Genomic DNA, 57671 nt, shown 5'->3' with positions numbered 1-57671 from the left:
AGAATTTTCTTTATCCAAAGGCATTTGGAGTGACTACGATGTCAACTCGGAAGAACTTCGCGATAAAGCCTGGAAAAGATAATGATTCTGTGTGACACAAACATCTTTATTGAAATTTATAAAGGAAATAATATTGTCATCGAAATTTTTAAAAACATTGGCCAAAATAATGTTGCAATTTCAGATGTTACCTGTGCAGAATTACTTTATGGAGCCAGAAACAAAAATGAATTAAGTTTAATCAGAAAAGATATCAATAATTTATTGGTATTACCTATTTCTTCTCCTATATCCACACAGGCAGTAAAATTAATAGAGCAATTTTCCTTATCTCACAATCTTAATCTTCCAGATGCCTTAATTGCATCTACAGCAATGTTTCATGATTTAGAACTTTACACACTAAATCTTAAAGACTTTAAATTCTTAAAAAACATTACATTATATAAAGATTAACTTCGCTTAATATTTAAAAATCAGCCACTTTTTTATTTTTCTTTGCTGCATCCATTTTCTTTAATACTTTTGCAGCGCAATTAAAATGTTCAAGAAAGTCCTCATATATCTTTTAATTACATTTACCGTTTCTAACGGTTTCATGCAACTGGCGATCTATTCTGGCTACAAAATGAATAAGGAATACATCACAAGCGTGTTTTGTATCAACAAAGAGCATCCCGAATTGCATTGCGACGGACAGTGTTTCTTAGCTAAAAAACTAAAAGAACTTGAAGGTAAAAACAAACAGGCCCAGGAAAACCTGAAAAGAGTTACTGAGGCTGAACCACAATTTCAGTCGGTAGTTTTAAACCATCATCTTCCCTATTTCATCATCACTTCAGAAAATCTTTACATCGAAAAACCGGTTAAAGATCTTTCCATTTCTATTTTTCATCCACCGAAAACGGTTTAAGTATTTTATGGTTTTAATGTGAATGCTTATGCTATTGCAAAGCTTGACTATTTGTCATTCTGAGCGAAGCGAAGAATCTCATTATAACAACTACTTATCCTGCCATCTTTTGTAATGTTAATTTCTGCTACAACTCCAGAGATTCTTCATTGCATTCAGAATGACGGCAAATTATTTTTTACTTATTCAATTTTCTTAAAATGAAATTATCACAATACTTTTTGACATTGCTATGCCCTGTTATACTATTATCTTCTTGTAAAAAAGACAGCGATGAAGTTGCTGCAGATTCCAAATCTACTTTCACCATGGAATTCGAAAATCAGGTAAACGGAAGTCCTTTGGTGTTAAATACCACCACTTATAAAAATGCCAAAGGCGAAGATTTTAAAATCAATGTATTTAAATATTATGTAAGTAATATCAAATTAAGCAAAGCCGATGGATCAAGCTATCTTATTCCGGAAAGTTATTTTTTAATTGATGCTTCAAAAGCAGAATCGACAAATATTATCTTAAAAGACGTACCAACCGGCGATTACACCAAAATCGAATATACCATTGGTGTAGATTATGCCCGTAATTTTGCTGGTGCACAAACAGGTGCGTTAGATCCGGTTAACGGCATGTTCTGGACCTGGAACAGTGGCTACATCTTTGTTAAGCTTGAAGGAACTTCACCACAATCAACAGATGCAGGCAGTAAGCTTACCTTCCATGTTGGCGGTGTAAGCGATCCGAATAACACCATCAGAACATTTACTACAGAAATTAATTCGGCAAATCCGCTCCGCGTACGTACCGATGGCAAGCCAAATATGCACTTTATTGTTAACGCAGCAGCATTATTTACTGGTAAAACCGACATCAGTTTCGCTACGCTAAATTTTACCATGGGTGGTGCAAATTCTGTAATTGTAGCTAACAATTATGCAAATGGTTTATTCCGTTTAGATCACATCCATAACTAAATGTTAAGGAAAATAACCATTATCGCAGTGCTTTTATTAAGCATTGCGATGATGTATGCCTGTAGCAAAAATGAAGATGAAGTAACACCGGAAGAAAAGAAGATTACCTTTTCTGTTCCGGCTAATTTCCCTGCTCCGGCATACAATTTTGAAGACAATAAATTAACCAATGCAGGTTTTGCGCTGGGCAGGAAATTATTTTATGAAGCCAGGTTGTCAGCCGATAAAAGTGTTTCATGCGGAAGCTGCCATCAGCAATTTGCTGCTTTTACCCAACTGGATCATAAAGTGAGCCATGGTGTAAACAACTGCCAGGGAAAGCGGAATACGCCACCACTTTTTAATCTGGCCTGGCAAAAAGCATTCTTTTGGGATGGTGGCGTAAAAAATATCGAAACTTCGCCATTAAACGCCATTACCGATGCCTGCGAAATGGGTACAGATATTGAAACCATCGTTGCATTTCTGAAAAATACCGCACCTTATCCTGATTTATTTAAACAGACCTTTGGTTCAACAGAAATCAATTCGCAGCTTATTTTGAAGTCGATTACGCAATTTACAGCGGTGCTGGTTTCAGGTAATTCGAAATATGATAAGGTAATTCGCAAAGAAGGTGGTGCCTCTTTTAACCCCACAGAACAGACCGGCTATAATTTATTTAAAGAAAAATGTACTTCCTGCCATGCAGAACCCTTTTTCACTGATTTTTCATATCGAAGCAATGGTTTAGATTTAGTCAGTACAGACGAAGGGCGTTCGCACATTACCGGCGTAGCTTCAGACTTTGGAAAATTTCGCGTGCCTACTTTACGCAATATTGAATATACCAGTCCCTACATGCATGATGGTCGATTTTACAGCTTAGATGAGGTTTTGGAACATTACAATTCGGGCGTAAAAGCCTCAGCCAATCTCGATGCGCAATTAAAAAACGGCATCCCGTTAAACTCTACAGAAAAAGAGCAGATTAAAGCCTTTTTAAAAACATTAACAGACAATGAATTTATCAAAAACACACTTTACAGTGAGTCGTAAACTATTAATTCTAGTTTTCGTGCTCATGAGCGGCCAGGTCTTCGCCTGTGATATCTGCGGCTGTTTTATGGGAATCACTCCCTATTATAACCGCAACAGCATCAGTCTTTTATATCGGTATCGTTCATTTAACGGTTACGATGGACAATCGCATTCTTTATTTCCAAACGGAGGAAGTTTCTTCATTCCGGCACGAAGTCAGGATTCACCAATCACCAACCATGCGGGTAATCCGGGAGATTATGAATTATACCGTTCTTTAGAGATCAGGGGAAAGTATTTCATCAACAGTAAACTCGAAATCAATGCCATTTTGCCTTATGTTTCGAACAGTGAGCGCTACAATAGTTATACTTCATCTATTTCTGGCCTGGGCGATATTAACCTATATGCGGGTTATCATCTTGTTCAAAAACTCGAAGACAACTTTAAACAACAGCTGATTGCAGGAGCCGGCATCAAATTACCAACGGGTAAAAATGATTTTAAAAACTCCGCCGGTATTCGTTATTCATCTCTCATGCAGGCCGGAACAGGCAGTACTGATGGTTTTGTGTACCTCAATTACATGGTTGGCCTGGGTAAGTTTGGGGCAAGTTTAAATACCTCTTATAAAGTTAATGGCACCAACAACCGCTACGAAGGCATTGCGAATAGTACCACCAGTTTCCTGAATATTTTTTATACCCAAAGGATTGGAAAGGATGTTCAGCTAATGCCATCAGCACAGCTTTTTTATGAATACTCTGCCGGAGAAAAATATAAAGGTCAAAAAACCGGAGAACATGTAATGAATAACCTGATGGGTGGCGCGGGTGTAGATGTTTTTTATAAGAATGTCGCACTAAATGCAGGTATCCAGAAGAATATCTGGGAAGCTGAAACCGATCACCCGATGAGTGCCGGAAAAGTATATGTCGGAATTACCTATAATTTTTAAATCACAACAATATGAACAGATTAAACATTGCACTATTCAGTCTTGTAGCAGTCTTGCTTTTTTCTTGCAAAGCAGAACCCGATTCGAAAGCAATACGCAAAGAAGTGCTAAATATCCATGATAAACTCATGATAGATGGAGAGAAGGTAATGAAAAATAAGATGAAGTTAGATCAAATCCTGATTTCCGGTCAGGTTAAACTTGCCCAGGATTCAACACTGCAAAGACATAAAATCAACGATTTGATTACGCGATTAAATGCCGCAGATGAGAAAATGATGGATTGGATGCATTTCTTTAAAGATGATTTTAAAGGAAAAACAGAACAGGATGATCTTGATTATTATAAAGCAGAAATGGTTAAAATAAGGGCCGTTGAAGATGGTTACATCAAGGTTACGCGAGAATCGGATTCATTAATTAAAACGTACCACGTAAAGTAGAAGTCGGAGGTCCGATAGTCGGAGGTCAGAAGATATTGAGCCATATTTTAAACGCCCAAACTTCTGACTTTCGGACATCCGACTTCGGACTTTTCCAACAATTAACAAGAAAATAAGTCAGGAGTCCGATGATATGGAATCGTATATTTTAATCGCCCAAACTTCTAACTTTCGGACACCTGACCCCGGACTTTTCCAACAATTAACAAAAATAAGTCAGGAGTCCGATGATATGGAATCGTATATTTTAATCACCCAAACTTCCGACTTTCGGACACCTGACCCCGGACTTTTCCAACAATTAACAAAAATAAGTTAGGAGTCCGATGATATGGAATTGTATATTTTAATCACCTAAACTTCTAACTTTCGGACACCTGACCCCGGACTTTTCAAATGAATTAACGTTCTAGACAAAATTACCTCGTATATTTACATTTTAAAATAAAATCATGAATAAAATCACTGCTTATTTTGCAACAGCCCTTTTGGCTATTTCCATATTTACCTCATGCCAACAAGACAGAAAACTTCCGTTTTATGGCGAACGACATGCCGAAACCGTTAAAGATGCCGCTGGTGTAGAAAAAATCGATACGGTATATCAAACCATTCCAGATTGGTCTTTCCTGAATCAGGATAGTGTTGTAACAACCAACAAGGCCACGGATGGAAAAATTTATGTAGCTGATTTCTTTTTTACTTCCTGCACCACCATCTGCCCTACCATGCATCGCAATTTAATGACGGTTTATAACGACTTTAAAACCAACCCTGATGTGATGTTTGTATCGCATACCATCGATTTTAAATACGACAAACCTCATGTTTTAAAGAAATATGCTCAAAAATTAGGCGTTGATGGCCCGAAATGGTTATTTCTTTATGGTACTAAAGATAGCGTGTACACCTTGGCTGAAAAGAATTATTTGGTGGCTGTAGGAGAAGACAGTACTGCTAAAGATGGTTATATCCATCAGGGTTACCTGGTTTTAATTGATAAAGACAGGCGTATTCGTGGTGCTTATGATGGTACCAAAGAAGATCAGGTAGAACAATTAAAAAAAGATATTCCGGTTTTATTGGCGGAGTATAAAAGGTAAGATCAGCCACGGAGGTACGGAATAGAACGAAATAATGCTATTTTATTTACACATTTCATGCTTCCTAGGCATTACATAAATAATATTTTAACCACAGATATAGAGGATGAACACAGATAAATAACAAAAATCTGTGTTCATCTGTGCTTATCTGTGGTTAAAAACTAACAGACATAAATGCGCAAGTACATCATTAATTCTATTTTTTTCCTTTCCATTATCGGTATAATTGTTTCCTGCCAGAATCAGGAGACTATTGATCTTCAAAATTACATGTCGAACGGTAAAGATATTTATAAAGCCAAATGCCAGAACTGCCATGGAGAAAATGGCGAAGGCTTGGGTGAGCTTGCGCCACCCCTAACCGATTCCGTTTTTCTAAAAACAAACAAAACGCGTTTGGCCTGTTTTATCAAAAATGGCGCGAACGAAACATTGATCGTTCACGGAAAAGAATACAAGGAAAAAATGCCAGCTTTCCCCGAACTGGCTGATATTGATGTAGCGCAGGTAATGGTTTTTGTAACCAATTCGTTTGGAAATAAGCAAGGATTTGTACCTTATACCAAGGTTTCGAAAGATTTGCAGGCTTGTAAATAAATATTATTTCGTATATTTAAGGTATGACAACGATAACTCTTCAAGTTCCCGATAGCTTAGGCAAACATGAGCATGATACTGTACGTTTCATCGCAGCAAAACTTTACGAATCCGGAAAGTTATCATTAGGTCAGGCGGCCGCTATGGCTGATTTACCTAAACGTGCCTTTTCCGAATTACTTTCTGATTACGGCGTTTCATTACTTAATTATTCTGTTTCAGAAATGTTAAGCGATGCAGAGAAAATATGAAATTGTAATCGCTGATACAACCTGCTTTATTTTATTAGAAAATATCGGAGAGCTTAATCTTTTAAGGTCTCTTTTTTCACAAATCGTAACTACTCCTACTATTTTAGCCGAATTCGGTTCTCCTTTACCTGAATGGATTGAAATCAGAACCCCAAAAAACATTTCCTTTCAAAATTCTCTTGATATTGATGCCGGTGAGGCAAGCGCCATTGCATTAGCCATGGAATCAGAAAGTTCTCTCCTCATATTAGATGATAACAAAGGCAGAAAAGCAGCCGAGCGGTTAAACCTTCTTTATACAGGCACATTAGGCATAATTTTAAAGGCAAAAAATGTTGGCCACATTACTTCGGTAAAACCTATTTTCCAAAAAATACAACAAACCAATTTTAGGTTTTCTCAAAAAGTCTTATATGAAATATATGCACTAGCTAACGAATAGGATTGTCACATTGTGATAATATGAATAAAAACACCATCTTTGCGCAAAATGCAGGTTGTTCTATCGCTGTTTCGGGTAAAACCGGAAGAGAGGAAAGTCCGGGCAACGCAGGGCATCCCGCTTTCTAACGGAAAGGGGTTCAGGAATGAAAACCTGGGCCACGGATTAGTGCAGCAGAAAATATACCGCCCCGACTTTATGTTGTGGTAAGGGTGAAAACGTGCGGTAAGAGCGCACGAGCATTGCAGGCGACTGCAGTGGTTTGTAAACCCCGGGAGTTGAAAGACCAAATAGGCTAACGTACGTAGGGCTGCCCGTCCGATGTTAGTGGGTAGGTCGTTAGAGATAAACGGCAACGTTTATAGTGGATAAATGATAGAAGCCTGAGCAATCAGGAACAGAACCCGGCTTACAGACCTGCATTTTTTTATTCACTCAGCAAAATATTCTTTGTCTCACTCAGCTTGGCTGTTTCATCTTCTCCCAATACCGGAAATTTAAGATCTAACTCTTTTAATTTATCAACAATAATTTCACTAATCGCCAATCGGGTAAACCATTTTTTATCAGCCGGTATAATATGCCATGGAGCATCGGTTGTACTGGTTTCGTTAATCGTATGCTCGTAAGCTTCCATATATTTATCCCACAAAGCCCTTTCTTTAATATCGCCCGAAGAGAATTTCCAGTTTTTAGTCGGGTCTTCTATTCTATCTAAAAAGCGTTGTTTCTGTTCAGCCTTGCTTACATTTAAAAAGAATTTTATAATTACCGTTCCGTTAGCCGTTAAATGCTCCTCAAAGTTTTTGATGCTTTTATAACGTTGTTGCCAAAAATTTTTATTAATCTTTTTTACATCCGCAAAACCCGGTATGTTTTCACTCAAAATATATTCAGGGTGTACCTTGCAAACCAATACATTTTCATAATGCGAACGGTTATGGATGCCAATCCTTCCGCGCTCTGGCAAAGCTTTATAATGTCTCCACAAAAAATCATGCTCATATTCTTCAGATGTAGGAACTTTAAAACTATACACCTGGCATCCCTGTGGATTTAAACCACTCATTACATGCTCAATAGCACTATCTTTCCCGGCTGCATCCATCGCCTGAAAAACAATCAGCAGCGAGTGTTTTCCTGATGCATACAATCGCTCCTGAAGATGATTGAGCTCAATTTTAGAATTTACCAATGCATCTTTAGCTTTTTCCTTATTGTATCCGCCAGTAAAGTCGGTTTTATGATTTTTTAAGGAAAACTTCTTATCTCCCTGTACAATTAAGCCTTTAAATTCGTTTTTCATAATCATGTATTATTTAGATAAATAGATGCATCTGTAATTTAAATATAGAACTAAAAAATAAGTAAATTAAATACGTTAATTTGCATATAGAGTTTTTTATATTTAACGCCACAGCAATTACCTAAAGATCACCTTATCCAATATGTTTAAAGAGATAAAAAACAAGTACTTACGTTATTCTACAATAGTTTTATTTTTTATAATAATTTTCTTTTCTGCGCTTCAGCTAAATTTTTTATGGTTGTTTGGTTATTCCCCAAGTGTTCACGATATCAAGGCACCGACCCTTCGTGTGGGTTCGGAACTTTACACTGCTGACGGAAAACTGATCGGAAGATACTTTAAAGAGAACAGAACTCCTGTAAACTACGAAGAAATTGCGCCTAGTATGATACAGGCTTTGGTAGCAACAGAAGATGTACGTTTTTACAAACATTGGGGAATTGATGTTCAGGCTGTGGGCAGGGCAGTAATAGGCTTAGGTAAAGACGGTGGCGCCAGTACCATTACACAACAATTGGCAAAAAATCTTTACCGTACACGTTATAATAAATCGCAGGGCTTATTAATCAAAATCCCCTTAGTGAGAACATTGATTGTTAAATTAAAAGAATGGCAAACTGCAGTAAAACTGGAGTCGAACTATTCTAAAAACGACATCATAACGATGTACCTTAATACCGTTTCTTTCGGTAATAATACCTATGGAATAAAAACTGCCAGCCGCATTTATTTTGATAAAGAGGCCAAAGATTTATCTACTACTGATGCAGCCATGCTTGTAGGGATGTTAAAGGGTACAACGATGTATAATCCTACAAAAAACCCTGTAAAAGCACTCGAAAGAAGAAATGTGGTGCTGGCGCAGATGAATAAATATAAATACCTGAGTAAAGATAGTTTGACTGAATTATCAAAAGAGCCGATCAAACTTAAGGAAGGTAAAATGCAGGATGGCAGCGATGGTGACTCTTATTTAAGGGCAGCCGTTGCAAAATACCTCGAAAAATGGTGTACCGATAACGGCTACGACCTTTATGAGGATGGCTTAAAAATTTATACCACTATTGATTCAAGGCTTCAGGGTTATGCAGAAGAAGCGGTTGCCGATCAAATGAGAATTTTACAGCGCAGGTTTTACAGCGTTTGGGGCAAAGAAGATCCCTGGTACGATTCGGAAAAGCAAAAGGTTGATTATCCGGACAGGGCGATGAAAAACCTGCCAATCTACGCACTTTTACAAAAGAAATTCCCGAATAATCCTGATTCTGTTAAAGCCTATTTCAATAAAAAGAAAAGGATGCAGATCTTTACCTATAAAGGCGATCGCGACACCTTATTCTCAACATTAGATTCTATCCGTTATTATGGAAAAATCATGAATACAGGCATGATGACCATGGAACCCGCCAGCGGAAAAATTAAAGTATGGGTGGGCGGTATCGATCACAAATTTTTCAAATACGATCACGTTAATCAGGCTAAACGTCAGGCAGGGTCTACTTTTAAACCATTTGCCTACTTAACGGCTTTAGAACAAGGCATGAGTCCTTGCGATAAATTTACCGATAAACCGGTTAAAATAGCTTACCAGGATAAAGGCGAAACTAAATATTGGGAGCCTAAAAATGCCGATTACAGTGTTTCTTACCGCGAGATGAGTTTACGCTGGGCCATGGCAAAATCAGTAAATACCATTACTGCACAGGTTACCGAAAAAGTTGGCTGGGATAATGTAGTGAAATATGCGCACGAGTGTGGGATTGACAGCCATTTAGAATCCGTTCCTTCAGTAAGTTTAGGTTCAAACGATGTTACGGTTTACGAAATGGTAAAAGCTTATGCCACTTTCATGAATAAGGGCATTAAAACCGATCCCATTTTGGTAGAAAAAATTACCGACCAGGACAATAATGTGATCGATGAATTTAAGCCGAAAACAAAGCGTGTTTTAACAGAAGAAATTGCCTGGTTAATGACCTATATGTTCCGTGGTGGCATGGAAGAACCAGGCGGAACCTCTCAGGCGTTATGGGAATGGCCAAACTTATGGAAGAAAAACAACCAGATTGGTGGTAAAACAGGTACCTCTTCCGATTATGTGGATGCCTGGTATATGGGCTTAACCAAAGATTTGGTGACCGGCGTTTGGGTAGGTTGTGATGAAAGAACTGCACACTTTAAAAATGGCGAACAAGGTGAAGGTTCTAGAACTGCACTGCCGATTTTTGCAAAATTTATGGAGAAAGTTTACCTCGATCCAAAATCAGGCTACACCTATGGAGCTTTCCCTAAAGCAACTGTTGATATTACAAGAACTTACAATTGCCCTAGTCCACAGATCGTTAGAGACACCACATCAACCGACAGTGTAGCGGTCGATTCTACTGATTTTACTGTCCCTGCTGAAGTACCTGTTACAACTGAACCGGTAAATAACGAGCCTGAAGTTAAAAAAGAAGAAAAGAAAACAGAGCCGGCTCAAAACCCGGTTACCCCCACAGTTCCATTAACCAGAAAAGAAGAACGCGAGCTGAGAAGAAAACAGCGTCAGGAAGAAAAGGAAAGAAAGAAAAACGAGAATAACAATCAGCAATAATTTTCTATTCAAGATAAATCAGAATACTCATTACCTGTGCAAACAGGTAATGAAATTTTAAAAAGTGTTAAATTTTAAATAGTCTTTTAAACTATTGTTATTTTTATTTCCAGATTTTTTACTATTTTATTTTTGTAAATTATTGAACAATCATTACTAAAACCATACATATGAAAAAAGGCTCTACTTTATTAAAGCGGTATTGTTCCTTATTGCTCTTGCTTATTCTTTCTTTTTCTGTTAAAGCCCAATACTTCGGCCAAAACAAGGTGAGATATAAAACACTTGATTTCAAGGTTTTACAAACACCCCATTTCGAAATTTATTACTACATTAAAAATGAAAAACTTTTAAAACGCTTTTCTCAGGATGCAGAAACCTGGTACAAAATGCACCAGGAGGTATTCAGAGATACATTTTTAAAGAAAAATCCAATCATTTTATACAACAACCACCCTGATTTTCAACAGACTACAGTACTTAACGGAGAAATCGGCATTGGAACGGGTGGAGTTACCGAGGCCCTGAAAAACAGGGTAATTATGCCTGTTATGGAGTTAAACAGCCAAACCAGGCATGTTTTAGGTCATGAGTTGGTTCACGCTTTTCAATATCACCTTTTGCTGGAGAAAGATTCAATTAGTTTGGAAAATGTTGGCCAAACCCCATTGTGGATGGTTGAAGGGATGGCCGAATACCTTTCTATCGGCAAAAAAGATGCCTTCACGTCTATGTGGATGCGCGATGCCATGCTAAACCGCGACATTCCTTCTTTAAAAGACTTAACCAATTCTAATAAATACTTTCCTTACCGTTACGGACAGGCCTTTTGGACCTATATCGGTTCGCAATATGGCGATACCACTATCGTTCCTTTATTTAAGAATACGGCAAAATATGGTTACGAAAATGCCATCCGATATACATTTGGGTACGACGACAAAACATTGTCTGGCCTTTGGAAAAACTCCATTGATGCGCATTACAAACCCATGTTAAAGGCTGATAGTTCTCAGATAAAAATTACAGGTACAAAGATAATCGATAATAAGAATGCTGGAAATATGAACGTTGCCCCTGCCCTTAGTCCTGACGGAAAATACCTGGCATTTATGTCTGAAAAAGATCTTTTTGGTATCGATTTATTCCTTGCAGATGCAAAAACTGGACGCATTATCAGGAAACTGAGCAGCCAGATATCCAACGGCCATATAGACGATTTTAACTTTATCGAATCTGCCGGGGCATGGTCGCCGGATAGTAAACAATTTGCCTTCAGTATTTTCAGTCAGGGAAAAAACCAGATGATGATCATCAACGTTGCCAACGGCAATACTGTTTCTCAAACCCCGATGGCGCAGGTGCAGCAATTTGGTAATTTAACCTGGTCGCCAAATGGTAAAGATATCGCATTTTCAGGAATGGTAGAAGGGCAAAGTGATATTTTCTCTTACAACCTCGATACTAAAGCAGTTACGCAAATTACTGATGATGTATATTCTGATTATGCGCCAAGTTATTCTCCTGATGGTAAAAAACTGGTATTTTCATCAGATAGGGCCGCAATTCAGGCAAATGTAATTAATGCGGTGTTGCCAATTAACTTAGCTGTATATGATATTGCATCTAAAACGGTAAGTAATCTTGATGTTTTTCCAGGAGCGAACAACTTAAATGCACAATTTTCTGCTAACAGTCAGAACATCTATTTCCTTTCTAACAGAGATGGTTTCAGGAATTTATATAAATACTCTTTCGCAGATAATACAGTCGATCAGTTAACCGACTATTTTACCGGTATCAGTGGAATTACGGAATTTTCGCCAGCCATTTCCGTTTCAACAACCGATGAAATTGTGTACAGCTATTACCGATACCAGCGCTACACCTTATATAATGCCAGGCTGAGCAGTTTTAAAGCCAGGCGCATTGGCAACCGTGAAGAAAACTTCGATGCCGCAATCCTCCCACCTATGGAAAACATTGGGGTGAACATCATCAATTCCAATCTGAATAATTTCGATCGTTTCGAAAAAATTGTAGCCGATTCAATGAAAACGGTTCCATATAAACCAAAATTCAGACTAGATTACCTGGCAAACAGTGGCGTAGGCGTTTCTACCAGTCGCTTTGGAACCGGCGTTTCTGGTGGTATTGTAGGAATGTTTAGTGACATATTAGGAACAAATCAGATCATCGCAAATATTTCCGTTAACGGAGAAATATACGATGCCGGAGGTTTGGTAGGCTATATTAACCAAAAAAGCAGGATAAACTGGGGAGCAGCCATTTCACACATCCCTTATGTATCAGGTTTTAGATCATACGGTTACGAGGACATTCCAAATGGTGATAATCAAACTACTAAAGCGCAAGTAGACAGAACGGACATTGTAAGAACATTTGAAGATCAGCTTCAGGTTTTTGGCGCTTATCCATTTAGTAAAATCCACCGATTTGAACTGGGCGGCGCATTTTCGCATTACAGCTACCGTGTTGACAGATATAGCAATTATTACGATGCAAACGGTTATTATATTGGCTCAGACAAAAGCAGGGTTGCCAATGATGTTGCCGCCGATGCAATCGGAATTCCGTTAAATTCATTTACATTATATCAGTTAAATGCTGGTTTTGTTGGCGATAATTCTATTTTTGGTTTAACAGGTCCGCTTGATGGTTACAGATATCGTGTAAGTGGTGAAAAGTATTTTGGTACTTATAATTTTGCTGGTGTAACGGCCGATCTTCGCAAATACTGGAGAGCGAAACCGGTAACTTTTGCCGTAAGAAGTTACAATACATTAAGGATTGGCAAAGATGCTGACAGGCTTTATCCGATGTATGTGGGTTATCCTTACCTGATCAGGGGTTATGAATCGAACTCGATTTACAAAAATACATCAGCCCAATCATCCGAATCCTTTGATATTAATCAGTTAGCAGGAAGTAAAATAGCTGTCTTTAATTTCGAAGTCCGTTTGCCATTTACAGGACCTAAAAAATTAGCAGCAATACCTTCTAAATTCTTATTTTCCGATTTGAACTTATTTTTTGATGCAGGTTTAGCCTGGACCAACGATACTAAAGTAAAATTTAAAAGCGAGCCTACTTACACTACAGAGCCTCTATTAGACAAAGGTGTACCTGTTTTGGATTCAAAAGGCAAGCCAGTTACTTATCAGGCCACAACAGAACGTGTACCGGCCATGAGCGTTGGTGTATCAGTTAGAGTAAACATTTTCGGCTATTTCGTATTGGAACCTTATTATGCAATCCCTTTTCAAAGGAAAGATGTTAAAACCGGGGTATTTGGTTTAACCTTTGCTCCTGGGTGGTAGTTTGAAGATGTTAAAAGGGTTGGAAAGTTGAAATGTTGTAAAGCGCTATAAACGCAGATTTGCTCAGCGGGAGAATGATTATAATAATCTATTTAATTTTATTTAATAGCAACTTAAAATTATTCCAAAGAAAGATTTTCAAATTGTCGTAAGCCGAAATGTTGTAAAGCGCTATAAACGCAGATGTGCTCAGCTGGAGAATGATTATAATAATCTATTTAATTTTATTTAACAGCAACTTAAAATTATTCCAAAGAAAGATTTTCAAATTGTCGTAAACCGAAATGTTGCAAAGCGCTATAAACGCAGATGTACTAAGGTGAATTAAAATGGCGAAAAATTACAGCCTAATTATTGGCCCTACTCATACAAATGAAATTACTCAACTGGTAAGCTTTTCAAATTGCTGAAAAGTTGAAATGTTTTAAAGCTATAAAAACGCAAATGTTTTCAACTAGCTTAAGTAGTGAATAAATGATACTTATTCAGCAGCTGGCTATATTTTTTATAAGAATAAATTACCTTATTAAAATTATTATCAAATGCTTGAATGACTGGATGCCATAATGGAACCGATCATTCAGGCATTAATTTTATACATCTCTATCTGTTTCATTATAATCATTTAAAATTAACACTTCCTATTAATTTAAGATAAGCTCGAAAACGATAATTTAACCTGATTGGTAATGTTCCTGTGTAAAAGAATATTTTCGAAATCAAGGCCTATAGTCAAATCAATCCAGTCAGGATTACAAGACCTCACCAAGCGTTCCTTTTGCATACGTGTAAACCTGCTGATCGATTTAAAACGTATCAATGCCTGTGCTTCTGTTTTAAACTCTTCAAAATAAACCAGGCGGGTTAATTGCTGGCCGCTATCAAAAAATAAGTTTGGCATCTGTTTGTAGAAATCCAGTGTTTTAATTAAATCTGAGCTCATGCCCACGTGCATATTTGTACGATTTCTGTCGGTAACGATATAAACAAACTTTTTCATCAATCTTGTATTTAAATTTTAAACTAAACTATTTAGTATATGTTCTTGCAATTCAAAATAATATTACTAACTTTATGAGCATAAAATTACTAACTATTTTAGTAATTCCAAATTTATTTTAAAATTTATTTTTATGTCGAATATTTCAAATAATTTAAAGTACCTCAGGAAGAAAAAAGGCCATACACAGCAAAATTTCGCTGATATCATGGAAATCAAAAGATCGCTTATCGGCGCTTATGAGGAAGACCGGGCGGAACCTAAATATGATTTGCTAAAAAAAATAGCCGAATATTTTGATCTGACCATCGATGAATTCATTAATGAGAAAATATCCGACAGCTGGAAACCCAAGCCAAAAAGCCAGGGTTCTAACCTTCGCGTACTCAGCATTTCAGTAGATCAGAACGACCGTGAAAACATCGAGCTCGTACCTGTTAAAGCAAGTGCTGGTTATTTAAACGGCTTTTCCGATCCGCAATATATTAGCGATCTTCCAAAGTTTCAGCTTCCTTTGCCCGCTTTGAGGCAAGGTACATTCAGGGCTTTTGAAATTATGGGTGATAGCATGCTGCCTGTTCAGCCGGGCAGTGTGATCATCGGCGAATATTTAGACAACTGGAATGAAGTAAAAACCGGAGAAACCTATATCGTTATCAGTAAAAACGAAGGTGTAGTATATAAAAGGGCAGGCAACCGCTTCAGGGAAAATAAAGATTTGAAATTGGTATCCGATAATAAGGTATATGATGCTTACACCATTGCCGCAGAAGATATCCTCGAAATCTGGAAAGCTAAAGCCTATATATCAACCTCATTACCAGAACCTGCGCCAGATCCAACCATGGAAACACTAACCCAAATGATGGCTCAAATGCAGAAATCAATTTCACAATTAAATAAAAATTAACATTTTTTAACAACAGCCGATTAAACCGTTTGCGTTTTTATGTATCTATTAATTCAACAAACACATAAAAAGAACATAACATGAAAAAGGCAATTTTAACAATAGCAATTGCAGTAATGGGTTTAACCGCTGCATTTGCTCAAGACACAACAAAGCATGCCAGAAGGCCAATGCCGAAAATGACTGCAGAACAAAGGGCAGATAAAGTAACCGCGAAATTAGAGAAACAGTTAAGTTTGACTGCCGATCAGAAAACTAAAATCTATGCCATTGAGTTAGAAAACGCAAAGAAAATGGATACCTGGAGATCTGCTGATCAGGGTGACAGAAAAGGCAAGATGAAAGAACGCAAAGCGGCAATGGATGAGCAAAAAGCTAAAATAGATGCTGTTTTAACTGCAGATCAGAAAACAAAAATGGATGCTTTCCGTGCCGAAGCCAGAGAAAAAGGAGAGAAAATGAGAAAAGGAATGGGCAGAGGCAATAAAGATAAAGCACCGGTTGTTTCTAATCCTCCTGCACAAGGATAGATAAAATAAAAGAGTAATTAATTAATTTTTAAAAGCGTTCCGTTTATTCGGGACGCTTTTTTTACTTTTGACCGATGAGCAAAATTGAACAGTTTCTTAATGCTAAACTTCAGGAACGCAAGGATAATCTTTCCATCAGGAATTTGTCAACCAACCACCCTCCTTTTGATTTTTGCTCAAATGATTATCTGGGTTTTGCCAGATCAACTGAACTCAGAAAACATATTGAGGATAATGTAGCAACAGTCGCGCACTATTTAAACGGTGCAGGAGGATCGAGATTGCTAAGCGGTAACACTCAATATACCGAAGAAACCGAGCAGTTTATTGCTGATTTCCACCTGGCAGAAAGCGGATTGATTTTCAACTCCGGTTACGATGCGAATGTAGGCCTGCTTTCGAGCGTTCCCCAACGCGGTGATACCATTATCAGCGATGAACTGATTCATGCGAGCATTATAGATGGCTGTCGTTTAAGCCATGCTACCCGCTACAAATTTCTCCACAACAACATCAACGACCTCGAAACAAAACTTCAGCTGGCAAAAGGAAACATTTTTGTGGTAGTAGAAAGTGTTTACTCTATGGATGGCGATATTGCTCCGCTTCTCGAAATATCAAACCTTTGCGAACAGTATCAGGCCAATTTAATAGTAGATGAAGCCCATGCCACAGGTATTTTTGGCGATAATGGACGAGGATTGATTAACCAGTTAAATCTAACAGAAAAGGTATTCGCCAGGATTGTAACTTTTGGCAAAGCGATTGGTACACACGGCGCTATTATTTTAGGAAGCAACAGCCTGCGACATTATCTGATTAATTTTGCACGGTCGTTTATTTATACTACAGCAGCTCCAATTCATAACGTTGTAGCCATTAAATCGGCCTATGAATTTTTAAATAAAATCGATCACCAGCTGATCCACCAAAAAATTGCCTTGTTCAGAAAAGCGCTGATGGAAAAAAAAATCCGCGCACTTGATAGCAAGAGTACCATTCAGGGGATTGTCTTTTCTTCAAATGAAGCAACCAAACATGCCGCAACAACATTACAAAATAAAGGATTCGACGTCAGGGCAATTTTAAGCCCCACGGTAGCCTTAGGCAAAGAACGACTAAGGATCTGTTTACACACTTTTAATACCAACGAAGAGATTATTTCATTGGTTAACCACCTTAAAGCATTAAACTAATGGCAACATATTTTATAACAGGAATAGGAACAGGAATAGGAAAAACGCTAATCAGCGCCATCATAACAGAAAAATTAAAAGCAGATTACTGGAAACCGATTCAGTCGGGAGATTTGGATATGAGTGACAGTATCACGATTAAAAGTTTGATCAGCAATGAAAAAACAATTATCCATCCTGAAAGCTACAGGCTAACACAGCCCCTATCGCCACATTTGTCTGCCAGGATTGATGAAATAGAGATTGATCTCCAAAAAATAAATATCCCGGAAACTGATAATAATTTGATTATTGAAGGTGCAGGTGGTTTAATGGTGCCGTTAAACGAAAAGGAACTCATTGTTGATCTGATTAAGAAATTAAATGCAGAAGTAATATTGGTTTCACAAAATTACCTGGGGAGCATTAATCACACGCTTTTATCGCTCAATTTGCTTAAACAATATCAAATTCCGGTTAAGGGAATTGTTTTTAACGGTGATGAAAATGAGGAGACCGAAAGGTACATTCAGCAATATGGAAAAGTAAAAAGCCTGGGGCATGTACCTAACTTAAACCTTATTAATAAAGAAAATATTATAGCGGGAAGCGAAAACTTATTTATTTAAGTTTATTAGTTCTAAACTAGAAAATATATACGCTTAAACGTATAATTTTATTAGTAAGATAGTTCTTCATAAAGAACAATAAGTATTAAGATAATTGAAGGACACATATGATTTAGAAGAATCGTCATTTCGACCGCAGTGGAGAAATCTTTAAATTTAACTTTAATAGCTAAGGCTAAAAAGATCTCTCCATTTCGTTTCACTCCAATCGAGATGACGATTTTTCTATTTAAAATCTGTCAAATAACTTGACTCTGAATAATCAAGCTTCTCACTTATTAATTCACCGAAAAGCTATTATCGCTTTTCACTTTATCAGGTGTATGCGGATTTCCCATCACTATTTTTGAAAGCTTTTTACTTGTCTTTACTTCAATTTTCACTTGCTTATCGCCTTTTTCCCATACACCAATGGTGCTGTGGCTTTTTTCAACTGAGCCATCAGCGAAGGTCAAAGTTAAATCGACCGGCAAAGGCTTAATGCTCTTATTTTCAACGGTAACTGTGTAGCCACCTGAAGTTTTATCAACAGCTTTTATCGCCATATCGGTTACACCACCTTCAAAAAACCAGGCTTTCCAAAACCAGTTTAGATTTTTACCACTGCCTTCGTTTATGCTATTGAAAAAATCGTAAGGCATAGGATGTTTCCCGTTCCAGTTTTTAATATAAGTATGTAAAGCTTTGGTAAACAGTTCATCTCCCAAATAATCTTTTACAAACAGATAAGCCAATCCCGGTTTAGGATAAGAGTTGGTAAAAGAACCCGATCCTTTTAAATCAGGAGTCAGCGTCATGATCGGGGTATCGTCTTTTCCACCTGAAGAAGAGGCCGTAGGCTGAACACCATATTCATCTACAATGGTCGGATCAATGATTGGAGAAATCAGCCACTCGCCTATTGTCGCCCAGCCTTCATCCATCCAGCCATATTTGGTCTCGTTTATACCCATATAGAATGGAAACATGGTATGGAAAATTTCATGATCGGTTAAGGTAATGGCATCAGTACGGTTATCAACCGGATTATCGTTCACCATCATCGGATATTCCATCTGGTCTAAACCATCAAAAATGGTTTCATGGTTATATGGATAAGGCCATTTCGGGAAAGTATAACTCATCGCTTCTACCGTTTTACGGGCAAAATCGATTACCTCATAATAATCTTTATGTTTTGGATTAAAAACGGCATCCACACGCGTTCTTCTTTTCGTTTTAGGATCAACCACCAAACTGCTCGATTTCCATAAGTAATGATCACTCAATGCAAATACAAAATCGGTCACATTTTTGGCTTCAAACTTAAAGGTATTGAAAGCATTTGGCTGCGTTACTTTTTTATCAGCCAGATCTTTATCCGTAATCACATCAATAACGACATCATTTTTCTCTGCAGATAACATTCTTGAAACCACATCTTTCTGGAAAACCTCAGAAGGATTTTTTAAATCGCCGGTTGCCCAAACACCATAACCACCCGGTACCGTAATAGAAGCATTAAACTGATCAAAATCATTATAAAACTCTTCAGCCCCGGTGTAAGGATATTTGTTCCATCCATCCACATCGTCATACACAGCGATGCGCGGAAAGAAATAAGCCACAAAATGCGAACCTTCATCTACCTGACCGGTACGCATGTGTGAGCCTTTATTTAAAGTATAACTATAATCAATTAAAAAACTGATCGTTTTACCCGGCAAAACAGCCGGAACGTTTACCGTCATGTTGGTGCCGTCAATTTTAAAATCAGAAATGGATTTTCCGTTCGCAGCAAGTTTTTCGATCGCTACGCCATCACCCAAATCCGATTCTGCGAATTTTGATTTTCTGGGTGTTCCTTTTTTGTAGAGGTTGGGATAAAGCTTAAACCATATCTCTTTCAAAGTATCGGGACTATTATTGGTATAAGTTACCTGCACTTTACCTTTTAACAACCTGCTGGTAGGATTAAAATCTACATTCAGGTCGTATTTTGAGGTATTTTGCCAATAATTTTTACCAGGTTTTCCATTGATATTTCTGGTTTCCTTTTGATAGGTTTGCTGAAATTCAGGCGCTATCGGTAAAGTTGTTTGCGCACCAGCATAAACCGCACTGAACAACAAGAAGGATAATAATTTTATAGATTTCATTTTTTGAGCATAGGGCTTTGCGTAATGCGCATAGCGTTTAACAACAATTAACCAATTTGAACAATTAACCGATTAACCAAATACCTACTTTCCAAATTTCATTTTCAGCTGCTCCAACATATCGTTATTAATTGGTTGTGCAGGTTTTTCGGGTTTTGGTTGTGGCTTCTGTTGGTAGGCAGGTTTATTTCCTGGTGTATTGTTTTGAGGCTTTGCAGCTCTATTTTCATTTTTCCTGGCATTAAATTTTGCCCATTCCTCATCCAGTTTCTTCTTGGTATAAAGTGGAAAATCGCCGTTTTTCATCCAGGCATAATAACTCGGTTCTACTGAGAATACCTGTTGGGTGGTTTTACCTTTATGTTTACCGAAATTGAAACACACTTCATCATTATCATTGTAAACCATACGTCCGGCAAAATCTACCGGTTTATTGATATTGGTAAAAATGTGCAGGGCATCCACATCATTTACAACCGGGATACTTTTTACACCTTGTTTGCTTTCAAATTCGGTTTCTTTGTACATTTCCAACTGACCAAGTAAAACTTTATAAGTGGCAATTACATCCGCTTCAGCGGCGTGGGCGTTAACCAGGTCTTCCTGACAATAAAACTTATAAGCAGCTTTTAAGGTACGTTGTTCCATCTGGTGGAAGATATTCTGCACATCAATAAACTTGCGGTTATTCATGTCGAAATCTACTTCAGCCCTTAAAAATTCTTCCAAAAGCATCGGAATATCAAATTTATTCGAATTGTATCCCGCCAGGTCGCTATCTCCTATAAATTCGGCTATTTCTGCGGCAATAACTTTAAAAGTGGGTTCATTTGCGATGTCTTCATCATAAATACCATGTATTAACGAAGTTTGCAAAGGAATAGGCATTTCGGGGTTTACACGCCAGGTTTTAACAATTTCGGTACCATCAGGCATAGCTTTTAAAATGGCAATTTCTACTATTCTATCGGCTCCAACATTTATCCCGGTAGCTTCGAGATCAAAAAAGGCTAAAGGGCGTTTTAAATTTAATTTCATTTTGTAAGATGTGAGATTGGCGACATTTAGATTTGAATCGGAATGTCAAATTCTTTTTTTCAAAAGTGCTAAAAAGGTTTCATTAGTTCTGTAAAACCCCTTTATTAATTTATAAATTTAATTGTCAAATTATTTCAGAATGTTAGTTTCTACCACTAAATTGCGCCAATTTATATACGCTCAAATGAATAAGACGTTAAGTTTACTATTTCTATTAATTACATCATTAACCACTCAGGCTCAAAATTTTAACTACGGGGCCATTACGCACGACGATTACCAGTTCGACAGAAAAACACTGGATAGTAATGCAAATGCCATTGTTTTAAAAGAATTTGGAACAGCTTCGATCCAGCTAGACGACAATACCCATAGCCTGGTTTTGATTTTTGAACACCACGTAAAAATCAAAATTTACAACAAAGAGGGCTTTAAGGAAGCTAATATTGTGATTCCAACTTATAAAGACAGTAACCGGGAAGAAACCATAAGCGAGTTAAAAGCTTCAACCTTTAATTACGTTGATAATAACTTTGTAGAAACGGTGATGGATAAAAAAGCTGTTTTTACAGAAAACCGCTCGAAATACACCCGCCTCACCAAATTTACACTTCCTAATTTGAAAGAAGGATCGGTGATTGAATACAGTTATATTTTAAGGTCGCCAAATTTGTTCAACTATAAAACATGGGAGTTTCAGGGTGATATTCCAAAGGTTTCGAGTGAGTATGTGGCCTATATTCCTGGAATTTACAATTACAATGTTTCCTTACGTGGTTTCCAGAAACTAACCGATCAGAAATCGGAACTCAGTAAAGAATGTTTACGTTTATCAGGCGTTGCAATTGATTGTTCGAAGATGACTTACCTGATGAAAAATGTTCCTGCATTTATAGAGGAAGATAACATGACGGCGCCAAGTAATTTTAAATCAGCCATTTATTTCGAACTTTCTGACGTACAGAATATCAATGGCGGTAAAACCTCTTATACCAAAACCTGGAAAGATGTGGATTATGAACTTTCTAACTATAAAACCCTGGGCGACCAGATGAAAAGGAAGGATGTTTTTAAAGAGCTTATCCCAACCATTACCAAAGGCAGTACAGATGACCTTGAAAAAGCAAAAGCCATTTATAATTACATCAAAAAACAAATTAAATGGAATAATTATTACGGGATATATTCGGAAGATAATATAAAAAGGGCGCTTGATACCAGAACAGGTAATGTGGCAGATGTTAACCTGAGTTTAATTGCTGCACTTTCTGCTGCAAACCTCGATGCCGAGGCCGTGCTCTTATCTACACGTGATAATGGAACCGTAAATAAACTTTATCCGGTAATGAGCGATTTTAACTATCTGGTTGCCAAAGTAAATATTGGCGATAAAAGTTATTTGCTTGATGCCACGGAGCCGCTTCTGCCCTTTGCGCTTCTGCCGTTAAGGTGCATTAACGATCAGGGCAGGGTAATTAATCTGAAAAAACCATCGTACTGGATCGATTTAATAGCCAGCCAAAAATCGACAACCAATTATGTACTGACCGGAAAAATGACAACTGACGGAAAAATTATTGGCACCCTGTTAACGCATAGCATGGGTTACTCTGCTTATGCAAAAAGAAAAGATATTTCGCGCTACAACTCGCCTGATGAATATGTAGAAAAACTGGATGAACGTTTAACCAGGATAAAGATTTTAGAACACAGCATCTCCAATTTAGACAGCGTGGAAAATGCTTTAACAGAAAAATACGAAATCGAATTTACAGTTAACGACGGCTCAAACAACAAGCAATTTTACTTTAGTCCGTTTTTTATCAACCCCATTTCGAAAAACCCATTCAACTTAAACGAACGTACTTACCCTGTTGATTTGGGTGCCGCATCTGACGAGCGCATTGTTATTAATGTAACATTGCCCGGTAATTATGAACTGTTAGAAAAACCTAAGGATATGGCTGTCGGTTTACCAAATGCCGGCGGAAAATATTTATTACAAACCGGTTTGCAAGACAATACCATTTCGGTGAACCAGATCATGCAACTTAATCATGCAATTTATCAGGCAGATGAATACCTTTACCTTAAAGAATTTTACAGCAAAATTATTCAAAACCAAAAAACTGAGTTTTTATTAAAAAAAGCAAATTAGATGAAATCTTTATTCACGGCGGTATTTTTGCTTTTGTGCGCTATTACAGGCTTTGCTCAGGATAATTACGATGTTGATTTAATTCCGGCAAACCTGCGTAACCGCGCCAATGCCTGTATCCGTAACCAGGAAACCGTAATCGATATGCGCGCACCTGATAATGTGATGCTGAGCGTAAAAAAAGCCATTACTGTGTTTAACCAAAATGGAGAAGATGAAGCCCGCCTGGTAATTTATTATGATAAAAACATTTCTATTAAAGGAATTAAAGGCGAAGTGTACAACAGTGTAGGCCTCCCCATCACGAAGTTTAACCAGAATAATTTTTCAGATATGAGTGCGGCCGACGGCTTCTCTCTTTTTGTAGATAGCCGCGTGAAACATTACCTTCCATCGGTAAATGAGTACCCTTATACAGTGGTTTACAATTATGAAATCAGGAATAAACAAAACCTCATTATCCCCGACTGGACACCCAAACCGGCCGACGATGTTTCAGTAGAAAAAAGCACTTATACTTTTATCTGCAAACCTACTGATCAGGTAAGGGTAAAAACCCAGAATTATAACGGAACACCGGAAGTAACTACAGATGAAAAGCAGAAAATAACCGTCTGGAAAGTAAATAATATACTGGCCGTTAGAACAGAGCCTTACAGTCCTGCTCATGAAACTTATGCCACCAGCATACAAATTGCCCCGCTCGATTTTTACTATTACAGCCACAAAGGGAATTACACCAACTGGCAGGAACTGGGAAAATGGATTTACGATGATTTGTTGAAAGAACGAAAAGCTTTACCACCTGCAACCGTTCAAATGGTGAAAGATCTGGTTAAAAACGAAAAAACGGATAAAGATAAGGCACGCAAAATTTACCAGTACCTGCAGGATAAAACCCGGTATATTAGTGTACAGATCGGTATTGGAGGTTTTCAACCCATTGCTGCCAGCGAGGTAGACCGCCTGGGTTATGGCGATTGTAAAGCATTGGTAAACTACATGCAAAGCCTGTTGAGTGCAGCAGATATAGCATCGGATTATTGTGTGGTAGAAGCCGGTTCGGAAAAAAAGAGCATGGACCCGAAATATGCAAGCATGGTGCAGGGTAACCACATTATTCTTTGCATGCCTTTAAAAGGCGATACCACATGGCTGGAATGTACCAGTCAGAAAATTCCATTTGGCTTTTTAAGCGATTTTACCGACGACCGACTGGTGCTTGCCTGTACACCTGAAGGAGGAAAATTGCTGCATACCCCAAAATTAACCACTGCTGAGAACCTGCAGATCCGCAAAGCAAACCTTAACATCGAAGCCGACGGAAACATCACCGGAAAAATGAACACAGTTTACGAAGGTGCACAGTACGAAAATCAGGAAGGATTGATCAGTAAATCCATTACCGAACAACATAAATTGCTTAAAGAAACCTATAATATTGACAACATAGATTTCGAAGCGGTGGCCTTTGCACAGAAAAAGGATATCGCCCCTAAATTAACAGAAGATATTTTGCTTAATATCCGCAATTACGCCCCGGTTAACGGCAATAAAATGTTTTTACAGCTCAATGCCTTTAACATCAAAAAATCAATTCCGGAAATTAAAAACAGGACTTTGCCGGTGTACATTAACCGTGGTTATACCGATGAAGATACCATTGTTTACACCCTGCCGGATAATGTAGATACGACATTAATTTTTAACCAGGATAAAACTTTTAAAAGTGATTTTGGCCAATATGTTTGTAAAACATCTGTAGAAGGCAAAAAACTAACCTATTATAGAAAGTTTGTTTTAAACGACGGGACCTTTCCGGCAGAAAAATATGCTGACTTTTCTAAATTTATTAACGATGTAAATGCGGCAGATTATTTAAAACTGGCACTTAGCTTAAAAAAATAATCCCCAAACCGATACCAATAATCATAATCAGATACATTAAGATTTCTGTAGAAGCAAATTTCTTGTATTTTGTCCAGAAGGAATAATCATTATCTTGATTGGCCATTTTTTGATTTATTTGGCAAAAATAGCTAAATAGATTTAATTATTGGGTTTGTAGGTGGTAATCTCTTTAGCCATACCTTTAAAAAGTACAATATGAAAAGGCCACATGGCATACCAATAAATCCTTCCCCATAAACCTTTGGGCCTGAAAGTGGCAATCTGCGATAGAAAAGCTTTTCCATGAAACTCCACTAATTTGAGTTCGAGCCAGGCTTCCCCCGGTACTTTCATTTCTGCATATAAAAGCAATCTTTTGGCTTTTTTGTCCGCCAGTAAAACCCGCCAGAAATCCAGTACATCACCCGCCTGGAGGTCGATGTTACTTGTTCTGCCCCTGCGCGTTCCAACCCCTCCAAACATTTTATCTAAAAACCCGCGTAGATGCCAGAGCCAGTCCATAAAATACCAGCCTCTATTACCGCCTATGCTCCAAATATTATCAAAAACCTCTTCTGCTTTACGTTCAAAAGGCATCTTAACTTTATACTGTAAGGTCCCGTTTTGGGGTACCTTAATCTGATCCATAAAATTAGAATTGAGGTAACCGCGGTTCAGGGCATCCTTCCAGCTTGAAACAATAGAATTCTGATCAATTTTTTCAAAAGCCAGGTGTAACGCTTCTGCATAGGTTAAACATTTCCTCGGTACAACTTCCTGGATGCGGTTATCCTTGCAAACCACTTCATTCTTCATGCTATCTACCAAGCTCCGGGCCAATGAATAAGGTACCGGCGTAATCATGTTCAGCCATAAAGAAGATAATCTAGGCGTAAGTACAGGTACAGTCACAATCCATCGCTTTAATCCCCGTTCTTTGGCATAACCCAAAAGCATTTCGCGATAGGTTAAAATATCAGGTCCGCCAATATCAAAAGTTTGATGGTAAGCCTTATCATTGTGCAATACACCGATCAGGTACGCCAAAACATCACGGATCCCGATTGGCTGGCACCGTGTTTCTACCCATTTTGGCGTAATCATAAAAGGGATTTTCTCGGTTAAATCGCGTATAATTTCGAAAGAGGCACTGCCAGAGCCAATAATAATGGCGGCCCTTAAAATGGTACAGGCTTTTCCTGATGATTTAAGCTCTTCTTCAACCGCTAACCTAGATCCTAAATGTTTAGATAAATGTTCATCGTTGGCAATGCCCGTTAAATAAATAATCTGTTTACAGTTTGTCTTTTTTATCGCTGCCGAAAAATTTTCGGAAGAAGCTTTTTCCATGTCTGAAAATCCACTTTGGCTGGATGACATGGAATGCACCAGGTAATAGGCTGCATCTATATCTTCAGGAATTTCATTTAAGGTTTCTGCATGGAGTAAATCGCCGGTAATAATCTTTACCCGATCGCTTAAATCAGAGTCGGAAATAAACCTGCGTTTATCCCTGACCATACAAACAATTTCATGAGTATCTTCCAGTAAAAGCGGAAGTAATCTCGTACCGATATAGCCATTTGCACCAGTTAATAAAATTTTCATAGATGAGGGATTTAAGAAATAACACTAAATAAATTGCTTTGTTAGGTTTATTGTATGAAAAACAGGAAAATCATATTCCTGATAGCTATACTACATTTAGTAAAGTCATGAGAGTGTAAAACCATCTGTATTTGTAGCACTACAAAATCAATATGCACAACATTTTACTGAAACAACCGTATAAATAGCTCAATATCAAACTAAACTGTACTGAATGAAGAAATACATCCTGGGCATTGCTACGATTTTTTTAGCGGGTATGAGCATTGTCGGAACAAGTTGGAAAGCCGTGGAGCTTCCACACACACAACAAGACGCTGTTAAAGCCATTGCTGCAGACAGTTTGTACAATAAATACATTTTAAACATTTATCATCAGGTACATTTAGATTCTGCGGGACTAAGTGAGCAGGTTTTTGAAAAAGCGTTAACCGGATTTTACAACATGAAATATTCGGGTTTACTGCATGCAAAATCCATCTTAACCATAGCCGATTTCGACCAGGAAAGCTGCAAAAAGCGCCTTTATGTTATCGATCTGGCCAATAAAAAACTTTTAATGAACACCTGGGTTGCCCACGGACAGAATAGTGGTGGCGATAAACCCTCGGCATTTTCCAATAACATTAACTCCAACCAAAGCAGTTTGGGATTCTATTTAACAGGCGAAATTTATTATGGCAAACATGGTCGTTCGTTAAAATTGGATGGCATGGACCAGGGTTTTAACAGCAATGCGAGAGAAAGATCAATTGTGGTACATGGTGCAAGCTATGTAAGTCAGCAAAGTATCGATCAACTGGGCCGGTTGGGCAGAAGTCAGGGCTGCCCGGCTGTTCCTGCAAAGTTAGCCGATCAGGTAATCAACACCATTTCAGACCGGACTGTACTTTTTATTAATAATTCAGAGCAGCAATATAACTCAGCATTTTTAAACGAAACCCTGGCTGCAAGCGTGGTTTTAAACCAGGAACAGCTTTTTGCTGCCCAAATGGATTAATGTTGCTTAATATTTCTGGCGTTCAGGTTTTTAGGAAGGATTCGGATAAACAGTGATTTGCTGCCTGCCAGTAAATCCCACACCCAACGGTTACTATCTATACTTTTCTCGCCACAGTCGATCACCTCTGCCCTTTTGAGCAATTTTTTAACTAATTTTTGGATCCATTTTACCCGAACGATGCGGTTAAAATTCAGGCCCAGGTAATCGCAATATACGTGTACGAGGATTTCTACAAGGAGTGAGTCGTTTGAAATGGCGAGCGGCTGCCCAAATTGTTCTTCATAATCTGTTTTAATCACCTCAACCAGCAGCTTAAAGCGGCTACCGGCTTTTCCATCAAGGTATTTCCAAAGTGAAGCATTGCTATATACGCGTACCAGCTTTGGTTCGAGCGTTACTTTTATCTGGCTTCCCTGCAGATCGTAAATTTTATCCATTAACAAAAAAATTGCAGCAGTTAGATTAGTGTTTTACCAGATTGTTAATCAATTTGATATAAAAATAATCAATACAGCTCATGGACAAAGTTAACAGATAATTGTTTTTAAAAAGGAGCATTAAATGGCATTGTGAGTAATTTTTTTAAGCTATTGCCATTATTTTAAGCATCTTTGGGGTTGAAAAGATAAGCCCATTCATGAAGATTGTAATTGCAGAAAAGCCCTCTGTTGGTCGTGAACTTGCTAAAGTTTTCGGAGCAACCACCAGAAAAGACGGATACATTGAAGGTAAAGGATATTCTTTTACATGGGCGTTCGGGCACTTATTACAATTGGCACCTCCACAGGATTATGGCTTTATTGGCTGGCGAAAACAGCATTTACCCATGCTGCCGCAAAAATTTAAGCTTGCCATAAGAAAGATTAAAACAAAAGATGGCTTTGTAGAAGATCCTGCGGTGAGGAAACAGCTGGATACCATTAAGAAACTTTTTGATGAAGCTACGGAGATTATCGTGGCAACGGATGCGGGGCGTGAGGGTGAATTGATTTTCAGGTACATTTACTATTATTTAAAGTGTAAAAAACCTTTTAAACGCCTGTGGATTTCTTCGCAAACAGATGAAGCCATAAAAGATGGTTTCAGAAACCTGAAACCCGGTACAGATTACGATACTTTATTTAATTCTGCCCATTGCCGTTCGGAGTCTGATTGGCTGGTGGGGATGAACGCCACGCAGGCTTTAAGCATTTCTGCAGGCAACCGTACCGTACTTTCTTTAGGAAGGGTACAAACACCTACCCTGGCGATGATTTGTGCACGTTTTTTAGAAATTAAAAACTTTGTGCCGCAAACTTATTACCAGATCAGCATTTTGCTTACCAAAGATGAGCAGCCCTTTAAAGCGATATCAACCACCAATTATAAGGATAAAGAGGAAGTAGAAAAATTATTTGCACTGGTAGAAGATGTGGCTTCGGGTTTCCCGACAGGAGGTAACGTTACGGCAGTTGAAGCAAAACCACGTAAAGAACCGCCACCGCTTTTGCACGATTTAAGTAGTTTACAACAGGAAGCCAATAAGAAAAAAGGCTATACAGCTGATCAAACGCTAAATATTTTGCAAAATTTGTACGAAAGTAAACTGGTTTCCTATCCCCGTACCGGATCGCGGTATATTGGAGATGATGTTTTTGCAGGCGTGCCGGATCTGATTGCAAAATTTACCGGTCATCCAGATTTTGGCAAGCAGGCGCAGTTTTTACAAACCGTTACGTTGAATAAACGGAGCGTAAATGCGAAAAAAGTTACCGATCACCATGCTGTTTTACCAACCGGCGAACAGGCTTATGGCCTAAGTGCAGATAAACAAGCCGTATATGATATGGTGGTAGGCCGGATGATTGAAGCTTTCCACCAGGAATGTTTAAAGGAACTTACCAAGATTACCATACAATCGGGGCTTACCTTTGTGGCCAATGGAACTGTAATTCGCTCTACGGGCTGGCGGGCTGTTTTTAATGATCCGGAAGATGATAAAAAAGATGAGGATAATGCGGCATTACCAAAAGTTGCGGTTGGAGAACTGTTACCTATTACCGAAAAATCTTTATTAGAAAAGCAGACCAAGCCAAAACCAATGTACAATGAGGCATCGTTATTAAAAGCACTCGAAACCTGTGGTAAAGAAATTGAAGATGAAGAATTGCGTTACGCCATGAAAGACAGTGGTTTAGGCACCCCGGCAACACGTGCATCCATCATCGAAACTTTAATTACAAGAGAATACATTACGCGGGAAAAAAGAAACCTGGTGCCCACCAATAAAGGCCTGGCTGTTTACGAAGTAGTTAAGGATAAGCAGATTGCACAGGCAGAACTTACCGGACAATGGGAAAAACGTTTAGAAGAAATCCGCTCAGGATCTTCGGTAAAAGATTTTAAATCAGAAATAACAGAATACACTAAAACAATTACCCACGAGCTGTTAATAGCAGGTGCAAGTATATCTGGCAAGCTTGAAGAAGAAAAGAAACTCGTAAAGGCTTAATTAAAAACGCTGTTAATTACCTGCTGCAGGGAATCGCCCATTTTTTCATCTTTCTGAACAAAACCAACGGCACCTGCGGCTAAAAAATCCTGTTCAAGCAGATCTTTATCATTACCACTGAACATGCAGATTTTAATATCAGGCTGGATGGTTAAAATTTCTCTTATGGTATCCGGGTTGCTATCACCCTGCGGCATATTGATATCCAAAAGCAGAAAATCTATCGCTTTTTCTTTTAGATAGTTTATGGTATCAGGTAAATTCCTGGTTTCAAAAATATTTGGCGAAACAACGTATTTGGTAAACAAACGCCTCATTACAAGCCTCATCATCTCGCTATCATCAGCGATGAGAATTTTAACAGTTTCAGTCATGAATAATAAGTATAGTAAGCCCGCATACAATATTTACCGGCATAAATATTTTCAAAAAACTTATTTAATAAACCAGGTTTTACAATTTAATTATGAGGCTATTAAGCGTAAAAATAACAAATTTTATTCAGCTCTTTCAGATATTGAAAGTAACAGTTTTATAGCTATAACTCCATAAATTCCCAGGCACTGTGGTAGGCATTCAATTCTTCAGCATATTGTATAAAATCTGCATAGAACTTAGATTTTGAAAGTGTAGAACTATCCCCAACAATTATCAGTTTTTTCCGGGCCCTTGTCATGGCTACGTTCATCCTTCTGGTATCAGACAAAAAGCCGATGCTTCCTTCCCCGTTACTCCGGGTTAAACTAATGTACACCACATCACGCTCCTGTCCCTGAAAACTATCAATGGTATTCACCGCGATTTTATCCAGGTATAGGCTTAATATTTCATTTTCCTGTACCAGCTCTTTCAGGATCTGAACCTGTTGCCTGTAAGGAGAAACAATCGCAACAGATGGGAAATCCCCTGAATACTGAACTGTTAAATTACTCACCAAGTGTGTTAAGTGTTTAACCAAAAATGCAGCTTCATCAGGATTGGTGGTGCTTGTTCCGTCTAATTTCTCATCATAACTGCAACCTGCCGTATCAATAAACTGAATGGGCTGATCACCTTCAAATAATAAATGCCCGGCCACCGTGTGATGCGCCTTTAATTCATTATTATAAAATACCTGAGATGAATACCCCATGATATCCTTATTCATCCTATACTGCTCATTAAGCAACACAACAGCCTCTGGATGAAGACTTACAGCCTTTTCTAATAAAGTATTACTTAGGCCATTTCTTGCGGCTTCATTTGATTTTATGGTTGGAGAAAGCTGAAAATGATCGCCGGCTAAGATCACCTTTTGTGCTTTTAAAATAGGGATCCAGCAGGCCGGCTCCAAAGCTTGTCCGGCTTCATCGATTACAATCGTATTGTACTTTAAGTTTCTAACGGTATAATGGTTCGCTCCTACCAAAGTTGCGGTAATAATCTGTGCTTTGGTAAACAGGTTATCCATAATATACTGTTCCGTTTTTTCGACCTCTTTTCCAATTTTATGTGCTTCATCAAACAGGGCTTTGCGCTGCTCGCGTTCTGCCCTGCCAAAACTGCGTTTGTATTTATGAGCCATGTTTTTGTACTCGCTGGCCTGTTTTTTTAATGCTTTAATGGTTTTCATTTCAGCATGATCGGCCATTTGATGATCGAGTGTAGCAGCAAGTAATCTCTCTGAAACCCTGGCCGGATTACCCACCCTGATTACTTTTAAGCCTTCGGCAGCCAGTTTTTCAGTCAATAAGTCAACTGCCGTATTACTTGGCGCCACAACAAGGATTTTCTGATCACTGTGTTTAGCCAACGATTTTATGGCATGTACTAGCGTTGTGGTTTTACCTGTTCCCGGCGGACCATGCACTATGGCCAGATGATCTGCCGAAACAATTTTATTTACCGCCAGCTGTTGCGAATCGTTTAAAGTGTTGGGAATAATAAACTTTTCTCCCCCCCTAAATGAAGGTTTTTCTCCTTTCGTTAAAATTCTGATCAGCTTATTTTCCGCCACATTTTCAGCAAGGTTTGTGGCCTGCTTAAGGGCTTGCTGCATCTCATCATAACTATTGTTATCAAAAAGCAGATCAACGCCAAGTTTTCCGTTTCTGGTCCAGTCAGGCAGTTCATCTACCCGCAAGCTGATTTTCATCCTGCTCCCACTCTGATGCGTAATAATCCCTTCAATCCGGTCTTCTTTAGCATCGTGATTTGAAAATAGCACCACAGCAGAGCCAAAACGAAACTGGTGAGAAAAATCCTGATGGGTAGTTCGTTCTAACTCTACGGTTAAATAATCGCCGCGGCCAATTTCTGTATTCCTGATCGCAATCGGATACCATGTTAAGCCTAATGCCCTTCTGTCTGCAGCAGAAGTATTTTCAGTAAGTTTTAAATAAGATTGTAAATCTTCTTCGCGCTCGGTATTAAGGAGATCCTGAAGTTTTTTGAAATATTCTTTTGGCAAGGTTAGATGGTTAATTGTTTAAACTGGTTAATCTGTTAATTGTTGGATTGCTGGATGGTTAAATCGGTTAATTGTTTAACTGTTTAATTGTTCGCAGACTAAAAGTATTTGCTGTTAAGGTAAATTAAACGCTTAGCGCCGGGCACAATTCGCATAACGCTCTGCGCTACAAAACCAGCTCCTGATGCAACCTCAATAATGTTTCTTCGGCATCATCGCAAAAACCAGGATGTACTTTTGAGCATTGCACCACAGTACTTCTGGTAGCGGTAAGCCATCTGAAACGCGAAGCCTGATCGTATTGCCCAATTGGTCCAGATCCATTAGCCGCAATACTGATGCGCTCAAAGGCACATAAATTTTCTTTCAGTTCTGCCAGATCAATACCCGGCGAAAAAGCTTTTATCCTCGCTTCGTTTAACACAAAAATGCTTTTTAAATATTTTTGCTTTGCACAGAACAAGATAATCCCCACGTTCATAAATTCTTCACGCTCTACCCTGGGCATTACGCGGATTACAGCATACTCAAATAAGAATTTCCCTTGCATGCTGTGCTTCTTTTAAAAATACGTCAGCGTGTGACAATCTTTCGGTGAGGAAATAAATGTAGGCTTTGCGGTGATCTTCTTTGGTTTCGAAATTCGTTTCGCCTTCCAGCCAGTCATCAGGAATAATATCGATTACTGCTTTTATTTTTTCGGGTGTAAGGATTTTTGTAAATTCCTCGTGTACACTTTCCAGTTCGGTAGCCCACGGCAATAACACATGGTCTTTTACCAAAAAGAATGGTTTAACAGCTTGTTCCTGCCAGTTTTGCCACGAATGGTGAAAGTATAAAGATGCCCCATGATCAATTAACCAGAGTTCTTTATGCCAGATCAACATGTTGGTGTTGCGGCAGGTACGGTCCATATTAGTTAAAAAGCAATCCAGCCATACAATCTGCGAAGCTAATTTAGCGTCAACAGTAGTGACTGTCGGATCGAAAGTAATGGCCCCGGAAAGATAATGCAGTGCTAAATTCAACCCTACGCTGGCTTTTAATAAATCCTGGATTTCTTCGTCAGGTTCTGTCCTTCCAAATGCCTCATCAAGATTGGCAAAAACCAGTTCGGGAACACGTAAACCCAGTATCCGGGCAATTTCACCGCCTATTAATTCTGCAATTAATGCCCTGGTGCCTTGTCCGGCTCCCCTAAATTTAAGCACGTACAGGAAATTATCATCGGCCTCTGCAATGGCAGGCATCGAGCCCCCTTCGCGCAGCGGCGTAACGTAACGGGTAACATTTACTGTTCTAAGTTGTAAATCGTTCATATTGGAAGATAGAATGGCCATTTGTTTATGCGGGCACAATTCTAAACTTGTGGCAAATTTAGCAGAATTTAGGCAATAAATCAGTCAGCATTAGGTAGTAATGCCATACAATTATAACATCTTGCTACATAAGCTTCGGGTTTATATTTTCTCCAATGCCTGCTATGGTCAAAACAATACTGATCATAACTAATGATATTATTAAAAGTATTTCTACTCCCAATTCGATTTAATCATGTCCTAAATAAGCATTTCCTGCAGGCGTCATCGCTGCCGACCATTGTACAGATTCACGGTTAATCGTAATCAGGCCCATACTTTCCAGTTCCTCATAGTCTTCTTCCCTCCCACCTAAAACTGACGAACTCACCTGTTGATTAATAACTTCAAGCAATGATAAAATTTCTGATCTTTCCATAACAATATTGATTAAATAGTTAATTAACATAAATATACTTAAAAATGTTTCTTACCCGGTTAAACATTTCCCCGGCTTTGAGGTTGTACTTATACCCGGATCTGATTGTTTATGGAAGCACACATTTATTACCTTTTTATTATGGCACTGCCCGTTGCATGCATCGCCTGGACGGTTACCAAAGAAGAAATTTTTAGGGAGGCACGAGAATTTTGTGTAGACCGTTCGAAAAACTGCAACAAACTTGTTAAAAGGAAATTTTTCTACGTTTTTACCTGCGAATATTGTTTTAGCCATTACGTTACCGCACTGTTATTGATTATTACCAGGTTTACCTTAATTTATCCCGATTGGCGGGGTTACATTATTGCCTTTTTCTCCATCGTGTGGATCGCAAATGTGTATATGAGCTTGTATAACATCATCCGGATTGACCTTAAAAAGGAAAAAATCAAGGTGGCAAAAGAAGAATCAGAGCTTAAAAACGAGTAAAACCATTTTTAACAGCAGCTGTTTTTAAATATAAACTGCAGGTTATGCCATCATCAGTAATTAAATATTTTAGTTATGATACCGCTACCGAAACATTGAAAATCATATTTACAACAGATATGGTTTACCTGTACAAAAAAGTGCCTGAAAAAGTTTATAAATTATTAAAAGCTTCAGGATCAAAAGGGCGGTACTTTAATGCCCATATAAAAGACAAATTTAAATTCCGGAAACTGGAGGAAGAATAATATGCCAGAAGGCCCATCGATTGTAATATTAAAGGATTTAATAAAAGACCTTCACCTGGGCAAACCTGAGGTACTGGAAGTTGCAGGAAATGCTAAAAACATTGATAAAGACCGGCTCTTACATCAAAAAATTATCGATTTTAAAAGCTGGGGCAAACATTTTCTGATTTGTTTTAAAGATTTCACCGTCCGCATCCATTTTATGCTTTTTGGCACCTACCTTCTTAATCAGGAGAAGAAAACACCATTAACTTTAGGACTCGTTTTAAAAAAAGATGTGCTAAACTTTTACACCTGCAAAGTCGATCTGCTGGAAGGAAATGTTAAAGAACATTACAACTGGGAGAATGATATTATGGCTGAGGAGTGGAACAGCAGAGCCGCTATCAAAAAACTGAAAGATATGCCCGAAGCTTTGGTTTGTGATGTGCTCATGGACCAACAGATTTTCAGCGGTGTTGGCAACATCATTAAAAATGAAGTTTTGTACCGTATCCGCGTACATCCGCTGACAAAAATTAAAGATTTACCTCCTGCAAAATTAAAAGCTTTGGTTAAAGAAGCCCGCAATTACAGTTTTGATTTTTTAAAATGGAAAAAGGAAAATACATTAAGCAAACACTGGGATGTTTATAGCCAGAAAGAATGTCCCCGAAAACATAATATAGAGAAAAAGGAACTGGGAAAAACCCACCGGCAAACCTATTATTGCGAGAAATGTCAAAAATTATATCATCAGAAAGAAAAATAATTTATCATTTCTTCAAAACACTTAAAACACTAATCTCCTAAATACTAATAGCTTAGCAAATAATGATTTTTAAACGAAACTTTTAAGTATAATCTCAAAGTAAAAGAAATGTTAAACTTTTAGGATTTTTATAAAGTAGTCCTATATTTGTCCTCGAGAGCGTTAATTTAGATACGGGTATATGGCTTAGGCTGTATGCCCGTTTTTTGTTTCTATGCTTTTACATGCTCCATTACCTCATCTAAACAAATCCGCAGCCAGGGTGTGTAAAGACCAGGATTAAGCTCAATATCAGCTGCCAAAGCTTCCAGGCTGATGTATTTAAACGTTTCTACTTCAACAGGGTTAATCAGTGGCAGTTCATCACTTGTACCAAAAAAAACGTGGTCTACCTCGTGCTCAGTTAAACCATCTTCAAATTTTGCCTTATAGGTAAACTTAAACAGATAATCCAGCTCGCAATCCATTCCCATTTCTTCTTTTAAACGTCTATTGGCAGCATCCATATTGGTTTCGCCCATTCTGGGGTGACTGCAGCAAGTGTTGGTCCACAAGCCACCAGAATGATATTTACTTAATGCCCGTTGCTGTAGCAAGAGTTCATTTTTCGAATTGAAAATAAAAACCGAAAAAGCACGGTGAAGCAAGCCTTTTTCATGTGCTTCCATTTTTTCCATCTGTCCCACCGGCACATCATTCTGATCTACAAGAATAACCTGTTCTTCCATTTAAATTACATTTAACTTATTGCGGATGATAGAATCAAACATCAAACCAACTTTACGTGTGTTCGAAATCCTGATCCTTTCCGTCATGATTTTTTCGGCACTCAGGCGTTTTATTTTGGCAAATAATTTTTTGTAATAGATGTACGACAAATACACGCCATTACGGGCGCCTGGAGGTAACATCTTTATTCCAGCCAGGGCAACATCGAATTCGGCCTCAATTTCATGCTCTATCTGCCTCTTCTGGTTATCACAAAATACCGCGAGGTTAACATTTGGAAAATAGTTGCGATTAAGTGCCTGATGATCAGCCTTAACATCCCGCAGAAAATTTACTTTTTGGAAAGCAGAGCCCAGTTTCATTGCATATGGCTTTAGCTGCTCATAATGTTCATCATCTCCATTGGTAAAAACCTTTAAGCACATTAAACCAACCACTTCTGCAGAACCCAGTATATATTCATTGTATAGTTCGGGAGTATATTTCTGTTCCGAAAGATCCATTTCCATACTTTTTAGAAATAAAACAATGAGTTCATGATCAATGTGATAATGATTGACCACCTTTTGAAAAGAATTTAAGATAGGGTTTAAACTAATGCCCAGATTAATGGCCTCAAAAGTATCCTGTTTAAATTTTCCGAGCAGAAATTTTTTATCAAAGTGATGGAAACTATCTACAATCTCATCAGCTAAACGCACAAAACCATAAATAGAATGAACAGGCAGACGCAGTTCCTTACCAAGAAAATAAATACCGAATGAGAAACTGGTACTATAACGCCTGGTAGTAAGCCGGCTGCAATCGGCAGAGAGTTGATCAAAAATTTCTTTCATGTAAGAGTGGATTGGGAATGGATGCTTCAAATTCATCAAGGGTTTTAAACCAGTTGATGTGACCGATATTTTGTAATTTACTGATAACCTGACCATTTCCGGCAAGGTGGATTTGGGCAGATGCGCATATTTCTGATAACTGACCGATATATTTCTGTGCTACAGATGCTGATCTTGATTTTATCATAAAAAATAAAACCTGATCTACATTTAAGGAAGCAAATACGCGTTTAATGGAATCCAACGGAACTTTACTACCTAAAAAAATAACCTGATGGTGGTGCATCCTCAACATATAATTTGCAAAAAGCAATCCGATGTCGTGATCTTCATCTTCTGGCAAAAAAAGAAGCCACCTTGCGGCTGAAGATGGTGCTTCCGGAAGATGATTAATATGTGTAAATATTTTCTGACGGATAATATTGGATAAAAAATGCTCGTGAGCAGGACAAATATCGTCTTTTCGCCACATTAATCCCAAACGGACCAGCAAAGGATACATAATTTTGCGGTAACAACCTGATAAACCCAGCTTATTAATCCCTTCATCTATTAAATGATTAAAATGGGGCTCGTCAAAAGACAATCCATAACCAATCAGCTTCGAAATGTAATATTCTGCCTCTTCGTCGATAGAAGGATCAGTAAGCTGCTCATCTAAAAGTGTTTCAATAGCTTCATCAGAAAGGCGGCATATTTTGGAAATTTTTAGGCCGCTTTTATTTAAACTAACGATGTTTAGCAATTTTCTTAACTGTTTATCATCGTACAGGCGGGTATTGCCCTCAGTCCGCGTTGGACTTAAGGCATTATAGCGCTGCTCCCAGATCCTGATGGTATGAGAATGAATGCCCGAAAGCTGTTCAAGATCTGAAATGGAATAATTCATTAATTTGTTTAAATATATCTAATAAAACTTAAACAAAATAAATAAAGGAAAGTTTTTTAAAAAGTGCAGTCAGATGTTTCCGTTTAAAGTGTCGGATGGTAATATCCAACACCACGATGAAAGATTTATTTCAAATTAATGAATTGCCGGATGGTAACATCCGGCAATACGAGGGCAAATATGTATATAAAAATCTGTGCGTATCTGAGGTTAAAACCTTAAACAATAACATTACTCAAAAGCAGATCTGTATTCCTTAACAAAATTTGTAAATGTTCCCGGCGCTTTACCGGTTACTTCCATTACATCGTGGCTAACCATAGCTGCTTCACCACGGGCATAATGTGCGTAATCTTCTATTAAACCAGCTGCCTGCCAGGATGGAAAACCGGCCTGTAATAAAGCCGCTTTCAGTTCTTCATCAGATACGTTAATGTATTTAATTTCCTTCTCTAATATTTCGGAGAGGATTTCTGCTATATCATTGTGACTTAGGGCTTCAGGACCTGTAATGTTGTAAATCTTACTTTCAGTATCTCTGCTAACCAACGCTTGTAAGGCCACAGCAGCGATATCGCGGGTATCAACCAAACTGATTTTTGCATCACCTGCAGTGGCAAAAAATTGCTGCTGATATTTTATGGGATCTGCAAAACCAAGTAATCCCTGCATAAACAGATTTGGTCTTAAAAAAGTATATTGTAAACCTGTATCCTTTATTTTTTGTTCTACAGCAGCATGGTAACGGAGAAAACGAACTGGCGAATTCATATCTGCAGCAAACTGAGAAAGTTTAACAATGTGCTTAACATTACTTTCCATAACTGCATCAACAAAATTGCATTGCAAGCTTTCTGCCGCTTCAGAAGAATTACTCAGGAGAAAAACTTTTTCGATACCTGCTAAAGCATTTACAATACTTTGCTTATCGTTAAAATCGCCGGTAACTATTTCTGCGCATTTAAGCCGCTTTAAATTGCCGGCTTTATCCAGGCTTCTTACCAATGCCCTGAAAGGAATGTTTTCAAAAGCTAATTGTTCTGCCAATGCTGAACCTACGCTTCCTGTTGCGCCGGTAACCAGTATGGTGGGTTGGGTTAAATGTGTCATATTTTAAAGTATTTATAACACAAATTTCAGCCCTTAAGCGGGAATAAAATTGTAAGAAAACGAAAGTTACAACTAAAATGCTTTCTCGGTTAAAAGCACTCCCCTTTCGCCATTCCCGGTTTCTATGGTATGTACATGTTTATAAGAGTGGCTAAAGAAATCGTAACCATGTTCCATCTGCTTAATAGAAACCGTATTTAAAGGATATTTAAAATTGGTTTGCATGCACAACAGGCTGCCGTTTGCCAGTAAAAGGAAATCACAATCGTATCCTCTTTCCTGCAGTTCGATAACTTTTTTGGTAATGGATACGTTTAATCTATTTGTGGTGCGGATTTTATTTTTCATAAAAAATAGGTTTTAGGGATTTTCAGGGTGAATATTCAGGATAATAAATATATCTATTAATTACTACGATTCAAAATACAATATATTGTTATACAAGTAATTAAATCATTTTGTTTTCTTTTCCGCAGGTCCGATATTGTAGTTTCCTTCAATTATACAGGCGATTATACCCGAAAAACATATTCGTATCATATTCTTTACAATCACCACTAATCACAAATACAAACAAAAAATAATTTCTTTATTTAAAAATGCATGCCATAATTTAGTAGAACATAACACACACCTAATGAAACTTACATGCATCGTAATCGATGACGACAAACATGCCGTCAACGGGATAACAGCGTATATTAATAACCTTACAAACGTTCAGTTAATACAATCCTATACTGATCCTTTACAGGCTTTAAAAGAAATTACTGCAGGAGAACAGGTTGATATTATTTTTATAGATGTAGATATGCCCATGATTTCGGGGATTGAACTGTCAAAGGCCATCCGGCATAAAACCGACAAATTAATATTTACCACTTCACATTCTAAATATGCTTACGAAGCTTTTGAAATGTATGCAAGCGCCTATTTATTAAAGCCTTATACTTTTGCGCGTTTTGCCGAAACCATCAATCACCTTTTTCCATACGCGCCAAGTGTGCCCAATGTTACCGTAAAACAAGAAGACGATTATTTCTTTGTGCGCAATAAAAGCGAAAAGAATAACCTGATTAAAGTAAGGTATGCAGATATTGTTGCAATAGAGAGCCTTCAAAATTATGTAAGGATTTTTACACTCAACGAAACTATTGTATCCTACATTGCCTTGTCAGAAATCAGGATTATTTTAAAGGATTATGAGAATTTTGTACAGGCACACCGCTCCTTTATTATTGCTAAAAATTACATCGAAAAAGTGGAGGGCAATACATTAAAAATGATCAACGACCTTACCATTAACATCGGAAATAATTACCGCGAAAGCATACAGGAGTACATTAAAGAAAAAACCATCAAAACAAGTCGTTCTTAAAACTAAATTTTTAGTATTTTCGTTGTTAAACAATTAAGCCTTTGGCTTTTTTTGTTAACTATTTAGCCGTCCCCCAATTAACTAGCCAGATGATCGCAACAAACGAAAGCGTAAACAAAAGACAAAACCCGTTAGTAAAATGGGTAACCAGCAAAAAACTCCACATCATAGTCTGGATTATCTTTATCTTTTACGAATCTATTATTGTAGGGCTGATTAACGGGAAATTTGGTCGCCTGCCTCCATATATTTTATACTATACGCTCAATATCATTACTTTTTATGTGCATGCCCACGTGGTGCTGGCAATAGCTTTTACAAATCCAAAACAAACCGTATGGAAACTTCCTCTGGCTGTTTTGCTCGAAATTACGGCTTATCTAATGATCGCCGTTTTGCTCGATTATATTATCATTTTCCATACAGCCTATACCGGATCCGGTAAGATTGAGCTAAATCTGCAGTATTTTCTGGCCCCACTGTACCGGTGTGTCTATTTTATGTGTTTCTCTACAGGATATTATTTTTTAATGCGTTACATTAAGGAGCGAAAAAAGACGGAGGAACTGGAAAAACAACGTTTATATAACCTCATCCAGATTGCCCGTTCAGAAAATGCCTTTCTTAAAGCACAGATACAACCTCATTTATTATTTAATACTTTAGATTTCATTTATCAAAATGCCCGCGATTCGTCTCCCGTTGCAGCTGAAGCCATCCATTCGCTCGCGGAAATGATGCGGTATTCGGTAGACAGTAATAAAGACCGCGAATTTATATTGCTGGGAGAAGAAATTAACCAGGTAGAAAATCTGATCAATTTACATCAGCTCCGCAATGACCATAACATCCGGCTCCGTTTTTGGTACGATGATGAAATCAGGAACCTGCAGATCATTCCGATGGTACTCATTACCCTGGTTGAGAACATATTTAAACATGGGGAACTATCTGCAGAATCTAACCCTGCAGAGGTGAGTTTAAAAATTGAGCAAGATCACCTCATTATCGAAACATCAAATTTAATTAAAGCTGTTAAAAATACATCTGGTTTAAGTTCGGGCATAGAAAACATCAAAAAGCGATTGGATTATGCCTATGGCGAAAATGCATCGTTTAATTATTTCAGCGATACGAAAAATTACTTTAAGGTAATATTAAAAATAAAGCGCACAACCGCTACTTTGATTTAATATTTTCACTTAAAACCTTAAGGTTCTGCAACAATTTCAAAAGAAAAGGCTTTTTTCCTTGCCGAATAGATAAAAATCCTTTACCAAGATGTTTTTTTTCCTTTTTATTAGGTGAAATTGTAATTTGCATCACCTAAACATGAAAAAATGCCAATAAGTTGCATCGCTATTGATGACGACCCGCACGCTCTCGAAAGCCTAATTGCGTATATGGATAAGTTGCCGGATTTAAAACTTATCAAAACTTTTACCGAACCGCTTAAGGCACTCGCTGAAATATCTGTTTCCAATCCTGTAGACATTATTTTTATGGATGTAGAAATGCCTTCGCTTTCGGGACTGGAACTGGCTGGTTTATTAAGGCAAAAAACGAAACACCTGGTTTTTACCACAGCACATGCACGTTATGCCATTGATGCTTTTAAGGTTGAGGCTGATGCCTATCTGCTTAAGCCCTATTCGATTCTGCATTTCACTAAAACCATCAATAACCTTTATCCTACCGGTAAAGAGGCACCAAATATGTTTTCAGTAAGCGATGAGTATTTCTTTTATATTCCCCTGCAGGGAGAAAACGGAAACTTGGTACGGATTGACCTGAACGAACTGATTGCAGTAGAAGAATTCGGAGAAGATATCCGGTTTAAAACCATTAAGAATACATTTTTAAGCTCAAGATCAAATTTTATCAAAACTTTGAAAATGCTGAAAAAACATTCGGCATTTATCCAGATCAGCCATACAGTAGTAATTGCAAAACAACACATTAAAAGCGTATTGGGAAATAAAATTTTCCTGTCGGAGGAAACTTCATTTACTTTATCTCCAACCCATGAAGCGCATTTTGCTGATTTTGTAAAAAACAATTTCCCGCAGGAAGAACAAAAATCAGATCCCACCACCTAGCGCTCCGTGCCTAAGCTTTTTCTTTAGAATTATTTTTTACCGGCACCTTAAAACATTCCTTGCCAAACTTTGTATTAGGATAGTCTATTTAGTTATTAATTGATTTATCTGTTTTGAAAAGAGTATTGGTTGTGGACGATGATCCTGATGTATTAGAGGTTTTTCAGGAGGTTTTGGAAACTGAACATTATAAAGTTTTCCCCCTGTTATCGCCAAGGTATATCTTTAAAACCATCAGGGATTTTGCGCCAGACCTGATTATTCTCGACATTATGTTAAATGGAATGGATGGACGTGCTGTATTTAAAGAGCTGAGGCTAAACCCTGAAACAGAGGGGATTCCGATTATCCTCGCTTCAGCCAGATACGACGAAAATTATATTGCATCCCAAAAATATCATCCCGACGATTATTTAGAGAAACCATTTAATATGGCTGATTTACTTCAAAAAGTAAACGCCTTAACCCTAAATTAAAAAAAAACAGATATGAAACTAAAATTATTAACACCAATGATATTACTCTGTGTGGTGATGTCAATTAAAGCGAAAGCGCAGGGCAGACCTGATAAACTCTACTCAATGAGTGGAATTGGATTTGCTTTCCCCATGGGCGAAACTTCAGACTATTTTAAACCTAAATTCTCCACTTCTTTGGGGCTAAATTTGGGTTTAGGCGATGGTGGCCTGTTTTTATATCCTAAAGTAAGCTTACATGCTTTCACTTTTAACCAGATTACACCCGATGCAGGTTACACTTACACTTTACAAAAAGGCAGGGCGACCACTTATTTATTAAATATGGCGCTGGGTTACCGCAAAATTGTAAATAAATGGGCATTTTATGGTTTTGCAGGTGCCGGCGGTGGTATTATCCTCACCCCACAGGTTGCAGTAAATACTTCAAACCTGCAGGTTACGCAGGATAATAAATCAAACGGAATGGGCATTGCGGAAGGTGGTGCGGGTATTGAATACAATATTGGTGGTGCCAATTTATTTGTAGAGGCCAGTTACATGTATGGTTTCAGCAAAATCCAGAACCGGGCTTTTAACACAGTACCAATCAATATCGGTATTAAGCCGAATTTAAGCAAACTATTAAGCAAGCTTTAGTAAAACTGATATACAAAATACCGGAGCGGTTACGTTAATAATGTAACCGCTCTTTTTTTATGCTAAAGAAATCATCAAAATTATTTTTATACTAATTATTTTAGCATAGATTTGTATCTCAAATCAATTTAATGTTATACGCAGTTGTAGATATCGAAACCACTGGTGGTCATGCCTCAGCAAATGGCATTACCGAAGTTGCCATTAACATCCATGACGGCAATCAGATTGTTGATTCTTATACTACCCTGGTCAATCCTAAACAACCGGTTCCGGATTACATTACAGCGCTAACGGGCATTGATAATGCCATGTTGAAGGATGCACCGGCTTTTGCTGATGTTGCATTACAGATTTACCAGTTGCTGAGTGATAAGGTTTTTGTGGCACACAATGTGAATTTCGATTATTCTTTTTTGAAACACCATTTAGCTGCTGCGGGTTTTGATCTGCAGTGCAGAAAACTTTGTACGGTAAGGTTGAGCAGGAAGTTAATTCCCGGAAAAGCATCATACAGTTTGGGTAAATTGTGTACTGCTTTGCAAATTCCGTTACAGAACCGCCACAGGGCTGCGGGCGATGCCGATGCCACGAGCATCCTCTTTAACATGTTACTGGATAATGATCTGGAAGGAATTATTCAGGAAATGTTAAAGAAAACTTCGAAAGAACAGGTTTTACCTCCACATTTGGATAAAGCTTCTATTTTAAGATTGCCTAATCAGCCGGGAGTTTACTATTTTAAAGATAGTAAAGGCAAAATTGTTTACGTTGGCAAGGCTAAGGACCTTAAAAAACGGGTTACCAGTCACTTTACAGGGAATACCCCAAACCGCCAGCGCCAGGAGTTTTTACGGACCATCCACCATGTAGATTTTGTGATTTGCGGAACGGAACTGATGGCTTTGATTTTAGAAGCAAATGAAATTAAACGCCTCTGGCCCGAAAATAACCGTGCCATGAAACGTTATGAACACAAATACGACCTGTATGTTTTTGAAGATCAGAACGGATACCTGCGTTTAGCAGTTGATAAGCATAAAAAAAACAACAATGCCATACAGAGTTTTAACAGTTTATTGGAAGGCTACAACTTTTTAACCCAATTAATTGATAAATACCAGCTTTGTGCCAAGCTCTGCTACCTCCAAAAAACAGCAACAAAATGTTATGCACATGAAAACGGACAATGTTTTGGTGCCTGCAGCGGAATAGAAACGGTAGCTGTTTACAATAAAAAATTAAATGCAGCTTTAAACGATATTCAAAACCAGCAACCCAGTTTTGCACTGGTTGATGAGGGCAGAAAAGACGAAGAGTTTAGCTGTTTGCTTGTAGAGAAAGGTAAATTTTATGGGATGGGGTATTTTACCGATAAAAATTATCTTTCGGATGGTTTGGCTCCGCTTAAGAATGATTTATCCATTTACCAGTCCAACAGTTATATCTTGAATTTAATTTTAAACCACGCAGAACAACATCCGCAGAAATTGTATAAATTGTAGGGAATGGATTAATAATTACCATTGATAGATTTTAAAGCGGGCTTCCCGCGCCTGCAGGAACCACGAAGTGTTCAGCGAAGCTAATCTTAATACAATAATCTCCAAGATTTCCAATTAAGTTGGGAATAACATCTCTAGCCAACTATATTTTTTCAAAAATCCTGTTTGATAGTGATATTATAATTGTCTCAAATAGCCCTGTAATTTTTCGTTTTTAGCAAGGTCAATTCCACCATCCGTTCCTTATCTTTACTTACAACAAAATATAAAACGTTATGACAAAATCACTTTGGATAAACCTTCCGGTAAAAGACATTAATAAATCGAAAGCATTTTTTACAGCCTTAGGCTTTAACCTTAATCTACAGTATGGCGCACGCGAAGATTCAGCTTGTTTTTTAGTGGGTGAAAGCAATTTAGCGATTATGCTTTTCGAAGAAGCATTATACGAAAGCTTTGCTGGTACCAACATTGCCGATATACGCCGCGGTGGTGAAGTATTATTTTCTATTGATGCAGAAAGTCATGAAGAAGTTGATGAGCTTGCCCAAAAAGTTGTAGCTGCAGGTGGTACAATTTATGGCGAACCCGGTTATAAAGATGGCTGGATGTACGGCTGCGGTTTTGTGGATCTTGACGGACAAAGATGGAGCATTTTATATATGGATATGAGCAAAATGCCATTAGGCTAAGCGAATAATTGCTATCATAAAAACCAAATTTAATAAACATGGAAAACGAACCAGTTATCGTAGAGCGGATCTATAATGTTCCTATCGAAAAAGTGTGGAATGCTTTAACTGATAATAACGAAATTAAGCAATGGTATTTTCAATTGGCCGATTTTAAGCCTGAAGTTGGCTTTAAATTTCAGTTTAGCGGTGGAGCCGATAATGGCCCTCAATACCTTCACCTTTGTGAGGTGACGGAAGTTATACCCGGTAAAAAAATCGCATATACCTGGCGTTATGACGGCTTACCGGGTAACTCTGAAGTAAGCTGGGAGTTGTTTGAACAAGGTGATAAAACCTTATTGAAATTGAAACACACAGGCTTAGAAAGCTTTGCAACAAGCGGACCAGACTTTGCAAAATCAAGTTTTAATGGCGGCTGGAACTATTTTCTTAATGAGGCGCTATAAATATTTGGAGCCTGGAGTATGATTTACACTGTAGGTAATTCGTGGAGACACAAACCAAGGCGATATAACCCAAATTGTCATTCTGAACACAGTGAAGAATCTTTTATAGCAAAGTCAGGTGTTACCACCTGACTTTGCATAAATTTTAATAGAGTGAAAGATGGTAACATCTTACACCACTACTAAGAATTGCTTCATGACTTTAAACTATATTTCTTCCAATGCCGTTTTTATAGTCGCGTAAATATAATCCAGGTCTTCATCACTAATTACATAAGGTGGCAGGATATAGATAATATTTCCCAATGGACGTAAAATAATTCCCTTATCTAAGAAATAGGCATACAGTAAATTACGCAGGTTACTTAAATAAGATGTTTCATTGCCTGTTTCCCACTCAATGGCGATAATGGTACCTGTTTGCCTGATGGCCTTTACTTTGGAATGGCCTTTAATTTCATCCAGAAATATGGCGTGTTTGGCCTCTACCCTTTTAATATTCTGCAGTGTTTCACTTCTTAAAAGGATATCCAGACTCGCCAGAGATGCCACACAGGCAATTGGATTGGCGGTAAAGGAATGACCATGATAAAGCGTTTTTAGCTTATCGTCGCTCAAAAAGGCTTCAAAAATTTCATTGGTACAGGTGGTTACCCCTAATGGCATCGTACCGCCAGTTAAACCTTTGCTTAAACAAATGATATCAGGCTTATTACTTAATTTTTCACAGGCAAAATAAGTTCCCGTTCTCCCGAAACCTGTCATTACTTCATCAGCGATGGTTAAAATTCCTGCAGCTTTACAAGCCGACAAAAGTTGATCCAGGTATTTTGCTTCATACATCAACATTCCTCCTGAACCTAAAATAAGCGGTTCGAAAATAAAACAAGCGGTATCCGAAAGATTTGAGATATGTGATACGAGATAGGAAATGTTATCTTCATCCGGCAGATCGATAAACTCTACATCGAATAATAAACTGTTAAACGCATCCGTAAAAATACTACGCCCACTAACCGACATTGCCCCAAAAGTATCGCCATGATAGGCATTTTTAAAGGCCAGTATTTTTGTTTTAGGTTTCCCTTTATTGTCCCAGTATTGCAGGCACATTTTTAAGGCCACTTCTACTGCGGTAGAACCATTATCGGTATAAAAAACCTTATCCTGCTTGCCTGGTAATATCGGTAAAAGACGTTCTGCCAATAAAACTGCCGGCTCATGCGTAAAACCGGCAAAAATAACATGCTCCAGCACTTTAAGCTGTTTTGCTACTTTTTCGGCGATGTATGGATGTGAATGTCCGTGAATGTTTACCCACCAAGACGAAACGGCATCAATATATCTTTTACCATTTTCATCAAAAACATATACACCTTCTCCCCTTACAATCGGGATGTGCGGGAGGGCATTTTTCATTTGGGTATAAGGGTGCCAAATCACCTTTTGATCGCGTTCAGTTAGATTTAGTTGGGTGTTGGGAGTTTCGATTTCGGAAGTATCTGACATAAATATTTATTATTTAACTGAATATTGTTCTTTTAAAAGTTGGGCAACGGTTTTATCGGTTTTGAAGGTGATTGATTCGATATCCAAATCCTCTATTTTTACCCATCTGAAAGCCTGCAAAATTTCACCTTCGCCATCGAAATCGTAAATGGTATCTTTAAAAGCCAGTTGTAATGGTGCTTTTTCTTTAACTAAATAATAAACACTGATGACCTGGCTATCGTTAAATGATGATTTTTCATAAAAGTCGGTGGTATAAAAGTGAGATAAAACTTCGATTTCGGCTTCACATTCTTCTACAAATTCTCTTTTCAAACCGTCAATCAAACCTTCACCAAGTTCTAATCCACCGCCGGGGAATTTGCTGAAACGGAAACCGTATTCTTCTTCATCACTCACCAGAACTTCGTTGTGCTGGTTAATCAATAACCCATATACCCTTACATTAAAGTAGCTCATTTTCGAAATGTTTTTTGTTTTTTATGACTATTTCTGGTGTCCAGACGATTTCTTTTTTAAAAGCCTCAGCCCTTACTTTACATTCACTCATATGGCAATAATGGCAACATTCGGGCAAACAAGGATCAGCGTGGATAAAAAGTTCGGCTTTGCGTATCCCGTTTTTATTGATCAGTTCATCTATCTGCGAAATTTCGCGGTGAACCATATTTAAATCAAAATAATAGGGTAAAGTTACATGGCAATCGATGTGAAATTCTGGGCCATATTGTTGTGTACGCAGGTTGTGTACGTCAATCCATGGATTATGACGGTTTTTCTGCAATACCGCAACTACTTCCTCAACCAGTGTAAAATCACTCTCATCCATTAGTCCGCCAACCGAGCCGCGTGTGAGTTTATAACCCGAATAAACAATAAAAAGGCCCACTAACACAGAGAGTAAGCTATCTAACCAAATAATATTTGTCAGTTGAATCAGTATTAGGCCTATAACAATGGCTCCACTGGTGTAAGTATCGGTTAACAAATGTTTACCATCTGCCTGTAAAGTAACAGAATGTACTTCTTTGCCAGTGTTGATCAGATAAAGCCCCGCGATGAGGTTAATCAATCCTGTAATGCCGATAATCAGGGTTCCTGTTAAGAGTTCGCCAACGGCATGAGGATAAATCAGGTTGTAGGAAGATTTAAAAATAATGGCTATACCTGCAATCAGGATCAGGATACCTTCTACAAATACAGAGAAAAATTCAACTTTCCCGTGCCCGTAAGGGTGGTTTTCATCTTTAGGTTGTGTGCTCAGGTAAATGCTGTAGAAAGCAAAACTACCGGCAATAACGTTCACAATGCTTTCAGCAGCATCGGTTAAAATGGAGTTGGAACCGGTAATAAAGTAAGCAATAAACTTGGCGAGCATCAATACAATACTTACTACAAGGGAAATAATGATGGCTTTCTTTTTAACCGACACAATATATTTTTTTCAAAAATACGGTTAACCGATAAATTAAATGAGAAAAACTCTGCCTTTTTTAGTGCAGAATAATATTTGGTTTATATATTTGCGCTCAAAGTAATTAACCATGAGCACCTTATCGAAAAGAATCAACAGTCTGTCAGAATCTGCAACCCTTAAAATGACCAAATTAGGCCGCGAATTAGCGTCTAAGGGCATCAACATCATCAGTTTAAGCGTTGGCGAACCCGATTTTAATACGCCTGATCACGTAAAAAATGCCGCTAAAAAAGCGTTAGATGAAAATTATACGCGTTACTCGCCAGTGCCGGGATACCCTGATCTGCGCCAGGCCATCGTAAATAAATTAAAAACAGAGAACAACCTTGATTATGATATTTCTCAGATCGTTGTTTCTACTGGTGCCAAACAATCTTTATCGAATGTAATTTTAACGTTGATCGATCCGGAAGATGAAGTAATTATCCCGACGCCTTACTGGGTTTCTTATTCGGAAATGGTTACCCTGGCGGAAGGAAAATCTGTTTTTATTGATACTGATATTGAAAGCAATTTCAAAATTACACCAGCACAATTAGAAGCGGCCATTACCCCAAAATCGAAACTTTTTATGTTTTCTTCTCCTTGTAACCCCACCGGTTCGGTTTACAGCAAAGAGGAATTGGCTGCATTGGTTGCCGTTTTTGAAAAACACCCAAATATTTATATCCTTTCTGATGAGATTTATGAGCACATCAACTTTGTTGACAAACACGAATCAATCGCCCAATTCGATAGCATTAAAGACCGCGTAATCATCGTAAATGGTTTCTCAAAAGCTTTCGCCATGACGGGCTGGAGATTAGGTTACATTGCCGCAAATAAAGAAATTGCAGCTGCTAATGATAAATTACAGGGACAAACCACTTCTGGAACATGTTCTATTGCACAAAGAGCGGGTATTGTTGCTTATGAACAAGGATTAGCAAGCGTTTTAGAAATGAAAGAAGCATTTTTACGCCGCAGAGAATTGGTTTATAACCTATTAAATGAAATTCCGGGTGTAAAAACCAACCTTCCTGATGGTGCTTTTTATTTCTTCCCTGAAATCAGCTCATTTTTTGGTAAAAAAGATGCTGAAGGAAATGTAATTAAAGATTCTTCGGATTTAGCTTTATACTTATTAAACGTTGGTCACGTAGCAACTGTGGGCGGCGATTCTTTCGGTAACAATAACTATATCCGTTTATCATACGCTGCATCAGACGAGAGTTTGGTAGAAGCACTGAAAAGAATTAAAGAAGCGTTGGCTAAATTAGCTTAATCAGTTTACAGTTGACAATTTTGAGTTAACTGTTTTATAAAAAGAGGTTATATTATTAAATAATTTTCATTCAAGCTTTCATGTTGAGCCTGTCGAAACACTTAATCGTGTATTGAACAAGTTCCTTCAACAAGCTCAGGATGACAGATTTATTTAAATATAACCTCTTTTCTGTTATTATCTTTTTAGCTAATCCAGCTTCTCTTCGATTAATAATTTAATGATCCCATCAGCCATTCCTACTTTAGGCACATAAATTTGTTTAATTCCTGTCCATTTCATTAAAGTGAGGTAAATTTCGCAGGCCGGAATTATAACATCAGCACGGTCGGGGTTTAAACCTAAGGTATTAATGCGTTCTTTTAAGGAGTAACTCGTCAGTTTATTATACATGGAATTTAACTTCTGTAAAGATAAAGGTGCATTTTCCTTCTCATCCGACATGCGGAAAAGTTTGTTAATGTTGCCGCCTGTACCAATTCCAGCAAGATGTTTATATGCTTTGGTATGTTCTTTTACCCAATCTTTCATTTCTTCCCAGGTTTCTTCTTTATCCTGGTTGTCAAGCATCCTGATGGTACCGATATTGAAAGACCTTGAAGCTTCAGGCGCTCCTTTTACAAACACAGAAAGTTCGGTACTGCCACCGCCAACATCAATGTATAGATAGGTTTTATTTTCATCCAGCTCTTCTTCAATATGATTGGCATAAATAATATTGGCTTCGCGCTGCCCTTCAATAATCTCCAGAGTCAGGTCGGTTTCTTCTTTAATCAGTTTTACGATGTCTTGTCCGTTCCGGGCTTCCCGCATAGCAGATGTTGCACAGGCCAGGTATTCTGAAACATGATAAACATCCATCAGATTTTTAAAAGCCGTCATGGTTTTGACTAAATCTGACGATTTTTTATCTGAAATATGCTGATCTAAAAACGCATCATCGCCCAAACGGAGCGGCACACGGATTAAAGTATTCTTTTTGTATTTATATTTTCCGTCCTGTTTGCTGATATCAGCAATAAGTAACCTCACTGCGTTCGAACCGATATCTATAGCTGCGTATCTTAACATTATGATTGATGCTTGGTTTTTAAATAGTTGTAGATGTCTACCTGAGCCCTTATTTTTTTACTTAATCTGTTTTTATGGTACTTATTGTTGTTTAAAGCATTAATCTGCCTCGATTTTGTATTGTCCTGCAGTTGCAGATCGATAATATCCTGAATCTCCTGTTTCACATCATGATCTAAAACCGGAAAACCTACCTCTACACGATGCTCAAAGTTCCGGCTCATTAAATCGGCAGAGGAGAGATACATGTCGTTTTTGCCATTGTTTCCGAAAATATATACCCGGGCATGTTCTAAAAATTTATCGATGATGCTAATCGCTGTTATATTTTCACTAAAACCCTTTACGCCTGGTACCAGGCAACAAATCCCCCTGATAATTAACTGGATTTTAACTCCGGCATTGCTTGCATCATAAAGTTTGGCAATAATGCCTTCATCGGCTAAACTGTTCACTTTAAGCATGATATAAGCCAGTTTGCCCTGTTTGGCATTTCTGATTTCGCGGTTAATAAAATTGACTAATTTGGACCGGCTTTCTAAAGGGGAAACAATTAAATGCTTAAAGCCTTTGGTTACGGTACGTTTGTTCAGGGCATCAAAAAGTTTTACCAGATCGTTGGTAATCTCCTTTTTAGCAGTAAAAATACTATGATCGCAATATAAACCAGCGGTTTTTTCGTTAAAGTTACCAGTTGCTAAATTGGCGTAATACACCGGTTTATCTTTCTCAATCCGTTTTACCAAACAAATTTTAGAATGGACTTTATAATCGGTTAAGCCATAATTTACCTTAACGTCTTCTTCCATTAAACGGGTGGTCCAGAAAATATTGGCCTGTTCATCAAAACGCGCTTTAAGCTCTAATACAACAGAAACAGCCTTTCCGTTTTTAGCCGCGTTGATCAAAGCATTAATTACTTTGGAGTTTTCTGCCAAACGGTATAAAGTAATCTGTATTTCGGTAACCTTTGGATCGATAGCAGCCTCGCGTAAAAACAAAATAATGTAATCGTATGATTGGTAAGGCAGGTTAACCAGGTAATCGCGTTGTGCTACTTTACTAAAAACACTTTCGGTACGGTGTAAACCATGAACTTTTAAAGGCACATTCGGGGTATATTCAAGTTCCTTTTTACCCACGTTCGGGAAAGCGATAAAATCGCCAAATTTATGGTAGCGGTTACCAGGAATCAGGCTTTCTGCTTCAAGCTTTAATTTATTCACCAAAACCGTAAGCATATTCAAAGGCATTGCCGAATCGTACAATAAACGCATCGGTTTACCTTTTTTGCGTTTTTCCAAACTGTTTTTTAGATCCTCAATAAATTTATCGTTGATGTTTTTATCAATATCCAGTTCCGCATCGCGGGTGAGCTGAATCGAATAAGCCTCTAAATTATCGTAGGTGAAAACGTAAAAAATATCATCCAGGCAATAACGGATGATATCTTCGGCCAGAATGATAAATTTTAAGTCATTTGTTTCAGGAAGGACTAAAAACCGGGGTAAATTAGGCGGAATTTCGATAAGGGCGTACTTTTCCCTTACTTTTGTATCCTTTTTAGATAATTTTACAAAGAAATACAGGTAACGGTCCTTTAACTCCGGAAAAGGCTTGTCCATATCCAGCATAATGGGCACCAGGTTGGATAAAATCTTATCCCTGAAATGGTTTTTCACAAACTCACCCCTGCTCACGTTCAACTGGGTATCGTTTAAGATAAAAATCCTGTTCTGCGCAAGTTCGTTGATTAGAGTAGCCTGAAAAAGCTGGTCGAATTTTCTTTCCTGCTTTACTACAATATTTTTTATTTCGTTCAGGATTTTCTTTGGGTTAAATCCTAAAAGTGCCTTTGCTTTATCATTCAGGTTGGTAAGGCGTGTCATGGTGGCCACCCTCACCCGGTAAAACTCTTCTAAATTTGAAGAAAATATGGATAGAAATTTAATACGCTCAATTAACGGCACGGTTTCATCGGCAGCTTCCTGTAGTACGCGGTCGTTAAAGTAAAGCCAGCTAATTTCGCGGTTAAAAAAGGGGATCTTCTTATTGCTCATTTAAAAAAATAAAAATCCCCGTTAAAAACAGGGATGCTCAAAACTGCATATTAATTTGTTAAATCGATGTTAATTCATTTACGCATTAACGTTAACAAATTTATTTTTTGGCCGGGGCTTTAACCACTTTCTTAACGGCAGGTGTAGTTTTAGCCACTGTTTTTTTAACAACCGGCACAGCCTTTTCCTGATCAGCTGCAGGAGCTTCGACTTTATTTACGTCTGCAGTTGCTTTTGCAGGTGCTTTTTTAACAGCAGTTGTAGTTGCTGCAACAGCTTTTTTAACTTCTGTAACTGGTTTTGCCAACACTTTTTCGGCTTTTTCTTCAGTTTCAATCGCGGCTACTTTAATGCTCTGCACCACCGGTTTAGCCTTAGAAACGGCTTTTTTGACTACTTTTTCGGCAGATTTTTCAGCTTTGCTTGCCGCTTTAGCAACTGGTTTCTGTTCTTTTTTTGCCTTTTCCTTTGATGCCTGCAACAAACCATCTATTTTTTGGCCTACATCGGCTTTTACGATCGTAAATTTCTTAGTTAATTTTTTAGCCACACGTTTACTCGCCTTTCCAACCTCTGTACTAATTTCAGACACATCATGACCTAAACTTTTAATTACTTCCAGAAACTTGTCGGTAATCGACTGTTCTAATTGTTTTTTAGCTTCTTTCTTCGTGATCTTTTTTTGAGACTTTGGTTTAGTGGTTTTCATATTATTTTTCGTTTTTTTGTGAAGTAGATTAATTTCTACTAAATCTACTTATTTTTTTACTTTAAAGCTAAAACCATGCCTTCTTTTGATATAGTGAGTAAAGTTGACGCGCAAACATTAGATAATGCGATCAATAATGCCAAAAAGGAAATCCTTAACCGATTCGACTTTAACGGATCAAAAAGCACCGTTGAACTGGATAAAAAAACAAACGTTGTAACCATTGTGACCGAAGACGACATGCGTCTTAAAGCCATAGAAGGTTCGATTATTTCGAGGATGATGAAACAGAATTTAGATCCTAAAAGTCTGGATTTTGGCGATGAGCAACAGGCTTCAGGCAATATGATCCGCAAAGAAATCAGCATTAAGGAAGGATTGGATAAAGAAGCGGCCAAAAAAGTTGTAGCCAAGATTAAAGCCAGCGGATTAAAAGTTCAGGCTTCTATTATGGATGACCAGGTGCGTGTAACAGCGAAAAAAATCGATGATTTACAGGCAGTGATCACTCTTTGCAGAAACGAAGATTTCGGTCAGCCTTTGCAGTATATTAATATGCGTAATTAGGTTAACCGGTTAACTGTTGAAGCGGGTTAATTGTTAAGAATAATCACATAATTAACCAGCTAACCAATTTATACAATTAACCAATTTCAACTATGGAAATCAGCGAAAACGGATTTATATTTTCAGATAATAAGGAGCTTTTAGATATTACAGCTATCCACCATTATTTAAGTACGGAATCTTACTGGGCCAAAAATATTCCGTTTGATACCGTAAAGCGATCTATTGAAAATTCGCTATGTTTTGGTATTTACAAAGGTTCTGAACAGGTAGGTTTTGCCCGTTGGGTAACGGATAAAGCTACATTTGCCTGGCTATGCGATGTGTATATCAAGGATAGTTACCGTGGTTTGGGTTTATCTAAAAAGCTGATGTCGTTTATGATCTTTCATCCGGATCTGCAGGGATTACGTCGCTACCAACTGGCAACATTGGATGCCCATGGCTTGTATGAGCAATTTGGTTTTTCGGTAATTGAAAATCCGGACAGGCAAATGGGGATCGTAATTCCGGATATTTACAGCAGGGACGCAGAATAGTTCAAAAAACCTTTTTTAAGTTCTCTTGTTTTCAATACACATCAAAATATAGAGAAAACATGAAAAAGATATTTTTATTATCTACAGCTTTTGCATTAGCAATCTCATTTCAGGCTTGCCAGACTGCAGATAAAAAATCGGCAACAACGAAAGACAGTGTGTCTGGCGATACCACTATGGTTAACGGTAACCATGTTGCAGGATCGGAAAGCACCGAAACAGGCATTGATGAAGCAGGCGCAACCTTTTTAAGAAAGGCAGCTGTTGGCGGTATTATGGAAGTTGAAGCGGCAAAAATTGCAGCTAAAAATGCAAAAAGTACTGAAGTAAAAGATTTTGCGGCTAAAATGCTAGCCGATCATACCAAAGCCAACACGGAACTAAAAGCTTTAGCCCAAAGCAAAAAAGTAATTACACCTGATGCTTTACCTGCCGACCAGCAGATCCATTTGGATGAAATGAAAAAAATGACGGGTGCCGCTTTCGACAAACATTATATGGATATGATGGTAACCGATCATGATAAAACGGTTGCATTATTTAAACAAGGTACCGAAAACCGCGATCAAAGTGTTAAAGAATGGGCAAACAATACTTTAAAAGTAATTGAATCGCATGATGAAATGGCAAAAAAGATTGTAGCGGGTTTAAAATAGACAAAGTTTATTTTTAGCAAAAAAATCCTGGACTAATTGTTTCAGGATTTTTTTGTTAATGGTGTTATAAGTTAATGGTTCGTGCGGATACGAACTATGCATAGATTGGTTATTTTTTAATAAAGATAAGTCGTCATTTCGAGCAAAGTGCAACGAAGTCGTGAAATTTATCCAGATATATTTATCAATTCCGCGATGCTCCGGTCGGGATGACTTTTTTATAGAAACCTGTCTAAACACAACAGCAAATATGCCAAAAGCATAATTTTTGCTACAATTTCTTTCAATAAAAAAATTAAAATTAACTTTCCGCGTTTAATACAAAAATAAATAAATGAATAAGAGTAGAATTTTCAGAACGCTTTTAAGTCTGGCGCTTGTAAGTGCAGTGCCAACATTAGTTAACGCACAAAAAGCCAATTGGCAAAATCTTGATCTCAAAAGTGACAGTACATTCGGTATCAGTACCGAAAAAGCATATAAAGAACTTTTAAAGGGTAAAAAATCGGTTAAAGTGATTGTTGCTGTTAACGACGGCGGTGTTGAAGCCACACATGAGGATTTAAAACGCATGATGTGGGTAAATACCAAAGAAATTGCCGGCAATGGTAAAGACGACGATAAAAACGGTTATATCGATGACATTAACGGCTGGAATTTCATCGGCGGCCCGAAAGAATCAGTAAATTTTGAAACACTGGAATTAACGCGTTTGGTGCGCCGCGATCAGGACCGCTTTGCCAGTACTACAGATGCCAACGTTGCAGAAAAGGATAAAAAAGACTGGGAAACTTTTAAAGCAGAACGTGCAGATTTAGAAAAA

General features: G+C 37.9%; 60 protein-coding genes and 1 other RNA gene (2 of these 61 cut by a window edge). 38 read left to right on the top strand and 23 right to left on the bottom strand.

Features of this window, described 5'->3' with window-relative positions:
• From ACTJKC_RS20820 to rnpB, 12 genes are all read left to right on the top strand, one after another.
• Window positions 1-82, top strand: partial view of a hypothetical protein gene (locus ACTJKC_RS20820; protein ID WP_440794954.1) — the 3' portion only. Its footprint begins 128 nt before the window's first position; 82 of the gene's 210 nt are visible here — the last part of the coding sequence; its start codon lies beyond the left edge, outside the window; it ends in the stop codon at window positions 80-82.
• A complete protein-coding gene (locus tag ACTJKC_RS20815) occupies window positions 82-456 on the top strand; it encodes a type II toxin-antitoxin system VapC family toxin (RefSeq protein WP_440794952.1) in 375 nt (124 codons plus the stop codon). The genes ACTJKC_RS20820 and ACTJKC_RS20815 overlap by 1 nt, the downstream gene beginning before the upstream one ends.
• 85 nt (window positions 457-541) lie before the next feature.
• Window positions 542-913 (top strand): hypothetical protein, encoded by a 372-nt coding sequence (locus ACTJKC_RS20810; protein ID WP_440794950.1) that lies wholly within the window; start codon window positions 542-544, stop codon window positions 911-913.
• A gap of 200 nt (window positions 914-1113) precedes the next feature.
• The gene (locus ACTJKC_RS20805; RefSeq protein ID WP_440794948.1) at window positions 1114-1884 is read left to right on the top strand and encodes an MbnP family protein; all 771 of its coding nucleotides are present in this window, start codon (window positions 1114-1116) and stop codon (window positions 1882-1884) included.
• The gene (locus ACTJKC_RS20800) at window positions 1885-2922 is read left to right on the top strand and encodes a cytochrome-c peroxidase (protein WP_440794946.1); all 1038 of its coding nucleotides are present in this window, start codon (window positions 1885-1887) and stop codon (window positions 2920-2922) included. It begins immediately after the preceding gene.
• On the top strand, window positions 2885-3862 hold the full coding sequence (locus ACTJKC_RS20795) for a transporter (RefSeq protein ID WP_440795002.1): 978 nt from the start codon (window positions 2885-2887) through the stop codon (window positions 3860-3862). Before ACTJKC_RS20800 ends, ACTJKC_RS20795 begins: the two co-directional genes overlap by 38 nt.
• 11 nt (window positions 3863-3873) lie before the next feature.
• Window positions 3874-4305 (top strand): hypothetical protein, encoded by a 432-nt coding sequence (locus ACTJKC_RS20790; RefSeq protein WP_440794944.1) that lies wholly within the window; start codon window positions 3874-3876, stop codon window positions 4303-4305.
• A 452-nt stretch (window positions 4306-4757) separates the two neighbouring features.
• Window positions 4758-5408: an SCO family protein gene (locus ACTJKC_RS20785; RefSeq protein ID WP_440794942.1), complete on the top strand. Its 651-nt coding sequence runs from the start codon at window positions 4758-4760 to the stop codon at window positions 5406-5408.
• A gap of 177 nt (window positions 5409-5585) precedes the next feature.
• Window positions 5586-6008 carry a c-type cytochrome gene (locus ACTJKC_RS20780; protein ID WP_440794940.1) on the top strand — a complete coding sequence of 141 codons (423 nt, stop codon included), beginning with the start codon at window positions 5586-5588 and terminating at the stop codon, window positions 6006-6008.
• Window positions 6009-6031: 23 nt separating this feature from the next.
• A complete protein-coding gene (locus tag ACTJKC_RS20775) occupies window positions 6032-6259 on the top strand; it encodes a UPF0175 family protein (RefSeq protein WP_440794938.1) in 228 nt (75 codons plus the stop codon).
• A complete protein-coding gene (locus tag ACTJKC_RS20770) occupies window positions 6243-6701 on the top strand; it encodes a DUF3368 domain-containing protein (protein ID WP_440794936.1) in 459 nt (152 codons plus the stop codon). Before ACTJKC_RS20775 ends, ACTJKC_RS20770 begins: the two co-directional genes overlap by 17 nt.
• Window positions 6702-6748: 47 nt before the next feature.
• An RNA gene (gene rnpB, locus ACTJKC_RS20765) (RNase P RNA component class A) lies at window positions 6749-7129 on the top strand.
• Here rnpB and ACTJKC_RS20760 read toward each other — a convergent pair.
• Window positions 7129-8007 carry a polyphosphate kinase 2 family protein gene (locus tag ACTJKC_RS20760; protein ID WP_440794934.1) on the bottom strand — a complete coding sequence of 293 codons (879 nt, stop codon included), beginning with the start codon at window positions 8005-8007 and terminating at the stop codon, window positions 7129-7131. The genes rnpB and ACTJKC_RS20760 overlap by 1 nt on opposite strands.
• A 142-nt stretch (window positions 8008-8149) precedes the next feature.
• Between ACTJKC_RS20760 and ACTJKC_RS20755 the strand changes: the two genes are divergently transcribed.
• Window positions 8150-10606 (top strand): transglycosylase domain-containing protein, encoded by a 2457-nt coding sequence (locus tag ACTJKC_RS20755; RefSeq protein ID WP_440794932.1) that lies wholly within the window; start codon window positions 8150-8152, stop codon window positions 10604-10606.
• A 170-nt stretch (window positions 10607-10776) separates the two neighbouring features.
• The gene (locus ACTJKC_RS20750; protein WP_440794930.1) at window positions 10777-13947 is read left to right on the top strand and encodes a peptidase MA family metallohydrolase; all 3171 of its coding nucleotides are present in this window, start codon (window positions 10777-10779) and stop codon (window positions 13945-13947) included.
• Between the two features lie 649 nt (window positions 13948-14596).
• Here the strand turns inward: ACTJKC_RS20750 and ACTJKC_RS20745 are convergent.
• Window positions 14597-14947 carry a GIY-YIG nuclease family protein gene (locus ACTJKC_RS20745; RefSeq protein WP_440794928.1) on the bottom strand — a complete coding sequence of 117 codons (351 nt, stop codon included), beginning with the start codon at window positions 14945-14947 and terminating at the stop codon, window positions 14597-14599.
• Window positions 14948-15080: 133 nt separating this feature from the next.
• Here ACTJKC_RS20745 and ACTJKC_RS20740 point away from each other — a divergent pair, with 133 nt between their 5' ends.
• The 4 genes from ACTJKC_RS20740 (at window position 15081) to bioD (ending at window position 18191) form a co-directional block, all read left to right on the top strand.
• Window positions 15081-15857 (top strand): XRE family transcriptional regulator, encoded by a 777-nt coding sequence (locus ACTJKC_RS20740; RefSeq protein ID WP_344851856.1) that lies wholly within the window; start codon window positions 15081-15083, stop codon window positions 15855-15857.
• Window positions 15858-15937: 80 nt separating this feature from the next.
• A complete protein-coding gene (locus ACTJKC_RS20735) occupies window positions 15938-16387 on the top strand; it encodes a hypothetical protein (protein WP_440794926.1) in 450 nt (149 codons plus the stop codon).
• 74 nt (window positions 16388-16461) lie between these two features.
• Entirely contained in the window at window positions 16462-17583 is a 1122-nt protein-coding gene (locus tag ACTJKC_RS20730) for an aminotransferase class I/II-fold pyridoxal phosphate-dependent enzyme (RefSeq protein ID WP_440794924.1), read from the top strand.
• On the top strand, window positions 17583-18191 hold the full coding sequence (gene bioD, locus ACTJKC_RS20725) for a dethiobiotin synthase (RefSeq protein WP_440794922.1): 609 nt from the start codon (window positions 17583-17585) through the stop codon (window positions 18189-18191). The genes ACTJKC_RS20730 and bioD overlap by 1 nt, the downstream gene beginning before the upstream one ends.
• A gap of 278 nt (window positions 18192-18469) precedes the next feature.
• Here bioD and ACTJKC_RS20720 read toward each other — a convergent pair whose 3' ends face one another.
• On the bottom strand, window positions 18470-20329 hold the full coding sequence (locus tag ACTJKC_RS20720; RefSeq protein ID WP_440794920.1) for a M1 family metallopeptidase: 1860 nt from the start codon (window positions 20327-20329) through the stop codon (window positions 18470-18472).
• An 84-nt stretch (window positions 20330-20413) separates the two neighbouring features.
• Window positions 20414-21367 carry an exonuclease domain-containing protein gene (locus tag ACTJKC_RS20715; protein WP_440794918.1) on the bottom strand — a complete coding sequence of 318 codons (954 nt, stop codon included), beginning with the start codon at window positions 21365-21367 and terminating at the stop codon, window positions 20414-20416.
• Window positions 21368-21551: 184 nt separating this feature from the next.
• Between ACTJKC_RS20715 and ACTJKC_RS20710 the strand changes: the two genes are divergently transcribed.
• The gene (locus tag ACTJKC_RS20710) at window positions 21552-23525 is read left to right on the top strand and encodes a transglutaminase domain-containing protein (RefSeq protein WP_344851850.1); all 1974 of its coding nucleotides are present in this window, start codon (window positions 21552-21554) and stop codon (window positions 23523-23525) included.
• The gene (locus ACTJKC_RS20705) at window positions 23526-25433 is read left to right on the top strand and encodes a DUF3857 domain-containing protein (protein WP_440794916.1); all 1908 of its coding nucleotides are present in this window, start codon (window positions 23526-23528) and stop codon (window positions 25431-25433) included.
• Here the strand turns inward: ACTJKC_RS20705 and ACTJKC_RS20700 are convergent.
• Window positions 25417-25539, bottom strand: a complete 123-nt coding sequence (locus tag ACTJKC_RS20700; RefSeq protein WP_440794914.1) for a hypothetical protein — start codon at window positions 25537-25539, stop codon at window positions 25417-25419. The two genes, ACTJKC_RS20705 and ACTJKC_RS20700, sit on opposite strands and share 17 nt — an antisense overlap.
• 35 nt (window positions 25540-25574) lie before the next feature.
• A complete protein-coding gene (locus ACTJKC_RS20695) occupies window positions 25575-27023 on the bottom strand; it encodes an SDR family oxidoreductase (protein ID WP_440794912.1) in 1449 nt (482 codons plus the stop codon).
• Window positions 27024-27237: 214 nt separating this feature from the next.
• On the opposite strand from ACTJKC_RS20695, the gene ACTJKC_RS20690 reads away from it, so the two are divergent.
• Window positions 27238-28023: a murein L,D-transpeptidase catalytic domain family protein gene (locus ACTJKC_RS20690; RefSeq protein WP_440794910.1), complete on the top strand. Its 786-nt coding sequence runs from the start codon at window positions 27238-27240 to the stop codon at window positions 28021-28023.
• Here the strand turns inward: ACTJKC_RS20690 and ACTJKC_RS20685 are convergent.
• On the bottom strand, window positions 28020-28463 hold the full coding sequence (locus tag ACTJKC_RS20685; protein ID WP_440794908.1) for a hypothetical protein: 444 nt from the start codon (window positions 28461-28463) through the stop codon (window positions 28020-28022). The two genes, ACTJKC_RS20690 and ACTJKC_RS20685, sit on opposite strands and share 4 nt — an antisense overlap.
• A 200-nt stretch (window positions 28464-28663) precedes the next feature.
• Between ACTJKC_RS20685 and topB the strand changes: the two genes are divergently transcribed.
• Window positions 28664-30517, top strand: coding sequence for a DNA topoisomerase III (gene topB, locus ACTJKC_RS20680; protein WP_440794906.1), 1854 nt, complete (start codon window positions 28664-28666; stop codon window positions 30515-30517).
• On the opposite strand, the gene ACTJKC_RS20675 is transcribed toward topB, so the two are convergent.
• The 5 genes from ACTJKC_RS20675 to ACTJKC_RS20655 form a co-directional block, all read right to left on the bottom strand.
• Window positions 30514-30891, bottom strand: a complete 378-nt coding sequence (locus ACTJKC_RS20675) for a response regulator (protein WP_440794904.1) — start codon at window positions 30889-30891, stop codon at window positions 30514-30516. The genes topB and ACTJKC_RS20675 overlap by 4 nt on opposite strands.
• Before the next feature lie 164 nt (window positions 30892-31055).
• Window positions 31056-32966 (bottom strand): AAA domain-containing protein, encoded by a 1911-nt coding sequence (locus ACTJKC_RS20670; RefSeq protein ID WP_440794902.1) that lies wholly within the window; start codon window positions 32964-32966, stop codon window positions 31056-31058.
• 166 nt (window positions 32967-33132) lie between these two features.
• Window positions 33133-33516, bottom strand: coding sequence for a DUF3037 domain-containing protein (locus ACTJKC_RS20665; RefSeq protein WP_440794900.1), 384 nt, complete (start codon window positions 33514-33516; stop codon window positions 33133-33135).
• Window positions 33494-34306, bottom strand: coding sequence for a HipA family kinase (locus ACTJKC_RS20660; RefSeq protein WP_440794898.1), 813 nt, complete (start codon window positions 34304-34306; stop codon window positions 33494-33496). The genes ACTJKC_RS20665 and ACTJKC_RS20660 overlap by 23 nt, the downstream gene beginning before the upstream one ends.
• 208 nt (window positions 34307-34514) lie before the next feature.
• The gene (locus tag ACTJKC_RS20655) at window positions 34515-34703 is read right to left on the bottom strand and encodes a hypothetical protein (protein ID WP_344851840.1); all 189 of its coding nucleotides are present in this window, start codon (window positions 34701-34703) and stop codon (window positions 34515-34517) included.
• A 111-nt stretch (window positions 34704-34814) separates the two neighbouring features.
• On the opposite strand from ACTJKC_RS20655, the gene ACTJKC_RS20650 reads away from it, so the two are divergent.
• From ACTJKC_RS20650 to ACTJKC_RS20640, 3 genes are read left to right on the top strand one after another with little or no spacing between them, the layout of a single operon-like run.
• Complete coding sequence (locus ACTJKC_RS20650; protein WP_344851839.1) at window positions 34815-35195, top strand: hypothetical protein; 381 nt, start codon at window positions 34815-34817, stop codon at window positions 35193-35195.
• Window positions 35196-35239: 44 nt separating this feature from the next.
• Window positions 35240-35443: a KTSC domain-containing protein gene (locus tag ACTJKC_RS20645; RefSeq protein ID WP_344851838.1), complete on the top strand. Its 204-nt coding sequence runs from the start codon at window positions 35240-35242 to the stop codon at window positions 35441-35443.
• A gap of 1 nt (window position 35444) precedes the next feature.
• Window positions 35445-36194, top strand: a complete 750-nt coding sequence (locus tag ACTJKC_RS20640) for an endonuclease (RefSeq protein WP_440794895.1) — start codon at window positions 35445-35447, stop codon at window positions 36192-36194.
• A 212-nt stretch (window positions 36195-36406) separates the two neighbouring features.
• On the opposite strand, the gene idi is transcribed toward ACTJKC_RS20640, so the two are convergent.
• The 5 genes from idi to ACTJKC_RS20615 form a co-directional block, all read right to left on the bottom strand.
• A complete protein-coding gene (idi, locus tag ACTJKC_RS20635) occupies window positions 36407-36922 on the bottom strand; it encodes an isopentenyl-diphosphate Delta-isomerase (protein ID WP_440794893.1) in 516 nt (171 codons plus the stop codon).
• Complete coding sequence (locus ACTJKC_RS20630; protein WP_440794891.1) at window positions 36923-37759, bottom strand: phytoene/squalene synthase family protein; 837 nt, start codon at window positions 37757-37759, stop codon at window positions 36923-36925.
• A complete protein-coding gene (locus ACTJKC_RS20625) occupies window positions 37743-38648 on the bottom strand; it encodes a MerR family transcriptional regulator (protein ID WP_440794889.1) in 906 nt (301 codons plus the stop codon). Before ACTJKC_RS20625 ends, ACTJKC_RS20630 begins: the two co-directional genes overlap by 17 nt.
• A 231-nt stretch (window positions 38649-38879) precedes the next feature.
• On the bottom strand, window positions 38880-39758 hold the full coding sequence (locus ACTJKC_RS20620) for an SDR family oxidoreductase (protein WP_440794887.1): 879 nt from the start codon (window positions 39756-39758) through the stop codon (window positions 38880-38882).
• A 72-nt stretch (window positions 39759-39830) separates the two neighbouring features.
• Window positions 39831-40106 (bottom strand): hypothetical protein, encoded by a 276-nt coding sequence (locus tag ACTJKC_RS20615; protein WP_344851832.1) that lies wholly within the window; start codon window positions 40104-40106, stop codon window positions 39831-39833.
• Window positions 40107-40395: 289 nt separating this feature from the next.
• Here ACTJKC_RS20615 and ACTJKC_RS20610 point away from each other — a divergent pair, with 289 nt between their 5' ends.
• The 8 genes from ACTJKC_RS20610 (at window position 40396) to ACTJKC_RS20575 (ending at window position 46996) form a co-directional block, all read left to right on the top strand.
• Window positions 40396-41136: a LytR/AlgR family response regulator transcription factor gene (locus ACTJKC_RS20610; RefSeq protein WP_440794884.1), complete on the top strand. Its 741-nt coding sequence runs from the start codon at window positions 40396-40398 to the stop codon at window positions 41134-41136.
• Between the two features lie 89 nt (window positions 41137-41225).
• The gene (locus ACTJKC_RS20605; RefSeq protein ID WP_440794882.1) at window positions 41226-42329 is read left to right on the top strand and encodes a sensor histidine kinase; all 1104 of its coding nucleotides are present in this window, start codon (window positions 41226-41228) and stop codon (window positions 42327-42329) included.
• 147 nt (window positions 42330-42476) lie between these two features.
• Window positions 42477-43235 carry a LytR/AlgR family response regulator transcription factor gene (locus ACTJKC_RS20600; RefSeq protein ID WP_440794880.1) on the top strand — a complete coding sequence of 253 codons (759 nt, stop codon included), beginning with the start codon at window positions 42477-42479 and terminating at the stop codon, window positions 43233-43235.
• Between the two features lie 113 nt (window positions 43236-43348).
• Window positions 43349-43711, top strand: a complete 363-nt coding sequence (locus ACTJKC_RS20595; protein WP_344851828.1) for a response regulator — start codon at window positions 43349-43351, stop codon at window positions 43709-43711.
• A gap of 12 nt (window positions 43712-43723) precedes the next feature.
• A complete protein-coding gene (locus ACTJKC_RS20590) occupies window positions 43724-44350 on the top strand; it encodes an autotransporter outer membrane beta-barrel domain-containing protein (RefSeq protein WP_440794878.1) in 627 nt (208 codons plus the stop codon).
• A gap of 131 nt (window positions 44351-44481) precedes the next feature.
• Entirely contained in the window at window positions 44482-45855 is a 1374-nt protein-coding gene (locus ACTJKC_RS20585) for an exonuclease domain-containing protein (protein ID WP_440794876.1), read from the top strand.
• A gap of 275 nt (window positions 45856-46130) precedes the next feature.
• Window positions 46131-46547: a VOC family protein gene (locus ACTJKC_RS20580; protein ID WP_440794874.1), complete on the top strand. Its 417-nt coding sequence runs from the start codon at window positions 46131-46133 to the stop codon at window positions 46545-46547.
• Window positions 46548-46585: 38 nt separating this feature from the next.
• Window positions 46586-46996, top strand: coding sequence for an SRPBCC family protein (locus tag ACTJKC_RS20575; RefSeq protein WP_440794872.1), 411 nt, complete (start codon window positions 46586-46588; stop codon window positions 46994-46996).
• Window positions 46997-47203: 207 nt separating this feature from the next.
• Here the strand turns inward: ACTJKC_RS20575 and bioA are convergent, their stop codons facing one another.
• The 3 genes from bioA to ACTJKC_RS20560 all read right to left on the bottom strand — a co-directional run bounded on the left by bioA (window position 47204) and on the right by ACTJKC_RS20560 (window position 49937).
• Complete coding sequence (gene bioA / locus ACTJKC_RS20570; protein ID WP_440794870.1) at window positions 47204-48415, bottom strand: adenosylmethionine--8-amino-7-oxononanoate transaminase; 1212 nt, start codon at window positions 48413-48415, stop codon at window positions 47204-47206.
• A gap of 99 nt (window positions 48416-48514) precedes the next feature.
• A complete protein-coding gene (locus ACTJKC_RS20565; protein WP_344851821.1) occupies window positions 48515-48964 on the bottom strand; it encodes an NUDIX domain-containing protein in 450 nt (149 codons plus the stop codon).
• A complete protein-coding gene (locus tag ACTJKC_RS20560; RefSeq protein WP_440794868.1) occupies window positions 48951-49937 on the bottom strand; it encodes a cation diffusion facilitator family transporter in 987 nt (328 codons plus the stop codon). The genes ACTJKC_RS20565 and ACTJKC_RS20560 overlap by 14 nt, the downstream gene beginning before the upstream one ends.
• A 112-nt stretch (window positions 49938-50049) precedes the next feature.
• On the opposite strand from ACTJKC_RS20560, the gene ACTJKC_RS20555 reads away from it, so the two are divergent.
• Entirely contained in the window at window positions 50050-51246 is a 1197-nt protein-coding gene (locus ACTJKC_RS20555; RefSeq protein WP_344851819.1) for a pyridoxal phosphate-dependent aminotransferase, read from the top strand.
• A 189-nt stretch (window positions 51247-51435) separates the two neighbouring features.
• Here ACTJKC_RS20555 and ACTJKC_RS20550 read toward each other — a convergent pair whose 3' ends face one another.
• The 3 genes from ACTJKC_RS20550 to ACTJKC_RS20540 all read right to left on the bottom strand — a co-directional run bounded on the left by ACTJKC_RS20550 (window position 51436) and on the right by ACTJKC_RS20540 (window position 55086).
• Window positions 51436-52317 carry a Ppx/GppA phosphatase family protein gene (locus ACTJKC_RS20550; protein ID WP_440794865.1) on the bottom strand — a complete coding sequence of 294 codons (882 nt, stop codon included), beginning with the start codon at window positions 52315-52317 and terminating at the stop codon, window positions 51436-51438.
• On the bottom strand, window positions 52317-54377 hold the full coding sequence (gene ppk1 / locus ACTJKC_RS20545; RefSeq protein WP_440794863.1) for a polyphosphate kinase 1: 2061 nt from the start codon (window positions 54375-54377) through the stop codon (window positions 52317-52319). Before ppk1 ends, ACTJKC_RS20550 begins: the two co-directional genes overlap by 1 nt.
• A gap of 100 nt (window positions 54378-54477) precedes the next feature.
• Window positions 54478-55086, bottom strand: coding sequence for a hypothetical protein (locus ACTJKC_RS20540; protein ID WP_440794861.1), 609 nt, complete (start codon window positions 55084-55086; stop codon window positions 54478-54480).
• Window positions 55087-55161: 75 nt separating this feature from the next.
• On the opposite strand from ACTJKC_RS20540, the gene ACTJKC_RS20535 reads away from it, so the two are divergent.
• The 4 genes from ACTJKC_RS20535 to ACTJKC_RS20520 all read left to right on the top strand — a co-directional run.
• Window positions 55162-55653, top strand: coding sequence for a YajQ family cyclic di-GMP-binding protein (locus ACTJKC_RS20535; RefSeq protein ID WP_344851815.1), 492 nt, complete (start codon window positions 55162-55164; stop codon window positions 55651-55653).
• Window positions 55654-55745: 92 nt separating this feature from the next.
• A complete protein-coding gene (locus tag ACTJKC_RS20530; RefSeq protein ID WP_440794859.1) occupies window positions 55746-56192 on the top strand; it encodes a GNAT family N-acetyltransferase in 447 nt (148 codons plus the stop codon).
• A 59-nt stretch (window positions 56193-56251) separates the two neighbouring features.
• Window positions 56252-56848: a DUF4142 domain-containing protein gene (locus ACTJKC_RS20525; RefSeq protein WP_440794857.1), complete on the top strand. Its 597-nt coding sequence runs from the start codon at window positions 56252-56254 to the stop codon at window positions 56846-56848.
• Between the two features lie 334 nt (window positions 56849-57182).
• On the top strand, window positions 57183-57671 hold the beginning of the coding sequence (locus ACTJKC_RS20520) for a S8 family peptidase (protein WP_344851812.1). It continues 1104 nt past the right edge of the window; only the first 489 of its 1593 coding nucleotides appear in the window; it begins with the start codon at window positions 57183-57185; its stop codon lies beyond the right edge, outside the window.

It is taken from the genome of Pedobacter sp. 22226 (assembly GCF_052045455.1).
GTDB lineage: Bacteria > Bacteroidota > Bacteroidia > Sphingobacteriales > Sphingobacteriaceae > Pedobacter > Pedobacter jeongneungensis.
This window is presented reverse-complemented; position numbering and strand designations above follow the sequence as displayed.

Excerpts from the sequence above, each read along its gene's own strand:
- ACTJKC_RS20815 (WP_440794952.1), top strand. The coding sequence starts at position 82 with ATGATTCTGTGTGACACAAACATCTTTATTGAAATTTATAAAGGAAAT.
- ACTJKC_RS20810 (WP_440794950.1), top strand. The coding sequence starts at position 542 with ATGTTCAAGAAAGTCCTCATATATCTTTTAATTACATTTACCGTTTCT.
- ACTJKC_RS20805 (WP_440794948.1), top strand. The coding sequence starts at position 1,114 with ATGAAATTATCACAATACTTTTTGACATTGCTATGCCCTGTTATACTA.
- ACTJKC_RS20800 (WP_440794946.1), top strand. The coding sequence starts at position 1,885 with ATGTTAAGGAAAATAACCATTATCGCAGTGCTTTTATTAAGCATTGCG.
- ACTJKC_RS20795 (WP_440795002.1), top strand. The coding sequence starts at position 2,885 with ATGAATTTATCAAAAACACACTTTACAGTGAGTCGTAAACTATTAATT.
- ACTJKC_RS20790 (WP_440794944.1), top strand. The coding sequence starts at position 3,874 with ATGAACAGATTAAACATTGCACTATTCAGTCTTGTAGCAGTCTTGCTT.
- ACTJKC_RS20785 (WP_440794942.1), top strand. The coding sequence starts at position 4,758 with ATGAATAAAATCACTGCTTATTTTGCAACAGCCCTTTTGGCTATTTCC.
- ACTJKC_RS20780 (WP_440794940.1), top strand. The coding sequence starts at position 5,586 with ATGCGCAAGTACATCATTAATTCTATTTTTTTCCTTTCCATTATCGGT.
- ACTJKC_RS20775 (WP_440794938.1), top strand. The coding sequence starts at position 6,032 with ATGACAACGATAACTCTTCAAGTTCCCGATAGCTTAGGCAAACATGAG.
- ACTJKC_RS20770 (WP_440794936.1), top strand. The coding sequence starts at position 6,243 with ATGCAGAGAAAATATGAAATTGTAATCGCTGATACAACCTGCTTTATT.
- ACTJKC_RS20760 (WP_440794934.1), bottom strand. The coding sequence starts at position 8,007 with ATGAAAAACGAATTTAAAGGCTTAATTGTACAGGGAGATAAGAAGTTT.
- ACTJKC_RS20755 (WP_440794932.1), top strand. The coding sequence starts at position 8,150 with ATGTTTAAAGAGATAAAAAACAAGTACTTACGTTATTCTACAATAGTT.
- ACTJKC_RS20750 (WP_440794930.1), top strand. The coding sequence starts at position 10,777 with ATGAAAAAAGGCTCTACTTTATTAAAGCGGTATTGTTCCTTATTGCTC.
- ACTJKC_RS20745 (WP_440794928.1), bottom strand. The coding sequence starts at position 14,947 with ATGAAAAAGTTTGTTTATATCGTTACCGACAGAAATCGTACAAATATG.
- ACTJKC_RS20740 (WP_344851856.1), top strand. The coding sequence starts at position 15,081 with ATGTCGAATATTTCAAATAATTTAAAGTACCTCAGGAAGAAAAAAGGC.
- ACTJKC_RS20735 (WP_440794926.1), top strand. The coding sequence starts at position 15,938 with ATGAAAAAGGCAATTTTAACAATAGCAATTGCAGTAATGGGTTTAACC.
- ACTJKC_RS20730 (WP_440794924.1), top strand. The coding sequence starts at position 16,462 with ATGAGCAAAATTGAACAGTTTCTTAATGCTAAACTTCAGGAACGCAAG.
- bioD (WP_440794922.1), top strand. The coding sequence starts at position 17,583 with ATGGCAACATATTTTATAACAGGAATAGGAACAGGAATAGGAAAAACG.
- ACTJKC_RS20720 (WP_440794920.1), bottom strand. The coding sequence starts at position 20,329 with ATGAAATCTATAAAATTATTATCCTTCTTGTTGTTCAGTGCGGTTTAT.
- ACTJKC_RS20715 (WP_440794918.1), bottom strand. The coding sequence starts at position 21,367 with ATGAAATTAAATTTAAAACGCCCTTTAGCCTTTTTTGATCTCGAAGCT.
- ACTJKC_RS20710 (WP_344851850.1), top strand. The coding sequence starts at position 21,552 with ATGAATAAGACGTTAAGTTTACTATTTCTATTAATTACATCATTAACC.
- ACTJKC_RS20705 (WP_440794916.1), top strand. The coding sequence starts at position 23,526 with ATGAAATCTTTATTCACGGCGGTATTTTTGCTTTTGTGCGCTATTACA.
- ACTJKC_RS20700 (WP_440794914.1), bottom strand. The coding sequence starts at position 25,539 with ATGGCCAATCAAGATAATGATTATTCCTTCTGGACAAAATACAAGAAA.
- ACTJKC_RS20695 (WP_440794912.1), bottom strand. The coding sequence starts at position 27,023 with ATGAAAATTTTATTAACTGGTGCAAATGGCTATATCGGTACGAGATTA.
- ACTJKC_RS20690 (WP_440794910.1), top strand. The coding sequence starts at position 27,238 with ATGAAGAAATACATCCTGGGCATTGCTACGATTTTTTTAGCGGGTATG.
- ACTJKC_RS20685 (WP_440794908.1), bottom strand. The coding sequence starts at position 28,463 with ATGGATAAAATTTACGATCTGCAGGGAAGCCAGATAAAAGTAACGCTC.
- topB (WP_440794906.1), top strand. The coding sequence starts at position 28,664 with ATGAAGATTGTAATTGCAGAAAAGCCCTCTGTTGGTCGTGAACTTGCT.
- ACTJKC_RS20675 (WP_440794904.1), bottom strand. The coding sequence starts at position 30,891 with ATGACTGAAACTGTTAAAATTCTCATCGCTGATGATAGCGAGATGATG.
- ACTJKC_RS20665 (WP_440794900.1), bottom strand. The coding sequence starts at position 33,516 with ATGCAAGGGAAATTCTTATTTGAGTATGCTGTAATCCGCGTAATGCCC.
- ACTJKC_RS20660 (WP_440794898.1), bottom strand. The coding sequence starts at position 34,306 with ATGGCCATTCTATCTTCCAATATGAACGATTTACAACTTAGAACAGTA.
- ACTJKC_RS20655 (WP_344851840.1), bottom strand. The coding sequence starts at position 34,703 with ATGGAAAGATCAGAAATTTTATCATTGCTTGAAGTTATTAATCAACAG.
- ACTJKC_RS20650 (WP_344851839.1), top strand. The coding sequence starts at position 34,815 with ATGGAAGCACACATTTATTACCTTTTTATTATGGCACTGCCCGTTGCA.
- ACTJKC_RS20645 (WP_344851838.1), top strand. The coding sequence starts at position 35,240 with ATGCCATCATCAGTAATTAAATATTTTAGTTATGATACCGCTACCGAA.
- ACTJKC_RS20640 (WP_440794895.1), top strand. The coding sequence starts at position 35,445 with ATGCCAGAAGGCCCATCGATTGTAATATTAAAGGATTTAATAAAAGAC.
- idi (WP_440794893.1), bottom strand. The coding sequence starts at position 36,922 with ATGGAAGAACAGGTTATTCTTGTAGATCAGAATGATGTGCCGGTGGGA.
- ACTJKC_RS20630 (WP_440794891.1), bottom strand. The coding sequence starts at position 37,759 with ATGAAAGAAATTTTTGATCAACTCTCTGCCGATTGCAGCCGGCTTACT.
- ACTJKC_RS20625 (WP_440794889.1), bottom strand. The coding sequence starts at position 38,648 with ATGAATTATTCCATTTCAGATCTTGAACAGCTTTCGGGCATTCATTCT.
- ACTJKC_RS20620 (WP_440794887.1), bottom strand. The coding sequence starts at position 39,758 with ATGACACATTTAACCCAACCCACCATACTGGTTACCGGCGCAACAGGA.
- ACTJKC_RS20615 (WP_344851832.1), bottom strand. The coding sequence starts at position 40,106 with ATGAAAAATAAAATCCGCACCACAAATAGATTAAACGTATCCATTACC.
- ACTJKC_RS20610 (WP_440794884.1), top strand. The coding sequence starts at position 40,396 with ATGAAACTTACATGCATCGTAATCGATGACGACAAACATGCCGTCAAC.
- ACTJKC_RS20605 (WP_440794882.1), top strand. The coding sequence starts at position 41,226 with ATGATCGCAACAAACGAAAGCGTAAACAAAAGACAAAACCCGTTAGTA.
- ACTJKC_RS20600 (WP_440794880.1), top strand. The coding sequence starts at position 42,477 with ATGCCAATAAGTTGCATCGCTATTGATGACGACCCGCACGCTCTCGAA.
- ACTJKC_RS20590 (WP_440794878.1), top strand. The coding sequence starts at position 43,724 with ATGAAACTAAAATTATTAACACCAATGATATTACTCTGTGTGGTGATG.
- ACTJKC_RS20585 (WP_440794876.1), top strand. The coding sequence starts at position 44,482 with ATGTTATACGCAGTTGTAGATATCGAAACCACTGGTGGTCATGCCTCA.
- ACTJKC_RS20580 (WP_440794874.1), top strand. The coding sequence starts at position 46,131 with ATGACAAAATCACTTTGGATAAACCTTCCGGTAAAAGACATTAATAAA.
- ACTJKC_RS20575 (WP_440794872.1), top strand. The coding sequence starts at position 46,586 with ATGGAAAACGAACCAGTTATCGTAGAGCGGATCTATAATGTTCCTATC.
- bioA (WP_440794870.1), bottom strand. The coding sequence starts at position 48,415 with ATGAAAAATGCCCTCCCGCACATCCCGATTGTAAGGGGAGAAGGTGTA.
- ACTJKC_RS20565 (WP_344851821.1), bottom strand. The coding sequence starts at position 48,964 with ATGAGCTACTTTAATGTAAGGGTATATGGGTTATTGATTAACCAGCAC.
- ACTJKC_RS20555 (WP_344851819.1), top strand. The coding sequence starts at position 50,050 with ATGAGCACCTTATCGAAAAGAATCAACAGTCTGTCAGAATCTGCAACC.
- ACTJKC_RS20550 (WP_440794865.1), bottom strand. The coding sequence starts at position 52,317 with ATGTTAAGATACGCAGCTATAGATATCGGTTCGAACGCAGTGAGGTTA.
- ppk1 (WP_440794863.1), bottom strand. The coding sequence starts at position 54,377 with ATGAGCAATAAGAAGATCCCCTTTTTTAACCGCGAAATTAGCTGGCTT.
- ACTJKC_RS20540 (WP_440794861.1), bottom strand. The coding sequence starts at position 55,086 with ATGAAAACCACTAAACCAAAGTCTCAAAAAAAGATCACGAAGAAAGAA.
- ACTJKC_RS20535 (WP_344851815.1), top strand. The coding sequence starts at position 55,162 with ATGCCTTCTTTTGATATAGTGAGTAAAGTTGACGCGCAAACATTAGAT.
- ACTJKC_RS20530 (WP_440794859.1), top strand. The coding sequence starts at position 55,746 with ATGGAAATCAGCGAAAACGGATTTATATTTTCAGATAATAAGGAGCTT.
- ACTJKC_RS20525 (WP_440794857.1), top strand. The coding sequence starts at position 56,252 with ATGAAAAAGATATTTTTATTATCTACAGCTTTTGCATTAGCAATCTCA.